This is a genomic window from Craterilacuibacter sinensis, assembly GCF_009831765.1.
Classification (GTDB): Bacteria; Pseudomonadota; Gammaproteobacteria; order Burkholderiales; family Chromobacteriaceae; genus Craterilacuibacter; species Craterilacuibacter sinensis.
On sequence record NZ_WSSB01000016.1, the window covers coordinates 3,151 to 60,821 of the forward strand.

A 57,671-nucleotide genomic window follows, 5' to 3' on the forward strand; every position below is an offset into this window, starting at 1 on the left:
ACAATTTGGCAGGCCCAGGTGGCGGAATTGGTAGACGCACTAGGTTCAGGTCCTAGCGCCCGCAAGGGTGTGGAAGTTCGAGTCTTCTCTTGGGCACCAACAGATATTTAAGTCATTGAGTTTTGCTCAATGGCTTTTTTATCGTCCATATTCTGCGCCCCCCTCTTCTATTTACTCTTCGCGCGAAACAAACCCGATAAAAAGCCCGACAAGCGCTAGCCTGCCGGGCAATCTTTACACCTTAATCAAGGCAGGCTTAAATTCAAACCCGCCCCGATCATTCCCATCAGAAGAATACCAGCGTCAGGATGCCGAATACCGGCAGCAGGAAGCAGATGGACCAGCCCATATAACCGAAGAAGCTAGGCATTTTCACGCCACGCTGTTCGGCAATGGCCTTGACCATAAAGTTGGGAGCATTACCGATATAGGTATTGGCACCCATAAAGACCGCACCCATGGAAATGGCCAGCAAGGTATCCGCCATCGGCCCCATCATGGTCTGTGCATCGCCATGTGCGAGGTTGAAGAACACCAGATAGGTCGGCGCATTATCCAGGAAGCTGGACAAGATACCCGTCATCCAGAAATACATGGTATCGATCGGCGCACCCGAACTGTCCGACACCATATGTACCAATGGTGCCAGATGGCCATCGGTACCGGCCTTGAGAATGGCAATCACCGGTGCGATGGTGACAAAGATACCGGCAAACAGCTTGCCGACTTCCAGAATCGGGTCCCAGTTGAAATCGTTTCCGGCACGCACCTGCTTGGGCGTCAGTTTCAGCGAGACCGCCGCAATCATCAGCAACAGCACATCGCGTACGATATTCTGCAGTTCCCAATGCGTACCCATCACGTCAAAACTGATACCCGGCTTCCAGAAACCGGACAGCAGCACACCACCGACAACCCCTGCCAGCAGGAAGAAGTTGAACTTGCCGTGGATCTTGATCGGGCTGTCCTTGGTCTTGTCGACCGGGTTCACACCATCCTTGGCAAAGAAATAGCTATCGACGGCAAAGAAAATAGCCAGCAGGGAGAGCGAAGTCAGCAGCACCGGCAAGGCCATATGCTGCAAGGTCCAGCCGAAGGTCACACCCTTGAGGAAGCCAAGGAAGAGCGGCGGATCACCCAGCGGGGTCAGACCGCCGCCGACGTTGGCAACCAGGAAGATGAAGAACACGACCACATGCACATTGTGCTTGCGGTTGTCGTTGGCCTTGAGCAAGGGGCGGATCAGCAGCATCGCCGCACCGGTGGTCCCCATAATGGAAGCCAGCACGGTACCGATAGCCAGAATCGTGGTATTGAGCTTGGGCGAGCCATGCAGATTGCCCCAGATCAGAATCCCGCCCGACACCGTATAAAGGGCAAACAGCAGGATAATAAACGGGATGTACTCGGCAATCATCGCATGCACGACAACAGACAACGCCATACCAAAGCCGAAGACGGCAATAAACGGCACCAGAAACAGCACGGTCCACATCGCGGTAATCTTGCCGAAGTGGTGATGCCAGAAACCCGGGGCAAAAATAGGGAACAGCGCAATCGACAGCAGGATGCCGGCAAACGGCAGACCCCAAATCAGACTCAGCGTCGAACCATCCAGATCCGCTGCCTGCGCCAATGCCGGCAACAGCGCAAGACTCGCTGCTGTAAGCAAGGTTTTAATCATTATGTCTCCTAAAGTGGCAAGCCCTTTAGCCGGGCTTGCCGATTAACCCGGCCAATAAGGCCGGACACCATTTACTGAGTACCCTTCTGGATAAACTCAATTTTATAACCATCCGGATCTTCGACAAAGGCAATGACGGTAGAGCCATGCTTCATCGGACCGGCTTCACGCACCACCTTGCCACCCTTGGCGCGTACCGCATCGCAGGCAACATAGGCGTCATCCACTTCTACCGCCAGATGGCCGAAGGCATCACCCAGCGCATAGGATGCCGTATCCCAGTTATGGGTCAGCTCCAGCACCGTGCCCGATGTCTCGTCACCATAGCCGACAAAGGCCAGGGTAAAACGGCCCTCCGGATAATCGCTACGACGCAGCAACTTCATCCCCAGCACGTCCTGATAAAACGCCAGCGAGTGCTCAAGATTGCCAACGCGCAGCATGGTATGCAGTAAACGCATGATGTCTCTCCTATACGAAAACCGTTCAGCCCAGACTAAACAGTTGATTACCATGCGCCTTGAGCCAGTCGCGCCCTGTCTGCCAAGCCGGCAGCAGGCGCGCAACCTCAGCCCAGAACGCAGGCGAATGATTCAAATGAGCCAGATGAGCCAGCTCGTGTGCCATCACATAATCCAGCACAAAGGCTGGCGCCTGAATCAGGCGCCAGTTAAGGCGCACCTTGCCAGCTGCAGTGCAGGAGCCCCAGCGGGTGCGCGCGCCAGACAACTGCCAGCCCTGCATCTGGCGGGCAAGCCTTGCTGCAAACACGGCCAGCCGGGCGGGATACTCCAGTGCCGCTTGCCGGCTTAAGGCCCGCGCCAGCGCGGCACGCAATAGTTCTGGCTCAGCTTCGCCGGACAAACCGTAAACCCGCGCTTCGGTTTCATCCAGCACCACCCGCTGCCGAGTCCCGCCGCAAAAAACAATGGGCAGCTGCCTGCCCATCAGAAGCACACTCTCCGGCAGCAAGGCCTTAGCCTGCGCCAAAGCGCGCTGTTGCTGCCAATGGTGACGTATCCAGTTCGTGCGCTGAATCAGCAGGTCGCGGATATAAGTCACCGGCACTTGCGGGTGGGCTACAACCTCCAGTGCATCATGGCGCATACGCAAGGCAATGCTTTTACGCGGGCGGCGCAAGATGACGACCGCCAGTTCGCCCTCAGGCAGAATGAGCGAGCGCAATGCGTGCCTGCTTTTCATCGGGGTGAGCACAAGGGCCGACGCCACCGATTTCGCGCTGACGCGCCTCAATCCACTCGCCCACCTGTGCCATCATGGCTTCCGGCCCCATCTCGTCACACGGATAAACAGGTTTGCCGATAACCAGCGTAATCTCGCCCGGATGCTTGATGAAGGCATTGCGCGGCCAGAATTCGCCGGCATTGTGCGCTACCGGCACCAAAGGCATATCCAGTTGCTTAGACATGCGCGCCGCACCGGGGCGATATTTACCCACCACCCCGGGACGAATGCGCGTCCCTTCGGGAAAGACGGTAATCCAGAAGCCGTGGCGCTTACGCTCCAGACCTTGCTGCTGCATGCGCCGGTTGGCATTGGAGCGATCGGAGCGATTGATCATGATGGCGTTCATCAGCCACAAGCCCCAGCCAAAAAACGGCACCCATAGCAGCTCGCGCTTGGCGACATAAATCTGATCCGGAAAAATCTTTTGCAGCGCCAGCGTCTCCCAGCCCGACTGGTGCTTGGAGCAGATAATCGATGGCACATCGGGAATGTTTTCTTGCCCGATCACCCGGTACTTGAGGCCGACTACATGCTCAAGTACCCATAACAACATCAGCGCCCACGACTTGCCGAAAATATGACGCCGCCGCCGGGGCAGCCAGGCACAGACAAACAGCGCAGTAAAGCACAGCGGTGTCAGCACGATCACCGCCAGCCAGTAAACCAGATTGCGAATTAACAGCCCCAGGGTCATGCGCCTACTCCGTCATGCATCAGCCAGCGATCAAATGGGTCGCCGCTTCAAATAGATTGTCAAATACCAGTGTACCGGCCGGCAAATTGCCGGCGGCCAGTGTTTTTTCACCCTTGCCGGTGCGTACCAGAATAGGCTGCCCCCCCACAGCGGCAATCGCCTCCAGGTCGCGCAGGCTGTCGCCTATCATCGGCAAGCCTTCCAGCCTGACATTGAAACGCTCGGCGATGTCCTGCACCATGCCCGGCATCGGCTTGCGGCAGCCGCATTTATCATTGGCGGTATGCGGGCAGATAAAGACGGCATCGATGCGCCCGCCAGCCTGATTGACCAGGCGGTGCATTTTTTCATGCATGGCATTCAGCGCATGCACATCGAACAGGCCGCGGCCTATGCCCGACTGGTTGGTTGCCACCACCACATGCCAGCCGGACTGGGTCAGGTTGGCGACCGCTTCCAGACTCTTGTCCAGCGGTATCCATTCCAGCGTGTTTTTGACGAAATCGTCGCGATCCTGATTGATCACGCCGTCGCGGTCGAGAATGACGAGTTTCATAGTTGGGGATCAGGGAACCGGGATCAGGGAATCGGAACACCGGTGGTCAACACCGGCATCCCAGCTCCCTCATCCCCTCCCTGACCCCTGCCTCCTTAGTCGGCCAACAAGGAAATGTCGGCTACACGGTTAAACAGCTCGGCCAGACGCGACAGCAAGGCAATGCGGTTGGCGCGCACGGCTGCGTCGTCTGCCATCACCATCACGCCGTCGAAGAAAGCATCGACCGGTGTTTTCAGGCTGGACAACTGTGCCAGGGCACCGGCAAAGTCATGCGCGGCAAACTTGGCATCCACCTCGGGCGCAATCGCCTCGATCGCGGCAAACAGCGCACGCTCGGCGTCCTCGGCAAACAAGGCCGGATTCACCGCACCGATGTCGCCCTCGGCTTTTTTCAGGATGTTTTTCACCCGTTTATTGGCCGCCGCCAGCGTGGCCGCTTCCGGCAATGCCTTAAACTCGGCCACCGCTGCCAGCACCGCACGCACTTCGTCCAGACGGCTAGGCGTCAGCGACAGCACGGCATCGATCTCGTCGCCCTTGTAATCGGCGGCGAGGAAATGCTTGAGGCGCTCCAGACTGAAGGCGAACACTTCGTCTGCTGTCGCGTCCGACAACAGACCCGCCGGGAATACGGCCGCCGTTTCGGCAATGATGTCCTTCAGATCCAGCGGCGACGCCAGCACCATGCGCAGCACGCCCAAGGCGGCGCGACGCAGTGCAAACGGGTCTTTATCGCCGGTCGGAATCAAGCCTATGCCCCAGATGCCGACAATAGACTCGAGCTTGTCAGCCAAAGCGACCGCCGTCGCCACATCACTTTGCGGCAAGGTATCACCGGCAAAACGCGGGTGGTAATGGCCTTCAATCGCCTGTGCCACGACAGCGCTTTCGCCATCATGCGAGGCGTAATACATGCCCATCACGCCTTGCAGCTCAGGGAACTCGCCCACCATATCGGTCACGAGGTCAGCCTTGGCCAGACGCGCGGCGCGGCGCGCAGCGTCGACATCGGCGCCCAGCTTGGCGGCAAATACGCCGGCCAGCGTTTCCAGGCGCGCGACGCGCTCCAGCTGCGAGCCGATCTTGTTGTGGTAGACCACGCCGGAGAGTTTCTCCAGACGCGAGGCCAGCGGCAGCTTCTGGTCCTGCTCGAAGAAGAACTTGGCATCCGACAGGCGCGCGCGCAATACGCGCTCGTTGCCCTGAATCACATGCGAAGGATCGGCCGCCTCGATATTCGACACCAGCAAGAAGCGGTTCATCAGCTTGCCGGCACGGTCCAACAGCGGGAAGTACTTCTGGTTCTGCTGCATGGTCAGAATCAGGCATTCCTGCGGCACCTTGAGGAACTCGGCTTCGAAGCCGGCTTCCAGCACCACCGGCCACTCCACCAGCGCACACACTTCATCGATCAGCGCATCATCGGCAGCAATCGTTGCGCCCAGTACGGCGGCAGCATCATGCAGGCGCTTGGCGATCAGCTCGCGCCGCGCCACAAAGCTGGCAACAACCTTGCCCGCATCAAACAGGGTACGCGCATAGCTGTCGGCCGACTCGACCAGCACTTCGCCTTCGCTCATAAAGCGGTGGCCACGGGTGGCGTTGCGGCTCTTCAGCCCCAGCACTTCGCCTTCGACCACGGTTTCGCCCCACAACATCATCAGGCCATGCACCGGACGCACGAACATATGGTCGCTATCGCCCCAGTGCATCAGCTTGGGGGCCGGCAGCTTTTTCATCGCCAGCTCAACGACGGCGGTCAGTACTGCCGACAGGCTCTCGCCCGGCTTGACGCTCTGGTAGGCGTACACATCCTGCTTGCCATCGTTCAGCGTGATCAGCTCGGACACGGCCACACCGCAGGAGCGGGCAAAACCTTCCAGCGCCTTGGACGGCTGGCCGTCCTTCATGCCGGCGGCGAGCGACGGGCCTTTCTTGACCAGCGTCTGCTCGGGCTGCAGATTGAGCACATCAGGCAGGCTCACCGCCAGGCGGCGCGGGCTGGCAAACACGGTAGCGACGGCATCGGCATCGACAAACGCCATGCGCTTGAGTTCGCTACTGATGGTGTCGGCAAAACTGGCCGCCAGTTTTTGCAACGCCTTGGGCGGCAACTCCTCGGTGAGGAGTTCGATAAGCAACGTGGCTTTCATAGTCATTGTATTTTCTTGCTCTGAGCGGTTCGTCCAAGCCGGCACACCTCGCGCATCATCGCGGCGGCGACCGACCCCTGATCTACGGGCTGCCAGGCCCAGTCGTATTCCGGCAAGGGGAACATCTGCGTATAGACATTCCGGCCGGAGGCGGTATAGAAATTGGCGCCGACAAAGACATACTGGTATTTGCTGCAATCAGCCCAGCCGCTCAAACGGCGGATGTGGTAACTGATGCCCAGCTTGGCATCCTTCTGGCGCAGGGTGAACCGCTCCTGGTTGACGAAGTGGATCCTGCCGTTTTCGCGCCAGATGGAAGCCGGGTCTATCGCCAGTTGCAAGGCAGCCCCGTCCTCGTACACCAGCCAGTTGTCAGCCAGCACGGGCGTGCTGGCCAGACACAAAGACAGGAGAATCCGGTTTTTCACTTCAATCGGCCTTGGGGCACATCGGGAAACCCAGTGCCTCGCGCGACGCGTAATAAGCCTGCGCCACACCGCGCGACAGGGTACGCACGCGGCCGATATAGGCGGCGCGTTCGGTCACCGAAATGGCACCGCGCGCATCCAGCAGGTTGAAGCTGTGACCGGCCTTGAGCACCATTTCGTAAGCCGGCAACGCCAGCGGAATCTCCAGCAGGCGTTTGGCTTCGGATTCGTAGTAGCTGAACAGCTCGAACAGCTTGTCGACGTTGGCGTATTCGAAGTTGTAGGTCGACTGCTCGACCTCGTTCTGGTGATAAACGTCGCCATACGTCACGCGCTGGCCGTTCGGATACACCGTCCACAGCAGGTCGTAAACGTTTTCCACGCCCTGCAGATACATGGCCAGACGTTCGATACCGTAGGTAATCTCACCCAGCACCGGCTTGCAATCGAGGCCGCCAACCTGCTGGAAGTAAGTGAACTGGGTCACTTCCATACCGTTCAGCCAGACTTCCCAACCCAGACCCCATGCGCCCAGAGTCGGATTTTCCCAGTCGTCTTCGACAAAACGGATGTCGTGGATGGTCGGATCGATGCCCAGTACCTTGAGCGAGCCCAGATACAGCTCCTGAATATTGTCAGGGCTAGGCTTCAACGCCACCTGGAACTGGTAGTAATGCTGCAGGCGGTTCGGGTTTTCACCATAGCGCCCATCCTTGGGACGGCGCGAAGGCTGGACATAGGCCGCGTTCCAAGGTTCGGGGCCGATTGCGCGCAGGCAGGTGGCCGGATGCGAAGTTCCGGCGCCCACCTCCATATCGAAGGGCTGCATAAGCACGCAGCCCTGCTGGCTCCAATAATTCTGCAGCGTAAGGATGATTTCCTGGAAGGTCAGCATGGCGTGTCAGTATGAAAGAATCAAACGTCGATTCTAACGGTTCAGGACGGCGGGGAAAAGCAAACGGCAGGGAAGAAGCCCCTGCCGTGGTAGGAAAACCGCTTATTTACCCAATCAGGGCAGAGAAGGCGAAGCGCCAGCCAGCTGCAAGGCAAGCTTCTTACCCTTGTCCATACAATCGGGCACCGATACGCCATCGAGAAAACTTGCACACACATGAATACCGCGCGCAGCCAGACGCTTGGCCGCGACGCGGGCGGCCAGCACTTCCACGCTGCCTTGGGCGATAGCCTCGGGCCAGCGCACAACCACCTGCCCGCAAGCTTCGCCCTCTACGCCAAACAAGTCCGCCAGCTCCCGATTCAGGCGCGCCAGCAACTCTTCATCGGCAAGGGCGGCATGCGCGGCATACTGCGCGCCGCCGACAAAGCTGGTAATCAGCATCTCGCCCTCGGCACAGCGCCCCGGATACAGCGCCCCGGTCATCAAATGACCGGCGGCAAAAGCGCCCTCCGCTGCCGGATTCAAGCCGCCAAAACCTTCTAGCGGGCGCATCACCTGTGTGCAACGCAAGCGCGTGACCACCACCGTCATCGGCGCATAGCGGATGGCCGCGAAAGCAGCCGCCGCCTCGGCATCGATCTCCTCCAACAGGCGCGCCGCCCCGAAAGCGGGCAAAGCCAGCACCACCTGCTCTGCCAGATGGCTCTGCCCCCCGGCCTCGACTTGCCAGTGCGCACCACTTGGGCGCAAGGCCGTCACCGGGCAGCTCAAGCGTACATCCAGCGTACGCGCCAGCGCGCGCGGCAGGCTTTCCAGACCGCCAGAGAGCGAATAGGTATTACGCCGCTGCATGCCGCCCTTCAGTGCTTTGCGCAACATGCCGCCGCTGATTGAACCGGCCGTACGCTCGACCTCGGCCAGTACGCCCAGGGTTTCATCGATCAGCAACTGTTCGGGGTCACCGGCAAACACGCCGCCGACAAAGGGATTCACCGCCTTGGCCAGCACCTCGTCCCCCAGCCGGCGGCGGAAAAAGCCGGCCACGGTTTCGGGGCGGGTGGCCGGACGGTTGCGCCGGAACGGCTCGCTCAGCATGCGCCACTTGGCACCCATACTGAAAAAGTCGCCAAACAGCAGCGCACCGGGCCCGCCAGGCAGACGGCGATAACGCCCCTGGCTTAGCACAAAGCGGTGGCGCGACTGTGCCGACGGATACTCGACCTGTAGCCCCAGTTCCGCCAGCCACGCCAGATGCGCGTCTCCAGCCATCAGGGTATTGGGGCCAGCTTCAAACAGCGCACCGTTCTGGCCAAGGGTACGGATCTTGCCGCCCACCCGTTCGCCAGACTCGAATACGCGCACCGTCATGCCCTGCCCGGCCATAAACCAGGCCACAGACAGCCCGGAGATACCGGCGCCGACGACCGCCACGTGCAATGGCGAAAGGGGGAAAGTCTGCAGTGTATTGTCGTTCATTGTGTCAGCATGCCAGAAGATGGCATTTTGCCCGTTGATAAGCATCAAGGCCGGCATCACGCGACACCGGCCTTGATGGGTAAAGCCAGAAAAACGCTTATTGCCAGTCGAGAATGACCTTGCCGCTCTGGCCCGACAGCATGGCCTCGAAGCCCTGCTCGAAATCATCCACCTTGTAGTGGTGAGTAATGATAGGGGTGATATCGAGGCCGGACTGGATCAGCGCCACCATCTTGTACCAGGTCTCGAACATCTCGCGCCCGTAGATGCCCTTGATCTCGAGGCCCTTGAAGATCACCTGATTCCAGTCAATGGCGGTATCCGCCGGCGGAATACCCAGCAGCGCGATCTTGCCGCCGTTATTCATCACCTCCAGCATCTGGCGGAAGGCATGTGGGTTGCCCGACATCTCGAGGCCGACATCGAAGCCCTCGCACATATGCAGCTCGCCCATCACCTGCTTCAGATCTTCCTTCGCCACATTGACCGCACGGCTGGCGCCCATCTTGCGGGCCAGATCCAGGCGGTACTCGTTGACATCGGTCACCACCACATGGCGCGCGCCGACATGGCGGGCGACGGCCACCGCCATAATGCCGATCGGGCCGGCACCGGTAATCAGCACGTCTTCACCGACCATATTGAAGCTCAAGGCGGTATGCACGGCATTGCCGAACGGATCGAAAACCGCCGCCAGATCATCCGAGATGCCTTCGGGAATCGGGAAGGCATTGAAAGCCGGAATCACCAGATACTCGGCAAAAGCACCGGCACGGTTGACGCCGACGCCGATGGTGTTGCGGCACAGGTGGCGACGCCCGGCGCGACAGTTGCGGCAGTGGCCGCAGGTAATATGGCCCTCACCGGACACGCGATCGCCGATATTGAAGCCCTTCACCTCCGAACCCATGCCAGCGACGACGCCGACGTATTCGTGACCGACATGCATCGGCACCGGGATGGTCTTTTGCGACCACTCGTCCCAGTTCCAGATATGGATGTCGGTGCCGCAGATCGCCGTCTTGGTAATCTTGATCAGCAAATCGTTGTGACCGACTTCGGGCATAGGCACATCGGTCATCACCAGACCGGGAGCGCGCTCAAGCTTGGCAAGTGCTTTCATTTTTACATCCTTCTTTATCGATGGCCGCAGCAAGGATCGCCCGCTGCGGCGCGGCAAGCTTAAATCACGCCCAGTTCGCGGCCGACCTTGGTAAAGGCGGCGACCACACGGTCGATCTGCTCGGGCGTATGTGCGGCGGACATCTGGGTACGGATGCGCGCCTTGCCCTTGGGCACGACAGGGAAGGAGAAGCCGACTACATAAATGCCTTCTTTCAGCAGTGCAGCCGACATTTCCCCGGCCAGACGCGCGTCGCCCAGCATCACCGGAATAATAGGATGCTCACCCGGCACCAGGGTAAAGCCGGCCGCGCTCATCGCCGTGCGGAAATGCTCGGCATTGCGCTTGAGCGCAGCGCGCAGTTGTGCGCCCTCTTCGCTGGCCAGTATTTCCAGCACGCGAATGCTGGCGGCGGTAATGGCCGGTGCCAGCGAGTTGGAAAAGAGATAGGGGCGCGAGCGCTGGCGCAACAGCTCGACAATCGCCTTGCGTCCCGATACATAACCGCCGGAAGCCCCGCCCAGCGCCTTGCCCAGCGTACCGGTGTAGATATCGATACGGTCGGAGACGCCGCAGCGCTCGGGCGTACCGGCACCGGTTTCACCGATAAAGCCCACCGCGTGCGAGTCATCCACCATCACCAGCGCACCGTAACGGTCGGCCAGATCACAGATGGACTTGAGGTCGGCGATAATGCCGTCCATCGAGAACACGCCATCGGTCACGATCAGCTTATAACGGGCACCGGCCGCTTCGGCTGCCTGCAGCTGCGCCTCAAGGTCGGCCATATCGTTATTGGCATAACGGAAACGCTTGGCCTTGCACAGGCGCACGCCATCGATAATCGAAGCATGATTCAGCGCATCCGAAATCACCGCATCGTGCTCATCCAGCAGTGTCTCGAACACACCGCCGTTGGCATCGAAGCAGCTGGAGTAAAGGATGGTGTCGTCGGTATCCAGAAAAGCCGAGATGGCGGACTCAAGCTTCTTGTGCACGCTTTGCGTACCGCAGATGAAGCGCACCGAGGCACAGCCATAACCATAATCATCCAGACCCTGCTTGGCAGCGGCGATCAGGCGGGCATCATCGGCCAGACCCAGATAATTGTTGGCACAGAAATTCAACACATGCTGGCCGCCGGCCAGCGTCACATCGGCGCTTTGCGGCGAATCGATCACGCGTTCGGGTTTTTCAAAACCGTCGGCGCGAATATGGGCCAGCGTCGCCTCAAGATGGGCAAGATAGGTTCTGTTCATGGCATCCTTGTCCGAATAAGCACTGTGTATTTAGGCACGGCCGGCATCGATACGCTGAGTCAAGCGTAGCCGCGCAGGAGCGTCAGAATACGCGCAGAACGGCATATTTGAAAGCAAGCATATGCTTCACAACAGAGATTGATGCCAGCGGACAGACTTGGAGGCGGGTTAGCCTGATAGGCCGTCACCCGCCACCGTCCAGAGATATGGCGACACCCGGTGGGTTGCTCCACCTTCGATGTCTAACCCACCCTATCGCGCGCTCCGGTGAGTATGAAAAAAGCGCAAATACCGCCACAGCAGTTTGACGTAAGCATATAAGGCAGGTGTAATACCGTAAACACAGCTATCGCTCTAGCAACTTAGCTGCAGTCCCGTCTGAATGTGTATATCCCGGCATGAATGCCTTCATGTGCTTAAGAAACCATTCTCAACAACGGCAATGTGCATGGTTATGCACATGAATCAATCTGATATGCACCGGATAGGGTGTGTACATTTAACGTAAGGCACCTAGCACCCCATGTCCGATACCGGCGAGAAGGCAACACCGTTCACATCCGGCAGCAAGCTCTACCACGAGCGGGCGCGTGCCGCACTGCCAATCCTGGTGCGCCAAGCCGAGGCGGGACAGTCCTTGTCCTACTCTGACCTCGCCACCGAGCTAGAGATGCCCAATGCGAGAAATCTAAACTTTGTCCTTGGCAGCGTCGGTGAAACGCTCGACGAACTATCCAAGTCCTGGCCGCAGCGCATCCCACCCATACAGTGTCTCGTCGTCAACAAGCAGACAGGACTTCCCGGCGACGGGGTCAGTTGGTTCCTTGTCGACAAGGCAGGCTACACGAAACTGCCTCTGTCTCAGAAACGGACGGTGCTCAAGGGCGAACTCAGCCATGTCTTTGCGTATCCCGGCTGGCGCCACGTTCTGGCAGCCTTGGAACTCCAGCCCGTCACTCAACAATACGATTCACTCCTGGCCGAAGCTGCGTCATTTCGCGGCGGTGGTGAAAGCGACGATCACCGTCGCCTGAAAGAGTATGTCGCACTGCATCCGGAGCTGGTTGGGCTTCCAGCCTCTTCACAACACGGTGAGACAGAGCACTCACTCCCGTCTGGTGACTCAATCGACGTCTCGTTCCGAAATGGAGACACGTGGGTTGCAGTCGAAGTAAAGTCGGCACTTTCGCCAGCTGCTGATCTTGTGCGAGGAATCTATCAATGCGTAAAGTACCGAGCTGTAATGGAAGCAGTGTTCGCTGCCAAGTCACTGACGGTAAATGTGAGAGCCGTCCTCGTGCTTCAGGCCACGCTTCCACCAGTGCTTGTACCGTTGCGCAACACGCTGGGAATCGAAGTCGTTGAAAACGTGTTGCCCACAGGAGTCTAACCCTTCCATCGATGGGACAGCTTCCGGCCTACGGCCTACAGCGGCCCCTCATGTCAAACGTTAGGCATCGCACACGTAGGGCGGGTTAGGCCAAAGGCCGTAACCCGCCATCGAGCAGAGACATGGCCACACCCGGTGGGTTACGCCACCTCCAGTGGCTAACCCACCCTACCGCTCCCCCAACAACGAACCGCCCCGCAAGCATTGCCTGCGGGGCGGTTTGGTCGTTTTACGCCTCCATATAAATCGAAGAGGCGCGAACGGCGGAGGTGCACTACGCCTTGAGCAGTCGGGCGGCGTCGAGCGCGAAGTAGGTGAGGATGCCGTCGGCGCCGGCGCGCTTGAACGCCAGCAGGCTTTCCAGCATGCACTTTTCTTCATTCAGCCAGCCGTTTTGTGCAGCCGCCTTGAGCATCGCGTATTCGCCCGATACCTGATAGGCGTAAGTCGGCACGCGGAAGGTGTCTTTCACGCGGCGGATCACGTCCAGGTAAGGCATGCCCGGCTTGACCATGATGATGTCGGCGCCCTCCTCCAGATCCATGGCTACTTCCTGGATCGCTTCGTCCAGATTGGCCGGGTCCATCTGGTAGCTGTATTTGTCGGCCTTGCCCAGATTGCCGGCGCTGCCTACCGCATCGCGGAACGGGCCATAAAAGCTGGAGGCGTACTTGGCCGAGTAGGCAAAGATCTTGGTATGGATAAAGCCTTCTTCTTCCAGCGCCTCGCGGATCGCTCCGATGCGCCCATCCATCATGTCGGACGGGCCGACCATATCGGCACCGGCCTCGGCATGACAGAGCGCCTGCTTGACCAGAATGGCGGTGGTCTCGTCATTAAGCACGTAGCCCGCGTCATCGATCAGCCCGTCCTGGCCATGGATGGTGTAAGGATCAAGCGCCACATCGGTCATCAGGCCCAGTTCGGGAAAGCGCGACTTCAGCTCGCGCACCACGGTCGGCACCAGCCCGTCCGGGTTGTAGGCTTCGGTGGCTTCGTTGTTTTTGCCGGTCTCGATCACAGGGAAGATGGACAGCATCGGGATGCCGAGCTTGAGCGCTTCTTCAGCGGTATACAGCAATTTATCCAGACTCTGGCGCGTCACGCCCGGCATTGACGACACCGCCTGTTCGCGATTCTCGCCTTCCAGCACAAACACCGGATAGATCAGATCATTGGTGGTGAGCACGTTTTCACGCATCAGACGGCGCGAAAACTCGTCCTTGCGCATGCGGCGCAAACGGGTAGCTGGAAAATAGCGGTTGGCAAAAATCATGAACTTACCTTTCTGTCTGGCCGGCCGGCGGCTGGGGCTCGGCATCGGTATGCGGGTCGTTATCCTGGTCTTCGGTGTCCAGTGCCTCATTGCGCCGGTAAGTGCCCGGGCTGACGCCGGGCGGCAACACCGGTGGCGGCTCTTGCCGCGCCAGCCGTGCCAGCGTACCGACCACCATGACAAAGGGGGCGGCGGCAACCACACACCAGAACCAGGTTGAATGCAGAAAATCCATGCGCGCTCCCGGACAATAGAAAAACCGGGGCAAGCCCCGGTCAGGACGCAGGAATTGTATTCCCATCAGCTAACAGCGGCCACCCTGCGTAAGCGGCCGCGGGGAAAACTTATTGCTGATGCAAAGGCTGCTTGCCTGCAGCCTGGCGCTGCTCGTCTTCCAGATTGTCCTCGGCGCGATGACCTGTCCAGTAGTCGGCGTTCTTGATGCCGAGCCTTTCCGGATGGAATACCGGGTCCAGACCCTGTGCACGCTGTGCCTCATAATCGCGCAACGCGATAAAGGCCGGCTTTTGCAGCATCAGGATGGCGGCAATATTCAGCCAGGCCATCAGGCCGACACCGATGTCACCCATACCCCAGGCCAGATCGGCGGTTTTTACCGTGCCATATACCGTGGCTGCCATCAGGGCGACCTTCAGCACAAAAGTCAGCCATGGGCGCTGAACCTTGCGGCTGAGATAGGCAATATTGGTCTCAGCAATGTAGTAGTAAGCAACAATCGTGGTAAAGGCGAAGAAGAACAAGGCCGTCGCGACAAAAATGGAACCGAAGCCCGGCATGATGTGTTCCATCGCGGTCTGCACATAGCCCGGGCCGGCAGCCACACCAGCAATACCGGTGTAAAGCGCCTGCCCATCCGGACCTTGCACATTGTACTGGCCGGTAATCAGCAGCATGAATGCGGTCGCCGAGCACACGAACAGGGTGTCGATATACACCGAGAAAGCCTGCACCAGACCCTGCTTGGCCGGGTGGGACACGGCAGCAGCACTGGACGCGTGCGGGCCGGTACCCTGACCGGCTTCATTGGAGTAGACGCCGCGCTTCACACCCCACTGGATAGCCATACCCAGGATCGCGCCAAAGCCTGCTTCCATGCCAAAAGCGCTCTTGAAGATCAGTGCGAGTACACCCGGCAACATATGGATGTTAAGCGCGATGATCACACAGGCCACGATGATGTAGCCCAGCGCCATAAACGGCACAACGATCTCGGCAAACGACGCGATACGCTTCACGCCACCAAAGATGATAAAGCCCAGAATAATGGCGAGGATGGCGGCGGTGACGGTGGCTTCCAGACCGAAAGCCGACTGCAGGCCGGCCGCAATGGAGTTGGCCTGCACGCCCGGCAGCAGCACACCGCAGGCAAAAATGGTCACCAGCGCAAACACGACGGCGTAGCGCTTCATGCCCAGACCCTTCTCGATATAGAAGGCCGGACCGCCGCGATACTGGCCGTCGATTTTTTCCTTGTAGATCTGGCCCAGGGTCGACTCGACAAAGGCCGAGCTCGCGCCCAGAAAGGCGACCATCCACATCCAGAACACGGCGCCCGGGCCACCAAAGGTGATCGCGGTTGCCACACCGGCGATATTGCCGGTACCGACCCGGCCGGCCAGCGTCATCGCCAGCGCCTGAAAAGACGACACGCCCGCATCCGAGCTCTTGCCGTCAAACATCAGCCGTATCATTTCCTTTAAGTGGCGCACCTGCAAGAATCGCCCGCGCAGGGAAAAATACAGGCCCACCCCCAGGCACAGATAAATCAGCGCCGGACTCCAGATAATGCCATTGGCGGCGTTCACGAATTCGTTCATATCAGTTTCTGCTCTCTTCTCGTCCTGTTGCCCCTGCCTGGGGTAGTGGCTCATGGCCACGCCTGCCGGCAAGACCGGTTGCCGGATGAATACCGTCGAATGGATAAAATAGACAGTACACACCCACAGCAAGACGGAAGATAGCGTCACTTGAGCTATTTATGCAAATAAAGTTTTACATACCCAGGTTTAAGCGCCATAAAAAGCCCGATAACGCTTCTCCCCAGCGCGATACCACAAAAATAAAAACGGCAGCCATCTGGCTGCCGTTGCTATATAAGGACACCTTCCAAGCAGGACTTAACCGAAGAAGTCCTTCAGTTTGTCCATAAAGGATTTGGTGCGCGGGCTATGCATCGCAACATCGCCCTGACTGATGGCATCGAATTCGCGCAGCAGTTCTTTCTGGCGCTCGGTCAGCTTGACCGGCGTTTCGATGACCACATGGCACATCAGGTCGCCGACATCACTGCCGCGCACGGCCTTGATGCCTTTACCGCGCAAGCGGTAAACACGACCGGACTGGGTTTCAGCCGCGATCTTGACCTTGGCCATGCCGTCCAGCGTCGGAATCTCGATTTCACCACCCAAGGCGGCCTTGGCAAACGAAATCGGCATCTCGCAGTGCAAGTCGGAACCGTCACGCTGGAATACCGCATGCGGCTTGATATGCGTCACCACATACAAGTCGCCCGACGGGCCACCATTCTGGCCGGGTTCGCCCTCGCCAGACAGGCGGATACGGTCGCCCTCGTCCACACCAGCCGGAATCTTGACGTTCAGTGTCTTGTGCGTCTTGATCTGGCCTGCGCCATGACACTTCGGACACTTGTCGGTGATTTCCTTGCCGCTGCCGTGGCAGGTCGGGCAGGTCTGCTGGATGGAGAAGAAGCCCTGGCTCATGCGTACCTGACCGTGGCCACCACAGGTGGAACAGGTCTTGGGCTGGGTACCCGGCTTGGCGCCGCTGCCATGGCAGGTATCACAGTCTTCATGGCTAGGAATGCGGATTTTTTTCTCGCAACCGCGCGCCGCTTCTTCCAGCGTGATATCCATGTTGTAACGCAAGTCGGCGCCGCGATAGACATTGGAACGCCCGCCGCCATTGCCGCCACGCCCGCCGCCAAAGATATCGCTGAAAATATCGCCAAAGTCACCAAAGCCGCCAAAGCCGCCGGCGCCGCCGCCACCGCCCATGCCGGACTGCGGATCAACCCCGGCATGGCCGAACTGGTCATAGGCGCTGCGCTTTTGCGCATCAGAGAGGATTTCGTAAGCCTCTTTACCCTCTTTGAACTTGTCTTCGGCTTCCTTGCTGTCCGGATTACGGTCCGGGTGATATTTCATCGCCAGCTTGCGGTAAGCCTTTTTGATTTCGTCTTCGGACGCGTCACGGTTAATGCCGAGCACATCGTACAAATCACGTTTTGACATTCTTGTTCACACCATCTGGCTGCATACAACAGCCGAATTCATCAGCAGTTACAACGAAGGCACAACTACCGGCATCGTTAAATACCGGTGGCTGTGCCTTCGCACTCAAGGACTAAGACTTACTGCTTCTTGTCCTTTACTTCCTCGAACTCGGCATCCACCACATCGCCGTCTTCCTTATCAGCAGGCTGTGCCGCGCCTGCGCCCTGGGCATCGCCCTGGGTTTGCGCGTACATCATTTCAGCCAGCTTGTGCGAAGCGGTCATCAGTGCTTCGACTTTGGCATCGATCGCTGCCTTGTCTTCGCCCTTCAGTGCTTCTTCGGCTTCTTTCAGTGCAGCTTCAATCGTGGCCTTCTCTTCGGCAGACACCTTGTCACCGTAGTCAACCAGCGATTTCTTCACGCTGTGTACCAGCGTTTCGCCGTGGTTGCGCGACTGAACCAGCTCGTGCAGCTTCTGGTCTTCTTCGGCATTCGCTTCGGCATCCTGCACCATGCGCTGGATTTCGTCTTCGGACAGACCGCTGGATGCCTGGATGGTGATGGTGGCTTCCTTGCCGGTGCCCTTGTCTTTGGCCGATACGTGCAAGATACCGTTGGCGTCGATATTGAAGGCAACTTCAATCTGCGGCAGACCGCGTGGCGCTGGCGGAATATCGGACAGGTTGAACTGGCCCAGCGACTTGTTGGCCGCTGCTTTTTCACGCTCGCCCTGCAGCACGTGAATGGTCACGGCCGTCTGGTTGTCGTCAGCGGTGGAGAACACCTGCTGTGCCTTGGTCGGGATGGTGGTGTTCTTCTGGATCAGCTTGGTCATCACGCCGCCCATGGTCTCGATACCCAGCGACAGCGGGGTTACGTCCAGCAGCAGCACGTCCTTGCGGTCACCGGACAGAACCGAGCCTTGCAGCGCGGCACCAACGGCTACGGCTTCGTCCGGGTTCACGTCCTTGCGTGCTTCCTTGCCGAAGAACTCTTTAACCTTGTCCTGCACCTTAGGCATACGGGTCTGGCCGCCGACCAGAATCACGTCGTCGATATCGGAGATCGACAGGCCGGCATCTTTCAGTGCGATACGGCATGGCTCAATGGTACGGTCAACCAGGTCTTCCACCAGGGACTCGAACTTGGCGCGGGTAATCTTCATCGCCAGGTGCTTAGGGCCGGTCGCATCCATGGTGATGTAAGGCAGATTCACTTCGGTCTGCTGGGTCGACGACAGTTCGATCTTGGCTTTTTCTGCCGCTTCTTTCAGGCGCTGCAGAGCCATTACGTCCTGCTTCAGGTCTACACCCTGCTCCTTCTTGAACTCGGTCACGATGTAATCGATCACGCGCTGGTCAAAGTCTTCACCACCGAGGAAGGTGTCGCCGTTGGTCGACAACACTTCGAACTGGTGTTCGCCGTCTACATCGGCAATTTCAATAATGGACACGTCAAACGTACCACCACCCAGGTCATAGACGGCAATCTTGCGGTCGCCTTCCAGCTTGGCCAGACCGAAAGCCAGTGCAGCTGCGGTAGGTTCGTTGATGATGCGCTTCACGTCCAGACCGGCAATACGGCCTGCATCCTTGGTAGCCTGACGCTGGCTGTCGTTGAAGTAAGCCGGAACGGTAATCACCGCTTCGGTCACTTCTTCGCCCAGATAGTCTTCGGCGGCCTTTTTCATCTTGCGCAGCACTTCGGCCGAGATCTGTGGCGGTGCCAGTTCCTGGTCACGTACCTTGACCCATGCATCGCCGTTCTTGGCTTTCATGATTTCGAAAGGCATCAGTTCGATGTCTTTCTGTACTTCTTTGTCTTCAAAGCGATGGCCGATCAGGCGCTTGATCGCGTACAGCGTGTTCTTAGGGTTGGTGACTGCCTGACGCTTGGCCGGCGCACCAACCAGAATTTCACCATCTTCGACATAAGCAATGATGGAAGGGGTGGTACGGGTGCCTTCCGCATTTTCAATTACCTTGGGTGCACCACCTTCAATCACTGCGACGCAGGAGTTGGTTGTACCCAGGTCAATACCGATAATTTTTCCCATGATTCTTTGTCCTTTTATGTGTTCTGTAGCACGACTTCAGGATTGCTCTTAGCATCCAGCCATGCGTTTCAAGATATTGGCTATCCCATGTTTTTCAAGAGGCGAAAACGCAGGATTATGCTTTTTCCTTGGCGACCACCACCATGGCGGGGCGCAATACGCGCTCGGCAACGAGGTAGCCCTTTTGTAGCACACGGATTACGGTGCCAGCTTCTGCATCCGACTCTTCCATGCTCATTGCCGCATGCTGATGCGGGTCCAGCTTCTGCCCCAGCGGATTGATCTCGCTGATCTGGGACTTTTCAAAAGCAGCAACCAGTTGCTTAAGCGTCAGATCGACACCGAACTTGATATTGTCAAACTGGCCGCTCTGATCCTGTACCGCCATTTCAAGACTGTCCTTGACCGGCAGCATTTCCAGCAAAAATTTGTTGATCGCGTATTTATGCGCGGCAGCCACGTCTTCTTGCGAGCGGCGACGCAGGTTTTCCAGGTCAGCCAATGAACGCAGATACTGGTCTTTCAGCGTTGCGATTTCGGCTTCCAGATCATTGATACGTGCGACGGCTTCATCGGACAGATCCGGCAAGGACAACTCCTCGACCGGCTCCAGCACAGCTTCGTCATGAGGTTCTACATTCTGAGTATTGAGATTTTCCTGCATTTTTAAACGGCTCCTCGAGCTGGATATGCTTATCAAACACCTTACTGGCTTGTCCCGTTCCAAGTTAAGGGCTACTGCCGATAATTCAAGCCCGCAAGCTAAACGCTCATCCAGCCATGCCCATTGTTCGGAAACGCACAATTCAAACATCAGTTCTATCGTGTTTGCGCATGGCTTTGTTAGCATTTGAAAACAAAGCAATTTTATTTGCTGCGTCGCACACAGACATTTTTTTTTATGTTTTAATCATGCCACAGAGGCAAGCAACAAGCAGACGATTCCCCCACCCAGGAATCCGTCTGTTCAGCAAAAAAGCTACGGATATAAAGCGCAGCCCGCCCGCCGGCAACAAGTCCGGTATACGCAAAAACAAAGGATGGCCGGTTGCAACCGGCTGGATAGAACTGCATCGAAACTTAAGGACCTACACATGACTACTCGCGAACAACGCATCGCCGCCATTCAGCACGACTGGGATACCAATCCACGTTGGAAAGGCATCAAGCGCGGTTACACCGCCGCCGATGTTGAGCGCCTGCGCGGCTCCGTACAGAATGAATACAGCCTGGCCCGCCGCGGTGCAGAAAAGCTGTGGGGTCTGGTCAACAACGAGCCTTACATCAACTGTCTGGGCGCCCTGACCGGCGGCCAAGCCATGCAGCAAGTTAAGGCTGGCATCAAAGCCATCTACCTGTCGGGCTGGCAGGTTGCTGCCGACAACAACGAATACTCGGCCATGTACCCAGACCAGTCGCTGTATCCAGTTGACTCGGTGCCTAAGGTGGTTGAGCGCATCAACAACGCCTTTACCCGCGCTGACGAAATCCAGCACTCCAAAGGTGTTGAGCAGGGCGATGCCGGCTTTGTCGACTACTACGCTCCTATCGTGGCCGATGCTGAAGCCGGTTTCGGCGGCGTACTGAACGCTTACGAACTGATGAAGGCCATGATCCGCGCCGGCGCAGGTGGTGTTCACTTTGAAGACCAGCTCGCTTCCGTCAAGAAGTGCGGCCACATGGGCGGCAAGGTACTGGTTCCAACCCAGGAAGCGGTACAGAAGCTGATCGCAGCCCGTATGGCTGCCGACGTCTACGGCGTGCCAACACTGGTGATCGCCCGTACCGATGCCGAAGCCGCTGACCTGTTGACCAGCGACTACGACGAAAACGACAAGCCATTCCTGACTGGCGAACGTACCGCAGAAGGCTTCTACAAGACCAAAAAAGGTCTGGAACAAGCCATCAGCCGCGCCGTGGCCTACGCCGAATACGCTGACCTGGTATGGTGTGAAACCGGCACCCCGGATCTGGAATTTGCCCGCAAGTTTGCCGAAGCCGTACACGCCAAACACCCAGGCAAACTCTTGGCCTACAACTGCTCGCCTTCTTTCAACTGGAAGAAAAACCTGGACGACGCGACCATCGCCAAGTTCCAGCGCGAACTGGGTGCCATGGGTTACAAGTACCAGTTCATCACCCTGGCTGGCATTCACAGCATGTGGTACAACATGTTCGATCTGGCACAGGACTACGTGGCACGCGGCATGTCGGCCTACGTCGAGAAGGTACAAGAGCCAGAGTTCGCAGCACGCGACCGCGGCTACACCTTCGTGTCGCACCAGCAGGAAGTCGGCACCGGCTACTTCGATGATGTCACCACCGTGATCCAGGGCGGCAAGTCCTCGGTGACCGCGCTGACCGGCTCGACCGAAGAAGAGCAGTTCCACTGAGAATAGCGCTTATCAAGCACGCGCTTCTCTTGACCCCCGCCCGGCTTCGGGCGGGGGTTTTTGCTGCGCACGAAACGCGCTGAACAACAAAAAGCCCGCGAAATTCGCGGGCTTTTCTCTGGCAAAGCGTGCTTTATGCCGGCTCTGCGTGCAGGGCATCCTCGGCAAACTGCAGCACGACTTTATCCCCGGCATCCACATCCACCGTGACTTCGCCGCCACTGGCCAGACGACCGAACAAGAGTTCGTCAGCCAAGGCCTTGCGGATGCAATCCTGAATCAGGCGCGCCATCGGCCGGGCACCCATCTGCGGATCGAAACCATGCTTGGCAAGATACAGGCGCAGTGCATCGGTAAAGTGGATATCGACTTTTTTCTCGTGCAATTGCTGCTCCAACTGCAACAGGAATTTGTCGACCACCTGCAGGATGATTTTTTCATCCAGCCGCGCAAACGGCACAATGGCATCCAGCCGGTTGCGGAACTCGGGGCTGAACAAACGCTTGATATCCGCCATTTCGTCCCCTGCCACCTTGCTATCGGTAAAGCCCAGACTCGGCTTGGACAGCGACTCGGCACCGGCATTGGTAGTTAGGATAATCACCACATTGCGAAAATCCGCCTTGCGCCCGTTGTTATCGGTCAAAGTGCCGTGATCCATCACCTGCAGCAGCACATTAAAGATATCAGGATGCGCTTTCTCGATCTCATCCAGCAACAGCACTGCATACGGATGCTTATTGACCGCCTCGGTCAATTGCCCACCCTGCTCGTAACCGACATAGCCCGGTGGCGCGCCAATCAGGCGTGACACCGCATGACGCTCCATATACTCGGACATATCGAAGCGGATCAGCTCGACCCCCAGCACAAATGCCAGCTGGCGTGCGACCTCGGTTTTCCCCACCCCGGTCGGTCCGGAGAACAGGAAAGAACCGATAGGCTTTTGCGGATTGCCCAGGCCTGAGCGGCTCATCTTGATCGCGGTCGCCAGATTGTCGATGGCCTTATCCTGCCCATACACGACGTTCTTCAGGTCACGCTCGATATTGCGCAACACATTGCGGTCATCCGTCGAAACCGTCTTGGGCGGGATGCGGGCAATTTTGGCCACCACCTCTTCGATCTCGCCCTTATTGATGACTTTCTTCTGCCGCGACTTGGGCAGGATTTTCTGTGCGGCCCCCGCCTCGTCGATGACGTCTATCGCCTTGTCCGGCAAGTGACGATCGTTGATATAGCGTGCCGACAGTTCGGCAGCGGTCACCAAGGCCGCCAGCGTATAACGCACGCCATGATGCGCCTCGAAGCGACTCTTCAGCCCCTTCAGGATATCGATAGTCTGTGCCACGGTAGGCTCGCTGACATCGATCTTCTGGAAGCGGCGCGACAACGCATTATCTTTTTCAAAGATGCCGCGGTACTCGTTGTACGTCGTGGCGCCGATACAGCGCAAACGGCCATTGGACAAAACCGGCTTGAGCAGGTTGGATGCGTCCAGCGTCCCGCCGGAAGCAGCGCCTGCACCGATCAGGGTATGGATCTCGTCGATAAACAGAATGGCCTGCGGGTCTTCGGTCAGCTGCTTGATCACGGCCTTCAGACGCTGCTCGAAGTCGCCACGGTATTTGGTACCAGCCAGCAATGCCCCCATATCCAGCGAATAAACGGTGGCCTGGGCCAATACATCCGGAATCTCTTCATTCACGATACGGCGTGCCAAGCCTTCGGCAATCGCGGTTTTACCAACCCCGGCTTCACCCACCAGCAGCGGATTATTCTTGCGCCGACGGCACAGAATCTGGATGGTGCGCTCAAGCTCGGCTTCGCGTCCGATCAAAGGATCGATCTTGCCTTCGCGCGCAAGCTGATTCAGGTTCTGGGTATAGCTTTCCAGCGCGCCTCCCGGCCCGCTCGCCACCTCCTCCCCCTCAGCCTCGGGATTATTCTCCCGCGCTTGGGCATCGGGCTGCGAACGCTGCTTGGTGATGCCGTGAGAGATATAGTTGACGACATCCAACCGAGAAATGCCTTGCTGGTGCAGGTAGTACACCGCGTGCGAATCTTTCTCGCCAAAAATGGCCACCAGAATATTGGCCCCGGTTACTTCTTTCTTTCCGGAGGACTGTACATGCAAAATGGCACGCTGGATCACGCGCTGGAAGCCCAGGGTAGGCTGGGTTTCCACTTCCTTGTCTCCGGGTACGGCCGGCGTATGCTCGTCGACGAAATCGCCAAGCTGCTTTTTCAGCTGCTCCAGATTCGCTCCGCAAGCACGCAGAACCTCGGCCGCAGAGGGGTTGTCTATCATCGCAAGCAGCAGATGCTCGACACTAATGAATTCGTGCCGCTTTTGCCTTGCGTCCATGAATGCCATATGCAGGCTGACTTCAAGTTCCTGGGCGATCATCAGTTTTCCTCCATCACACACTGCAGCGGATGCTGGTGCGTTCGTGCAAATTGCAACACCTGTTCAACCTTGGTCGCCGCAATATCCTTGGTATAAATACCACAGACACCACGCCCTAACTGGTGCACCTGTAACATGACCCGTGTGGCCTGCTCCCGGTCCATGCTGAAAAGTTGCTCCAACACTTCGATAACAAAATCCATCGGAGTGAAATCATCGTTCAACAATAGAACTTTAAACAAAGGTGGAGGAACGGCGCGAACCCGAGACGCCTCGAGAAGAACGTCATCCTTATACTGCGTAGACATGTTGGCTTTCCGCAAATTTTGCGTCTTTCAATTAATAGTGGCTGCATACCACGTTTTTTCAAGCCCAAATGGCATGCATACAAATATTCTTGACGCCATAGGCATTATTGGGTAGAAATAGTGGCTGGTGCTTGGCTTATGCTTTGCCATCGGAATGAAGCCGATGCGGCATTTGCTTTTGTTGTCTGGCCTCACCAGCCTGTTACCGTATGTTAAGGAAGTATAATGGCACTTGGCACCGTTAAATGGTTCAATGATTCGAAGGGCTTCGGCTTCATTACTCCAGACGAAGGCGGCGAAGATCTGTTCGCACACTTCTCTGCGATCAATATGCAAGGCTTCAAGACCCTCAAAGAAGGTCAACGCGTGAGCTTTGACATCGTTCAGGGCCCTAAGGGCAAGCAAGCTTCGAACATCCAAGCCGCTTAATCCGGTTTGCAGGCAGTCTGGCTTCACGCCGGGCTGCCGGATGAAAAAACCCGTCTTCCAAGTGAAGGCGGGTTTTTTGTTGTACCTACCCTACTTATCGTAGACGAAAAAATGGCCCGCAAAGGCGAGCCACTTTTCTGCAAGAGCCCAGACTTACATGCGGGCGATCATCGCGTCACCAAAGGCGGAGCAGCTCACCTCGGTCGCACCATCCATCAGACGGGCAAAGTCATAGGTGACCTGCTTGTCGGCAATCGCCGCTTCCATGGACTTGATCACCAGATCGGCAGCCTCAACCCAGCCCAGATGACGCAGCATCATTTCGGCGGACAGAATCAGCGAACCCGGGTTGACCTTGTCCAGGCCAGCATATTTAGGCGCGGTGCCATGGGTTGCTTCAAACACGGCATACTGGTCGGAAATATTGGCACCTGGCGCGATACCAATCCCGCCCACCTGAGCTGCCAGCGCATCGGAGATATAGTCGCCGTTCAGGTTGGTGGTCACGATGGTGTCGTACTCGGCCGGACGCAACAGAATCTGCTGCAAGAAGGCGTCGGCGATGGCATCCTTAACGATCACGTCACGGCCGGTCTTCGGGTTCACAAACTTGCACCATGGGCCGCCATCAATCAGCTCTGCACCGAACTCTTCCTGCGCCACTTTATAAGCGGTGTCTCGGAACAGGCCTTCGGTGAACTTCATGATATTGCCCTTGTGCACGATAGTCAGCGACTTGCGGTCGTTGTCGATCACGTACTTGAGCGCAGCGCGCACCAGACGGGTCGTACCCTCGATCGAGATCGGCTTGATGCCGATGCCGGAGGTTTCCGGGAAGCGGATCTTCTTCACGCCCATCTCTTCTTGCAAGAAGGCGATGACTTTCTTGGCGGCATCGGACTCGGCCGACCACTCGATACCGGCGTAAATATCTTCGGTGTTTTCACGGAAGATGACCATATTGGTCAGCTCCGGATTTTTAAGCGGCGAAGGAACACCCTTGAAGTACTGTACCGGACGCACGCACTGGTACAGATCCAGCTCCTGACGCAGAGCCACGTTCAAGGAACGGATGCCGCCGCCGACTGGCGTCGTCATCGGGCCCTTGATCGAAACGGCAAATTCTTTCAACGCAGCAAAAGTCTCGGCAGGCAGCCACTCATCCGGGCCATACAGACGCGTTGATTTCTCACCGGCATAAACTTCCATCCAGTGGATTTTTTTCTCGCCACGATAGGCTTTTTCTACAGCAGCATCGATGACCTTGATCATCACCGGGGTAATGTCTACACCGATGCCATCGCCTTCAATAAACGGAATAATCGGATGATTGGGGACAGCTTGCCCCGGGATGATTTTCTGACCTGCTGCAGGAACCTTGATCAGGGATTGATCGCTCATGCCTACTCCATCATGGGTTGATTGCAATTTTAGAGATACGGGTGCGGACAGGCTTGACGCCAAGGTGGGTGCAGAGGCTACACCCATCTATGCCGACTGCAAGGGCAGTAAGCCATGCAGACTGCGTGCACAACGCATTCAGAGGGGCGGTCTTGCCTTCGTCGGGGCTTTCTTATCACGGGTGCCACCTCATCCTTGTTATTATCCTGAAATTCACCGCTTACAGCTAGACCAAATGACTGAACTTGTCCTGTTAAATAAACCCTATGGCGTTATTTGCCAATTTTCCGAGCACGAAAAGCATCCGACGCTGAAAAGCTGCATGCCATTGCCCGGTGTTTATCCTGCCGGACGTCTGGACACAGACAGCGAGGGCCTGCTGCTATTGACCGGTGATGGCAAATTGCAACAGCGCATTGCCGACCCGCGCTTCAAGCTGCCCAAGACTTACTGGGTGCAGGTCGAAGGACAAATCCGCGAAGAACAACTGGAAGCCCTGCGTCAAGGCGTCGATCTGGGTGACTTCACCACCCGCCCTGCCCAAGCGCGCCGCATAGAGACACCCGAGCTATGGCCGCGCACACCACCGGTGCGCTTTCGCAAGACCGTACCCGACGCCTGGCTGGAAATCATTATCAGCGAAGGAAAAAACCGTCAGGTCAGGCGCATGACCGCCAAGGTCGGCCTGCCGACCTTACGTCTGGTACGGGTCGCCATCGGGCCATGGCATATTGAAGACCTGAAACCGGGCGAATGGCGCAAGCTTGCTGTCGCGCTTGAAGATTTGCCGCAAGTGCAGCATGCTAAAGGCATTTCAACGACAGGCAAATCAGGCCAGGCCAGACATAGCACGCCACGCAAGCCCTTCTTGCTGCGCAAAAAAAGCTGACCGCCTGCTTTGCCCGCCTCTTACCCAGATAAGGCGCGGTCATGCAGATACCTGAATACTACAACCCGGTTGCGCGCGAAATTGCCGAAGCGCTGATTCAAGGCTTTGATAAACACTACCGGCTGTTTCGCGCCAGCAGCCATGAAGCCAAGGCACTGTTTGAAGCGGCTAACTGGCAAGGCATACAGAAGGCCATCCGCGACCGCATCCAGTTTTACGATGAACGTGTCGAAGAGACCGTTGCCCGCTTGCAGCACGAACTGCATGCCGAGTTGCTGGATGATGAAATCTGGCAGCAGGCCAAGCTGTACTATATCGGCCTGCTGACCAACCACAAGCAGCCGGAGCTGGCCGAAACCTTCTTCAATTCGGTCTTCTGCCGTATTTTGCACCGCGACTATTTCAATAACGATTTCATCTTCGTCCGTCCGGCGGTATCGACCGAATATATCGAGTCCGATCCGCCAACCTGGCGCAGCTACTACCCCAAGACCGGCGGGCTGCGCCATACCATGCGCCAGATTGTGCGCGACTATGGCTGGCAACGCCCTTTCGCCAATCTGGCCCGGGATCTCGGCCATGTCATCCGCCAGGCACACGAACACTTAGGCGGACAATGGCCTGCAGCGGAAACCAGCCTGCAAATCCAGGTCTTGCACTCGGCCTTCTACCGCAACAAGACCGCCTATATCTTCGGCAAGGTCATTAATGGCGGCAAGACCTACCCCTTTGCCATCCCCATCCTGCATGACGGCAATGGCAAGCTCTATCTGGACACCATCCTGTTCGAGCCATGGCGCATCAGCATTCTGTTCTCCTTCAGCCGCGCCCACTTTCTGGTCGATATGGAAGTTCCGTCCGGCTATATCCAGTTTCTGCGTTCCATGCTGCCGTCCAAGACCAAGGCCGAGCTGTACACCATGCTGGGCCTGCAAAAGCAGGGGAAGAACATCTTCTACCGCGACTTTATGCAGCATCTGTCGCACTCGAACGACCAGTTCGATATCGCGCCGGGGATACGGGGACTGGTGATGCTGGTTTTCAGCCTGCCCTCCTTCCCCTATGTCTTCAAACTGATCAAGGATGTATTTGGCAGCTCCAAAGAGGTCGACCATGCCACGGTCAAGCGCAAATACCTGCTGGTCAAACACCATGACCGCGTCGGACGCATGGCCGATACGCTGGAGTTCTCCAATGTGGCCTTTCCCAAGGCGCGCTTCAGCACCGAACTATTAAACGAGCTGCGCCAACTGGCACCCTCCCTGATCGAAGAGGACGACAACCGTCTCGTGATCAAGCATCTGTATATCGAACGGCGCATGAAACCGCTTAATCTGTATCTGATGAGCTGCCCGCCAGACGAGAAAGAGCGCGCCATTCGCGAATACGGCACCGCCATCAAGGAGCTGGCGATGGCCAATATCTTCCCCGGCGACATGCTGTTCAAGAACTTCGGCGTCACCCGCGACGGCCGGGTGATCTTCTACGATTACGATGAAATCGAATACATGACCGATTGCAACTTCCGCCGCATTCCGCCTGCGCCCAATCCGGAAATGGAGATGTCGGGAGAGGTATGGTATCCGGTCAAACGCAACGATGTGTTCCCCGAAGAGTTCGGTACCTTTTTGCTGGGCGACCCGGATGTACGCCGTGTCTTTCTCAAGCATCACCGCGACCTGCTGGACATCGATTTCTGGCAGCAGCGCCAGGAACGGATACGCGCCGGCTTTATCGAAGACTTCTACCCCTACCCGAGCGAGTTGCGCTTTATCAACCGCTACCCGCTACGCAGCTAAACACAAAAAAAGCCGCCCGAAACCCGGGCGGCTTTTTTGCGTGGGTGCCATCAGACTCAGGCAGACAGCTCCAGCATCAGACGGTTGATGCGCTTAACGAAGCTGGCCGGATCTTCCAGCTTGCCGCCTTCGGCCAGCAGTGCCTGGTCAAACAACACATGCGCCAGATCCGCTGCGCGCGCGTCATCGCTTTCGCTCGCCAGACGCTTGACCAGCATATGCTCGGGGTTCACTTCCAGCACCGGACGCGAGACCGGCACATCCTGCCCTGCCTGCTTAAGCAGGCGCTCGAGATGGCTGCTCATCTCGTTTTCCCCCACTACCAGACACGCCGGGCTGTCGGTCAGACGCAAGGTCGCGCGCACATCCTGTACCTGTTCGCCCAGCAAGGTCTTGACCCGCTCAACCAGCGGACGGGCACTTTCCTCGGCTTCTTTCTGTGCAGCCTTGTCAGCTTCGTCTTCCAGCGCGCCCAGATCCAGCTCGCCCTTGGCGACAGACACCAGCGCCTTGCCTTCAAACTCGGTCAGGCTGGCCGTCACCCACTCATCGACGCGGTCGATCAGCAGCAGTACTTCCACCCCCTTCTTGCGGAACACCTCAAGGTGCGGGCTACCCACGGCTGCGGCATAACTGTCGGCGGTGATGTAATAGATCTTGTCCTGGCCTTCTTTCATCCGGCCGATATAGTCGGCCAGCGATACCACAGGTTCGGCGCTGTCTTCATGGGTCGAAACAAAGCGCAGCAGCTTGGCGATACGCGCCTTGTTGGCAAAGTCTTCGCCCACACCCTCTTTCAGTACCTGACCAAACTCGCTCCAGAAGGTCTTGTACTTGTCGGCATCATTGGCGGCCAGATCATCCAGCAGACCCAGGACCTTCTTGACGCAACCGGCACGGATCGCATCGATATCCTTGCTTTCCTGCAAAATCTCGCGCGACACGTTCAATGGCAGGTCGGCCGAATCGATCACACCGCGCACGAAACGCAGGTAATGCGGCATCAGCTTTTGCGCATCTTCCATGATGAACACGCGACGCACATACAGCTTGATACCCTGCTTGCGTTCACGCTCGTACAGATCGAACGGTGCGCGTGCCGGAATGTACAAGAGTTCGGTGTATTCCTGGCGACCTTCAACCCGGGCATGGCTCCACGCCAGCGGATCGGTAAAGTCGTGCGCCACATGCTTGTAGAATTCGCGGTACTGCTCGTCGCTGATCTCGCTCTTGCTGCGGCTCCACAGGGCGGAAGCCTGATTCACCGCCTCGAATTCTTCGCTGACGATTTCCTTGCCATCCTCATCGAAGCTGGCAGATTTCTGCATCTCGATCGGCAGCGAGATATGGTCGGAATAGGTCCGCACGATCTGGCGCAAACGCCAGTCGTTCAGAAACTCGTCCATGCCGTCTTTGAGGTGCAGCACGATATCGGTGCCACGCGTGGCCTTGTCCACGTTTTCCAATGTGTACTCGCCATGACCCTCCGACTCCCAGCGCACGCCCTCGCTCTCGGGACATCCCGCGCGGCGGGTGGTCAGCGTCACGCGGTCGGCAACGATAAAGGCCGAATAAAAGCCCACGCCGAACTGGCCGATCAGGCTGGCGTCTTTTTTCTCATCGCCGGTCAACTGCTCGAAGAAAGCCTTGGTGCCCGACTTGGCAATGGTGCCGATATGCTCGATCACCTCGGCACGCGTCATACCGATACCGTTGTCGCTGATAGTCAGCGTACGCGCATCCTTGTCAAAGGCGATGCGGATCTTGAGCTCGGGGTCGGACTCCAACAGTGCCGGCTGGGCGATGGCCTCGAAACGCAACTTGTCGGATGCGTCGGATGCATTGGACACCAGCTCGCGCAGGAATATTTCCTTATTGGAATACAGGGAGTGAATCATCAGCTGCAACAGCTGTTTGACTTCGGTCTGAAAACCCAGGGTTTCTTTCTGTGCGCTCATGCTTGTCTCGGACAGGTGGTCAACAATAGCCTAGAAGTAGGGACAAGGCGTCAGCATTTCAATCCCCCCAGACGCGACAAAGCCGCCATCACGGCGGCTCTACCCGAATAGCAATACCCGGTCTCAGACGCGCAAGGCCGCCGGCAGCGGAAAACTGATTTTCTCCTCGACCCCGGGCAACTCCTCGACTACATCCAGCCCCAGTGCGCGGATCGCTTCGATGACTGCTGCCACCAGCACTTCGGGCGCCGAGGCACCTGCTGTGACACCAACCCGCTCTTTGCCGGCAAACCAGGCCTGCTTGAGCTCGGTCGCGTTGTCCACCATATAGGCTTCGACACCGCGCAAGGCAGCCACTTCACGCAGGCGGTTGGAGTTGGAGCTGGCAGGCGAGCCGACCACGATAATCAGGTCGCACTGCTCGGTCATGGCCTTGACCGCATCCTGCCGGTTTTGCGTGGCATAGCAGATATCGTCTTTTTTCGGACTGACAATCGCCGGAAAGCGCGCCTTGAGTGCCGCGATAATGTCGCGCGTCTCGTCCACCGACAAGGTGGTCTGGCTGACATAGGACAAGGCCTCGGGGCGGCTAAGCTGCAGGCGCGCCACATCGTCGACGCTTTCGACCAGATACATGCCGCCGTCGGCCTGCCCCATGGTGCCCTCAACCTCGGGGTGGCCCTTGTGCCCGATCATCACGATATCCATGCCGGCTTCACGCATGCGCTTGACCTCGACATGCACCTTGGTCACCAAGGGACACGTGGCATCAAACACATTCAGGCCCTTGGCCTCGGCCTCGGCGCGTACCGACAGCGGAACACCGTGCGCCGAGTAGATCAGCGTGGCACCGGTCGGCACATCGGCCAGGTCCTCGATAAATACCGCGCCCTTGTCGCGCAAGCCGTCCACCACAAAGCGATTATGCACCACCTCGTGGCGCACATAAATCGGTGCACCGTAGATTTCCAGCGCCCGTTCGACAATGGCGATAGCCCGGTCGACCCCGGCACAAAAGCCGCGCGGATTGGCCAGCATGATGGTCTTCGTCATTCTTTTCACTTTCCATGCAAGAAGGGCCGGCAAGCCGGCCCTCGGTCATCACTGTCCGGCGGGGTGCCGGAAACTGTCTATCACCATCAGCACCGCCCCGACGCAGATAAAGGAGTCCGCCAGGTTGAATGCAGGGTAATACCAGCTCTGGTAATAATGCAGCTGGATGAAATCGATCACATGACCATGGATCATGCGGTCTATCACATTACCGATGGCGCCCCCCATGATAAAGGCGGCGGCCAGATTCATCAGCGCGCTAAAGCGCTTCTTGATGATATTCCAGCCCAGCCAGCCCGATACCCCGAACGCCAGCGCCGTGAAAAAGTACTTCTGCCAGCCACCGGCATCCGCCAGAAAGCTGAATGCTGCCCCCGGGTTGTACAGCAAGGTAAAGTTGAAGAAGCCGGGAATGACCTCCCTCACCTCGCCAAAGCGGAACTCGGTGTTGAACCAGGTCTTGGTGAGCTGGTCCAGCACCACAATGGCGACAGCTAAAGCAAACCAGACCAGACTGCCTTGCCCTGTGCCGCGTTCAGTCACCGCAGAGTTGCCGGCAACATCAGGCATAGCTGCGCACCTCGCCCTTGCCATCGATGTTTTCCACGCAACGCCCGCATACATGACCGTGGCCGGCATACGTGCCTACATCGCTGCGGTAGTGCCAGCAACGGTCGCACTTGGCGTGATCCGCAGCCGACACCTTGACCGTGGTCACATCGCCGGCACTCAAACGCACGCGCGACACGATAAACACGAACTTGAGATCCTCACCCAGGCTGGACAGCAGCGGGAACAGTGCCTCATCTGCCACGATATCCAGCTCGGCCTGCAGGGACGAACCCAGCTTGTCCTCGCCGCGCAAGGTTTCGACATCCTTGTTCACCTGGGCGCGCAACTCACGGATGCGGCTCCACTTGGCCAGCAAGGCCTGGGCTGCGCCATCGTCCAGCTGCGGGAACTCGTGCCAGGTATGGAACAGCGCCGACTCTTCCTCGCTACCGGTCAGAACCTGCCATGCCTCATCCGAGGTAAAGCACAGCACCGGTTGCAGCAGGAGCAGCAAGCTGCGCGTGATATGGTAAAGCGCGGTCTGTGCACTGCGACGGCCGGCACTATCGGCCTGCATGGTGTACAGGCGGTCCTTGATCACGTCCAGATAGAAGGCACCCATATCCTCGGAGCAATAGCCGACGATTTCCTGCATGGCCTGATGGAAGGCATAACGGCTGTACTGATCACCGGCCACCTTGTCCTGCACATTCTTGGCCAGCAAAATGGCGTACTGATCCAGCTCGAGCAGACGGCCAAACGGTACGGCGTCCTGCAGCGGATCGAAATCCGACAGGTTGGCCAACAGGAAGCGCAAAGTATTGCGCAGGCGGCGATAGCTCTCGGTCACGCGCTTGAGGATCTCGTCCGAAATGGCCAGCTCGCCCGAGTAATCGGTCGATGCCACCCACAGGCGCAGAATATCGGCGCCCAGACTGTCGTTGACCTTTTGCGGAGCGACTACATTGCCCTTGGACTTGGACATCTTCAGGCCCTTGCCATCCACCACGAAGCCGTGGGTCAGCAACTGCTTGTAAGGCGCGCGGCCTATGGTGCCGCAACCGGTCAGCAAGGAGCTCTGGAACCAGCCGCGGTGCTGGTCGGACCCCTCCAGATACAGGTCGGCAGGCCACGCGAGCTCAGGGCGCTGCTTGAGCACGGCAAAGTGGGTAGAACCCGAGTCAAACCAGACATCCAGCGTATCGGACAGCTTCTTGTACTGCTCGGCCTCATCACCCAACAGTTCCTTGGCATCAAGGCTAAACCAGGCTTCGATACCCTGCTGTTCGATACGCAGCGCGACTTCTTCCAGCAAGGCGCCGGAGCGTGGATGCAGCTCGCCGCTTTCCTTGTGCACGAAGAAGGTCATCGGCACGCCCCAGCTGCGCTGGCGCGACACACACCAGTCAGGACGGTTGGAAATCATGGACTCCAGACGCGCACGCCCCCAAGCCGGGAAGAACTCGGTGCTCTCCACCGCGCGGCGGGCGCGATAGCGCAGCGTCTCGCCCTCTTTGCCCGGTTTTTCCATGCCGATAAACCACTGCGCAGTCGCGCGGAAGATAATCGGGGTCTTGTGGCGCCAGCAATGCGGATAGCTGTGTACCAGCTTGATATTGGCCAGCAGCACGCCCTTCTCTTGCAGCAGCGCGATAACGGCAGGATTGGCTTCCCATACGCTCATGCCGGCAAAGAATTCGGTTGCCGAGGTATAGCGGCCATTGTCCATCACCGGGTTTTCCACCGGCAGGCCATAGGCACGGCCGACCTGGAAGTCTTCCAGACCGTGAGCCGGCGCGGTGTGCACCAGGCCGGTACCGGCATCGGTGGTCACGTGATCGCCCAGAATAACCGGCACCTGACGTGCGTAGAACGGGTGGTTCAGCATCAGCATGTCCAGCTTTTCACCGGCCACTTCGGCCAGCAGCGTAGCATCGGCGCAGCCGTAACGCGCCAGCGCGGACTCCGCCAGATCCTTGGCCAGAATCAGCTTGCCCTTGACCGTGTCGAACAACTGGTAAGTCAGGGTCGGGCTGACCGATACTGCCTGGTTGGCCGGCAAAGTCCACGGCGTTGTGGTCCAGATCACGGCAAAGGCATTGGCGGCATCCGCCACACCGAATGCTTCGGCCAGACGGGCGCTGTCGGCAACCGGGAAAGCGACATCAATCGCCGGCGATGCCTTGTCTTCATACTCGACTTCCGCCTCGGCCAGCGCCGAGCCGCACTCGATACACCAGTGCACCGGCTTCTCGCCCTTGAACAGGAAGCCGTTGTCGTTGATCTTGCCCAGAGTGCGCACGATGTCGGCTTCGGTCTTGAAGTCCATCGTCAGATAAGGATTATCCCAGTCACCCAGTACGCCCAGACGGATGAAGTCCTTCTTCTGGCGTGCAATCTGCTCCTTGGCATACTCGCGGCACAGCTCGCGGAACTTGGCGGCAGGGATTTCCTTGCCGTGCAGTTTTTCCACCATCAGTTCGATAGGCAGGCCATGGCAGTCCCAGCCCGGGACATAGGGCGCATCGAAGCCGGACAGCGTGCGCGAGCGCACGATAATGTCCTTGAGTACCTTGTTGACGGCGTGACCAATATGGATATCGCCGTTCGCATAGGGCGGGCCGTCATGCAGGACAAACTTAGGACGCCCGGCGCAGAGCTTGCGCAATTTTTCGTAGCGTTTTTCTTCCTGCCAGCGCTTGACCCAGGCGGGTTCGCGCTTGGCCAAATCACCCCGCATCGGGAATGGTGTATCCAGCAGGTTGACGGTCTTGCGGTAATCGATGCTCATGCCTGTTCTCGCTGCAAATTGTTCAAATAGCTTCGTGCGCTGCTAGCATCATGTTCTATCTGTGCTACCAACGAATCCAAATCATCATAGCGCGCTTCATCGCGCAGTTTTTTCAGGAAGCGTACGGTCATGCGCTGGCCATACAAATCGCCAGCAAAATCAAACAGGTGCACTTCCAGCTTATAGTCCTGGCTCTGGCTGACCGTCGGATTCTTTCCTAGGCTGGCCACGCCGCCAAAGGTACCGCCAGCAGTATCCGCCTCGACCACGAACACACCCTCCAGCGCCGGCTTGCGGTGCGGCAAATGAATATTGGCGGTGGGGAAACCCAGCGTACGTCCAAGTTTGCGGCCATGCATGACCCGGCCAGACAATTGGTAAGGATGACCCAGAAAGTGCTCGGCAGCATCCAGATTCCCTGCCGCCAGACACTCGCGCACCCGCGTACTGGATGCGCGCTCGCCCTTGACCAGCACCGAAGGCATGGCCTCGGTCACAATGCGCGGACAAGCACACAACAAGGAAAAATCGCCGCTACGCTTGGCGCCGAACTGGAAATCATCCCCTATCAGCAAATAGCGGGTATTCAACGCCCCGACCAGCACCTCATCGATAAATGCCTGTGCCTCCATGCGGGCGAACGCATGGTTGAAGCGGTAGACAAACACCCTGTCCACCAAGCCTGAGGCTTCCAGCTCGGCCAGCTTGTCGCGCAAGGTAGAAAGGCGTGCCGGTGGTTCGGTGCGGCTAAAAAATTCTCGGGGGTGCGGCTCGAATGTCAGCACGGCACTAGGCAGACCACGCAAATCGGCCTCGGCACGCAGGCGCTTCAGCATATTCTGGTGTCCCTGATGGACACCATCGAAGTTGCCTATGGTCAGCGCACACCCGGGCAAACCAAAGCGACGGGGATCTCCGAAATATACCTGCATTGCCGCCCTTTGCCCTGAAAGCCTTCGATTGTAGCGGTCGACGCTTGCCAGCGTCCAGCCTTGCACCACAAGCAATGGCGGCTTTACACAAGATAGTGCGCCATCTTGCCGGCAAAACAAAAAAGCCCTGCATCAGCAGGGCTTTTTATCAGATAAAAACAGAATTACTTCTGTTCAACCATGGATTCCTTCATGGCATTGATGGTCACGTCAACGCGACGATCGCCAGCAACGCAAGCCTTCATTTCAGCCTGAGTCTTCAGCTTCTTGGCCTTGCACTCTTGGGTCAGGCCATCAGCAGCTTTGCCCTTGCCCACTGCCGTTACTTTTTCTGCAGCTACGCCGTTTTCAACCAGGAAGGTGCGCACGGTGTCAGCACGCTCTTGCGACAGCTTCTGGTTGTACTTGTCGGAACCGTAGAAGTCGGTGTAACCAGCCAGCTCAACCGATTGCAGCTTGTCGCCATTGGCCTTCAGCTTTTCAACCAGCGGGCCCAGTTCTTCTTTAGCTTCTGGACGCAGGGTGGCCTTGGCAAAGTTGAAGAACACGTCAGCCGACAGGGAAATCTTTTCCTGTACCAGAACCATTACTGGCGCAACGACAACCTTGACGGCTTCGCGATCACCGCACTCAACCAGGCCGTCTTTGGCCTTGTCGAAAGATGCAGTTCTCCAGCACTCGCCGTAGTTGTTACGTACGACTTTGTCAGTTGCCTGGTCATCCAGATAGCCTGGGTGAGCGGCAAATGCACTGGTGGAAACCAGCAGGGCGCCAAGCAAGGCACTTACTTTGAGCTGTTTGATCATCTTAAACTTCCCTTTTCTTTAAAAGCCAGTATCAAAAGTGCCTCGCTTGCCTTTAATGGATGGTGAGACACCTTCATCACTCTAGCGTGCAAAATTCAATATGCAAGGCTTTAGCACTATATAAACACATTTACATAGTGTCAACTCGCTAGGCCATCAAACCCTGCCATCTATGGCATAAAAACAACAAAATTAGTAAATACCGATTTGCTTAATGCCCTTAGCTTTGACATATATGTTTAAAAAACACGCTTAAATAATGGTTCGGCGCGGCGCCAGGTAACCTGATAACCATCGGAGAAGTCTTGCAGTGCAGCCAGCGCCTGAGTGGCATCCCTGTCTTCCCGTACTGCAAAGCTGTCAAAACCGGTTTGATGCAGATAATACAACTGGTCTTGCAGCACATCACCAATCGCGCGCAACTCTCCGGCATAGCCATAACGCTCGCGCAGCAAACGCGCCAGGCTATAGCCGCGGCCATCGGTAAACGCGGGAAAATCAATGGCGATTAACGGTAGGTCGGCCAAATGGGGCAGCAGCGTAGCAATATCCGCATCCGGCGCAAGCCAAGGTGCAGAGCGATGACTATGCGCCAAACGTGCCGACAGCCAGACTTCCAGCGGAACGATCACATCTTGTGCCGGCCATAAATGACTTTCTTCACGCAGCAGCAGCCATTCGTCCGCAGTGACTTGCCCGTTTTTAATGATGTTGCGCATAGACCGACTCCTTAAAGGGTACGAGGCCAATACGCCGTACCGTTTCGATAAAGCGCTCTCCAGCCTGACGCCTGGCGATGTAAACCCCCAGAATCTTCTCGAAGACCTCCGGAATATCCGCCTGGGCAAACGAAGGGCCGATGACCTTACCTAGCGAGGCCAGATTTCCCTGACTTCCACCCAGCGTAATCTGGTACCACTCCTCACCATTTTTATCGACACCCAGAATACCGATATGACCGATATGGTGGTGACCGCAGGCATTGATGCAACCGGACAAATTGCAATCGATCTCGCCCAAGTCATGCAGATAATCCAGATCATCGAAGCGGCGCTGTATCGCCTCGGCAACCGGGATCGACTTGGCATTGGCCAGACCGCAGAAGTCGCCGCCCGGGCAGCAAATCATATCGGTCAGCAAACCGATATTCGGCGTAGCAAAACCCCACTCACGCGCCAGGGTCCACAAGGCGAACAAATCCTGTTCACGCACATCCGGCAGAATCAGGTTCTGCTCGTGGGCGGCACGAATCTCGCCAAAGCCGAAGCGCTCGGCCATCCCGGCTACGGCATCCATCTGCTCGGCCGTAATATCACCAGGCGGCACGCCGGTTTTTTTCAATGACAACACCACGGCACGATAACCCGGCTGCCGGTGGGCACGGGTATTGCGTTCAAGCCAGCGCACGAAAGCCGGCTGCGCATCCATGGCGGCTGTCAGTTCGACCGGATGAGGCGGCAGCACCTCATAAGCCGGCGCCGTAAAGAAGCTGGCAAAGTGCGCGATATCCTGCGCGCGCAAGGTCGCCGCACCATCTTTCAGATGCTGCCACTCATCCTCGACCTTGGCAGCAAAACCCTCTACCGTCATCGCCTTGACCAGAATCTTGATGCGCGCCTTGTATTTGTTGTCGCGCCGGCCGAAGCGGTTGTATACGCGCAGCACGGCATCCAGATAGGTCAGCAGATGCTCGCCCGGCAAAAATTCCCGTACCTGCTCGCCTATCACCGGCGTGCGCCCCAGTCCTCCGCCCACCAGTACGCGGAAGCCTACCTCGCCGTCGGCATTTCTGACCACCTGCAACCCGATATCATGCACCCAGGTTGCGGCCCTATCCTCCAGGCTGCCGGAGACCGCAATCTTGAATTTGCGCGGCAGATAGGCAAACTCGGGATGCAAGGTGCTCCACTGGCGGATAATTTCGCACCAGGGGCGCGGATCCAGCAGTTCATCAGCCGCCACGCCGGCAAAGGCATCGGTGGTGGTATTGCGCACGCAGTTACCAGACGTCTGGATTGCATGCATTTCAACATCCGCCAGCTCGGCCAGAATATCCGGCACATTCTCCAGCGCCGGCCAATTGAACTGGACGTTTTGCCGGGTGGTAAAGTGGGCATAGCCTTTGTCGTAAGTGCGGGCGATATGCGCCAGCTTGCGCATCTGATGGCTGCTGAAATGCCCGTAAGGAATAGCCACCCGCAACATCGGTGCGTGGCGCTGTATATACAGGCCATTCATCAGGCGCAGGGGACGAAACTCTTCTTCGGACAATTCACCAGCCAGAAAGCGCCGGGTCTGGTCGCGAAACTGCGCCACCCGCTCACCCACAATGCGGGCGTCGACTTCATTATATCGGTACATATGTGTCTCCAAGTGCGACTCAGGCCGAGGCCGGTTTCAGCGGGCTCACCTTGCCATGCAAGCCGCACTCTTTAGATTCTGGGTTTTCCCACCACCAGCGTCCGGCACGCACATCTTCGCCTACGGAGATGGCGCGGGTACAGGGCGCACAGCCTATCGACGGGTAGTGCCGGTCATGCAGCGCGTTATAAGGCACGCCGTGCTGGCGGATATAGGCCCACACATCGGCCTCGCTCCAGTCAAGCAAAGGACTGTATTTCATCAAGCCATGCACCGTATCCGGCTCGCGTTCGGACATATCCAGCCGGGTGACCGATTGCTCGCGGCGCAAGCCGGTTACCCATGCCGAATGCCCGGCGAGCGCCCGGCGCAAAGGCTGCAGTTTGCGTACCTCACAACAGGCTTTACGTAACTCGACACTCTGGTAAAAAGCGTTGATGCCATGCTGCGCCACCCACATCTCGGTCGCCTGGGTATCAGGGAAGAAAACCCGCAAGGGATAAGCCGGATAGCGTTCCGCCATCGCCTGCATCAAGTTATACGTTTGGGCAGGCAGGCGGCCGGTATCCAGACTGAAAATACCGATAGGCAAGCGCATGTCAGCAATCAAGTCGGTCAGCACCATATCTTCGGCGCCCAGACTATTGGCCAGCACCACCGAGGCCTCGTTTGCGGCAATGTCCTGCAATAAGGCGCGGGTATGGGACAGTTTATTTTCCAGATTCATCAGGCTTTTCCTCAGCGGCTTCTGACGGCATGCTACCCAATTGACTTATAAACCTTAAAGAATATCGTGCTAATATCTAATTCCATCTGGTTTTATAAAAAGGAAGCGGGGCATGAAGCTGCAACAACTGCGTTATCTGGTTGAAGTCGCCAAACAAGGATTGAATGTATCCGAAGCGGCGGAAAAGCTGCATACCTCGCAACCGGGGATCTCCAAGCAGATACGCCTGCTGGAAGACGAACTGGGCATTCAGGTGTTTATCCGCAATGGAAAACGAGTGGTGGCGGTATCGGAGCCAGGCAAGGAAATCCTGCGCATCGCCGAGCGCATCCTGCATGAAGCCAAGAATCTCAAGCGCGTAGGCGAAGAATTCTCGCGCGAGTCCGAAGGTTCGCTGACCATCGCGACCACCCATACCCAGGCCCGTTATGCATTGCCGTCGGTGATTTCCGAGTTTGTACAGCGTCACCCCAAGGTCAGGCTCTCCATCAAGCAAGGCAGCCCGACCCAGATCTGTGAAATGGTTGTCGCCGGCGAGGCCGACTTCGCCATTGCCACCGAAGGCATCGAGCTCTACAAGGAACTGGCCATGCTGCCTTGCTGCCAGTGGAACCGCAGCATTGTCGTGCCACAAGGGCATGAGCTCACCCGTTTGACACAGCCATTGACACTGCAAGACATCGCCGCCTACCCCATCATTACCTATGATTTTGCCTTTGCCGGCCGCTCCAAAATCAACAAAGCTTTTGCCAATGCCGAGCTCACCCCTAACGTCGTACTGACCGCCATCGACACCGATGTCATCAAGACTTATGTCGGTCTGGGCTTGGGCATCGGTATTATTGCCAGCATGGCCTTCGAGCCCGAACGCGACAGCAAACTGGTTGCCATCGATGCCGCCCATTTATTCGCACCCTCGACCACCAAGATAGGCATACGCAAGGATGCCTATCTGCGCGGTTTTGCCTATACGCTGATCGAACTGTTCGCACCCCATCTGCAACGCAAGCAGGTAGAGGCCGCACTATTGGCGCATGACCCGCGCTTTCCGGCAGACGACTGAAGCCTGTTAGGATGCAAAAATGCCCCGCCGTAAACGGCGGGGCATTCATTTGTACACGCGGGCGAAATTAAAGTGTCAGACCACCGGTCACCTCAATCGCGGCACCATTGATATAGCTGGCCTCATCGGATGCGAGGAAAGCATAGACATTGGCAATTTCTTCCGGAGCGGCCATACGCTTCATAGGCACTTTGTCTTCCATCGCCTGGATGACCTTTTCCGGCATCGCCTGCAGAATCGGGGTCGCTACAAAACCCGGACATACCGCATTGGCGCGAATACCCTTTTTGCCCAGCTCCTTGGCCCAGGTTTTAACAAAACCGATCACGCCAAACTTGGTCGCCGCATAGTTGGTCTGGCCGAAGTTGCCATAGACGCCAACAACGGACGAAGCATTCAGGATCACACCACTGCCCTGCTCGATCATGGTATCAACCACGGCCTTGGCGCAGTTGTAAACGCCCTTCAGGTTGACATCGATCACCTTGTCGAACTGGTCATCACTCATTTTGGCCAGCTGGGCATCCATCACGATACCGGCGTTATTAACCAGAATATCGATACGGCCATAACGCGCCTTGAGGTCTGTCACCATGGCAGCAATTTCAGCCTTGTCGGTGACATTGACCCGATAGCCTACTGCCTGTCCACCCGCGAGCTTGAGCTCTTCAACGACCGTGCTGACCGCCTCAATGCTCAAGTCACAAACTGCCACAATCGCACCTTCACGCACAAATTTCTCGGCCGTTGCCTTGCCGATACCGCTGGCAGCACCGGTGATGATGGCAACTTTATCTTTCAAACGCATGGTTTTTCCTTTGTACACGCATACAGGATGGCCAGACTATCTGGCACGCCCTCCATCGACCTTTGCATGACTGCACTGTGGTCATATTTTTTTGGTTTTGTACTCGCTTGCAGTACACGACATAAGAGACGCAACTTGTGCACCGCAATATATCCCATAGCATAAAAACGGTAAAGCAAACGCTCGAAATGGCAGACCAAACACCACAACGCACATAAAAAATGGCGTCATCTCGTGCGAAAACACGGAGTGACGCCATCAGACAGCCGAAGCGGCTACTGAACACAAAGCCAGCGAATACGCTTACTCGATGCCCTTGCTTTCCAGGTAAGCCTCGTAGTCGCCCATATAGTAGTCGTAACCACCATTGCCATCGAGTTCCAGAATCTGGGTTGCCAGCGAGCTGACAAACTGACGGTCGTGCGATACGAAAATCAGCGTGCCTTTATACTTGTCCAGCGCCATGTTCAAGGCTTCGATCGACTCCATATCCATATGGTTGGTCGGCTCGTCCATGATCATTACATTCGGCTTTTGCAGGATCAGCTTGCCATACAGCATGCGTCCCTTCTCGCCACCGGACAGCACCCGTACTGCCTTGGTCACATCATCGCTACCAAACAGCAGACGCCCCAAAGTGCCACGAATCACTTGTTCGTCGTCACCTTCCTGCCCCCATTCGCGCATCCACTCGGACAGGGTCGCATCGGAATCGAACTCGGCCTCGTGATCCTGGGCGAAATAACCCAGTTGTGCCTTCTCGGCCCACTTCACCGTACCGTAATCGGCCGTAGCACCCTCGGCCAGCTCAGGCGAAAAAGCACCTGCCAGCAATTTGATCAGCGTGGTTTTACCGGCACCGTTAGGACCGATAATCGCCAGACGCTGGCCGGCCTCAAGAATCAGGTCGAGATTTTTGAACAACACCTTGTCATCGTAAGCCTTGGACAACTGATGCGCCTCAACGGCCTGACGGTGCAGCTTGAACTTGTCATCCATCTCGAAGCGGATAAACGGACTCTGGCGACTGGAGGGCTTGACCTCAACCATCTCGGACTTGAGCTTGTCTACCTGCTTCAAACGGCTGGTTGCCTGGCGTGCCTTGGACTTGTTGGCCGAGAAGCGCGCAGCAAACTCCTGCAACTCCTGAATCCGGTCCTTGGCCTTGGCATTGGAAGACAACTGCCGCTCGCGTGCCTGGGTCGACGCGATCATATAGTCGTCGTAGTTACCCGGATAGATACGGATGGTGTTGTAATCCAGATCCGCCATATGCGTACACACCTGATTCAGGAAGTGACGGTCATGCGAAATGATGATCATGGTGGCATTGCGCTCGTTGAGCACGTTTTCCAGCCAACGAATGGTATTGATATCCAGGTTGTTGGTTGGTTCGTCCAGCAGCAGGATGTCCGGATTAGAGAACAAAGCCTGCGCCAGCAGCACGCGCAACTTCCAGCCCGGCGCAACCGCACTCATCGGGCCAAAGTGCTGGTCCTGTGGAATGCCCACACCGGACAGCAAGACACCTGCACGCGCCTCTGCGGTATAACCATCGTATTCGGCGAACTTGGCTTCAAGCTCTGCCGCATGCATATAATCTTCTTCGGTGGCCTCGAGATTGGCATAGATCGCATCGCGCTCGCTCATCGCGGCCCACATCTCGGTGTGGCCCATCAACACGACATCGATGACGCGCTGGTCTTCATAGGCAAATTGATCCTGACGCAATTTACCCAGACGCAAGCCGGACTCAATAGAGACTTCACCCGAAGTCTGCTCCAGATCGCCGCCCAGAATTTTCATGAACGTCGACTTGCCCGAGCCATTGGCACCGATCAAACCATAACGGTTGCCTTCGCCAAAACGGACCGAAACTTTTTCGAACAGCGGCTTCACGCCGAACTGCATGGTAATGCTACTAGTGGTAATCACGCTTGCATCCTTGAGCCGATTGGCCGTAAGTACCGGAAAAACGGAGGATTCTAGCACAAATCCCCGCCACCAAACCATCCGCAACAGCTATGCATATGCCCTTTTGCCCGCGTAGCGAATTCCGCTACAATCTGAAGCCTTTGCCATCAAAAAATATAGGCCTCACTATGCTAACAGGCAGCCTGGTAGCCCTGGTCACTCCGATGTTCGAGGATGGCCAGGTTGATTTCGAATCTCTGTCCAATCTGGTTGACTTCCATATCGACAACGGTAGTGCCGGCATTGTCGCGGTGGGCACCACCGGCGAATCTGCCACCCTGACAGTAGACGAACACCTTGCCGTGGTACAAGCAGTCATCCGTCACGCAGCAGGACGCATTCCTGTCGTAGCCGGCACCGGCGCCAATAGCACGGCAGAAGCGGTTGAATTGTCACGCCACGCCAAGGAACTGGGCGCAGACATGACCCTTTCGGTCGTGCCCTACTACAACAAACCAACCCAAAGCGGCATCTACCAGCATTACCGCACGATCGCCGAAGCCGTTGATATCCCGTTAATCATGTACAACGTGCCTGGACGCACGATTGCAGACATGAGCAATGACACGGCACTCAAACTGGCCGAGATTCCCAATATTGTTGGACTGAAAGATGCAACCGGTGACATCGGCCGCGCCTGCGATCTGATTCGCCGTGCACCTGCCGATTTTGCCCTGTACTCCGGTGACGATCCGACCGGTATGGCCTTTATGCTGTGCGGAGGCCACGGCGTAATTTCCGTCACCGCTAATATTGCGCCACATGCTATGAGTGCGTTGTGCGTCGCCGCCCGCGCCGGCAACTGCCACGCTGCGCGTGAAATCAATGATCGCCTGCAAGGCCTGCATAAACATCTGTTTATCGAACCCAACCCGATTCCATCCAAGTGGGCACTAGAGCGCATGGGGCTGATCGCATCCGGTATCCGCCTGCCGCTGGAACCCATGAGCAGCGAGGCCATCCCCACAGTCGAAGCGGCCATGCGCCAAGCCTGCGTACTGTAAAACGGAAAACCCAATGAAAAAAAATCTCTGTCTGCCCTTACTGCTTACCGGCCTGATCAGTGCCTGCTCAAGCAATGCCGTACTGGAGAAACCGCTGGACTACCAGTCCGACGCACCGGTACAGCAAGGCAAGCTGGAACTGCCGCCCGATTTGACTGCCCCCCAGATTCAGAACCGCTACCAATTGCCTGGCAACGGTAGCGCTTCGCTGATCGATTACAGCAAGACTGGCAACAGCCCAGCACAGATCCAGCAAGACAGCAATTTGCTGGTCAAGCCAGCCAATGCCCATATCGAGCGTGGCGGCACCCAGCGCTGGCTGGTAGTCGACAACAAAGCACCCGAGCAAGTCTGGCCGCTACTTAAAGCCTTCTGGCAAGACAACGGTTTTGTCATCAAGAGCGAGGAACCGGATATCGGCCTGATGGAAACCGACTGGGCTGAAAACCGTGCCAAATTGGGTATGGACCCGGTACGCCGCATGCTGGATACCGTTGGTCTGGGTGGCATCATGTCGACCCCTGAGCGCGATAAGTTCCGCATTCGCCTGGAGCGCACCAGCAACGGCACCGAGGTGTACTTCACCCACCGCGGCATGTACGAAACCTATATTAACGAAGGCAAGAGCGAAACCAAGTGGCAGCCTCGCCCGGCAGATCCTGAACTTGAAACCGAGTTTCTTGCCCGCTTTATGGTCAGACTGGGCCACACCGAAGACCAAGCCAAAACCTCGGCCAAAGCGGTAGAAAACCAGCCATCTACGGTAGAAAAAACACAGATCCAGGCAGGTACCCTGCTGGTAAATGACGGTTTTGATCGTGCATGGCGTCGTGTCGGTCTGGCTCTGGATCGCATTGGCCTGCAAATTGTCGATCGCGACCGCTCGCAAGGCATCTACTACGTCCGCCCAGCCAAAGGGGATGTCGATGCACAAACAGGAAAAACCGAGGGCGGGTTCTGGTCCGGTCTCGCTTTCTGGCGCGACAAGAATGAAGCCATCCAGCAAGAAGAGCAGTATCGCGTTACCGTTCAGGCGGATGGAACCCAGACGAAAATCCAGCTGCAAAGCAAGGATGGCAAGCCACTGGCAGAAACACTTGCCACCCAGATTGCACGCAAACTAGCCGAGCAATTGAAGTAGTCGCCCAATACGCCGACCTGAGAACTCAAGTCGGCGTATTGTTTTCTGACTGCGTAGACGCAAAAAAACCCGCCGACGGCGGGTTTTTTAGTATCGCAAAAGCGATTACTTAGCAGCGGAAGCGTCAGCAGCAGGAGCGGAAGCGTCAACTGGAGCGGAAGCATCAACCGGAGCCGAAGCTTCAACGGCTGGAGCCGAAGCCTCTACAGCCGGGGCGGAAGCTTCAGCCGGAGCGGCTTCTTCTTTTTTGCCACAAGCGGACAGAGCTACAGCCAGCAGGGCAGCAACGAGGATCGACTGTTTCATTTTTGTATACCTTTACTATGAGTGTAAGAACAAGACATTTAGTTCAGCCAAATCCCAAAGCGGGATTCAATCAGAATTCTTGTGAAGCGATTCTAGCACGAAAAAAATTTCTGGGAAGGGGAACTCAAACGAAATTTGACATTCTTAGCCACCCAATTTGTTGCCAAGCAACAAACCCCCAAACAAACCCTTTCCGGTAGGTGCAAAATCATATCGGTTGTTACCCGCGACCACAAGCACCCAATTGGGTTATTTTTCAATCTCGATGGATTCAGGCAGCCAGTAGCCGTCCAGATAACCCTGATAGAGCGCCATCAGCATGGAATCCAGCACATCCTCTCCGGCCAAAAAACGCTGATTAGCAAAACGTTGCCAACAGGCAACACTATCTGCGTCCACTTCCAGTATTTCTCCGTTGCAATACAGCAACGACTCGGTATACAGAATCTGACTCTTGCGACTCAAGCGCACGCCGTCACGCTGTATACATGCAGCAAAATCCTCTTCATCCAGCTCGTCTTCCGGCGAGTCGTAGAAAACGCTAGCCTTAGGTTCGGACAGATAATGTCCGAGAAAATCTGCAACCAAAGCCTTATCCCAGCTAATCTGTGCCAGCGTCTGCGTGATGTCGTCCACCATCGCCTGCGGAATACGCGCCGGATCAGACTGCCACTGCAAACCAGGGTCGGCATAACGACCCTCGACACATATTCTGTCCTGCATATACACCAGAAACTCGGTGGCCAACTCTTGCGCGCTCGGCGCACGGAAACCGATCGAATAAGTCATGCCTGGCTCCATGGCCACACCATAATGTGCATAACGCGGCGGAAGATAGAGCATATCGCCATGCTCCAGGATGTACTCCTCTTCAACCCGAAAGTCTTTAAGCACACGTATCGGCGCATCTTCGATAAAAGCATCATCGGTTTGCGCCGAAATCTGCCAGCGCTTGCGCCCTCCGACCTGCAGCAGAAAGACGTCGTAGGAGTCGAAATGCGGACCAACCGTCCCGCCGGGCGGTGCATAGCTGATCATCAGATCATCCAGCCGGGCATAAGGGATAAAGTTGAAGCGCCACAGAATTTCATCAATATGCGGCAAGTGGTGATTGACACTTTGCACCAGCAAAGTCCAGTCACTCTCCGGTAAACGCTTGAAGCGCGAGGCGCGGAACGGCCCATTTTCCACATGCCAGCCACCTTTCCTGCTCTCGATCAGGCGCGACTCGACCTCTTCTTGCTGCGCCAGCTGACTCAACCAGTCAAAATCGACAGGCGCCCCCACATCACGCAGCGCACCACGAATCAGCAATGGCTTTTTGTGCCAGTATTCGCGCAAAAAAACGTCTGCGGACATCCCGCCCAACAACTCATTCGTGCTCATGGCAGTTTCCCGTTTAATGTGTGACCCAATGGTTTACAATATGCACAAGTGCAAGCCTGTCCACGCCTAAAACCTATGCAGCCCGTGGCAGTCACTCGCTATTTACTCATAACCAACTGCACGGATTACATGCATGCAAATCGCTAAAAATTCTGTCGTAACACTTGATTACGAAATGTTCGACGCCGACAACAAAATGATCGACAAGTCCGAAGAGCCGATTTCCTACCTGCACGGCGGCTACGACGGCATCTTCCCGCTGGTTGAAGAGGCTCTGCACGGCAAGGCAGTAGGCGACACCGTAGACGTAATGATGACGTCCGATGATGCTTTTGGCGATCCTGAAGAAGAACTGGTACGCGTTGAGCCGCTGGATGTATTCCCGGCCGACATCGAAATCGGCATGGTATTTGAAGCCGATGATCCGGAAACCGGCGATGTTCTGCTGTTCCGCGTCACCGACATTGCAGACGGCAACGCCATCGTAGATGCCAACCACCCACTGGCCGGCATGGCTATCCGCTTCAAGGGCAAGATCACCGACGTGCGCGAAGCCAGTGCCGACGAAATCACCCACGGGCATGCCCACGGCGAACACGGCCACCACCACTAAGCCGTGATCCAGTCCTGAACAAAAGGCAGCTCAGGCTGCCTTTTGTTATTGTGGTGCGCACCCTAGAGTGACCCGATCCAGCCCAGCCAGATCCGGCAAGGTCTCGACCGCCAACAAACCCGCCTCGGAAAACAGCTTGCGGCACGCCTCACCCTGATCATAACCATGCTCGACCATCAGATAGCCGCCAGGCAACAAGCGGGCAAGCGCCCCTGCCGCAATGGCACGCAGACAGGACAAGCCATCGGCACCATCGGTCAAGGCCATCCTAGGCTCAAAGCGAACATCACCTTCTTGCAAATGATGGTCATCCTGATGGATATAAGGCGGATTTGATACGATTAAGTCGAAGCGCGAAGTCTCTGGCAAGGGCACATACCAGCTCCCCTCTCTGAACGCCACTTTCGCCCCCAGTTGCGCCGCATTATGCACGGAGACCTGCAGAGCAGCCGCCGACAAGTCGACCGCCGCCACCTGCCATTGCGGCGCCTCCAGCGCCAGCGTCACAGCAATGGCTCCACTACCACATCCCAGATCCAACACATATGCAGCACGCTCGCGCCCGATTTTGAGCAATGCGGCATCAACCAGATGTTCCGTCTCGGGCCGCGGAATCAGTACGTCGAGGGTCACGGCAAACATCCGGCCGTAAAACTCCCTCTGGCCCAGCAGATAGGCAATCGGCTCACCGGCCATACGGCGCGCAACCAGCGCATCGAACGCGGACTGCTGGGCTACAGTCAACGACTCATCATCATGCGCCAGCAGATACATACGATCAAAACCAGTTGCAGCCATAAGCAGCAAGCGCGCATCCAGGCGGACAAGGGGACAGGCTCGTAGCGTTTCTTGTATCGTCATCATGATCACATCAGGAACACAGAAGCCAGCCCCAGGAAAATAAAGAAACCTCCCGAGTCGGTAAATGCCGTAATCAGCACGCTGGACCCCAAAGCCGGATCCCGCCCCATTTTCTGCATCAGGGTAGGCACCAGTACCCCCATGGTGGCCGCCAGAATCAGATTAAGCGTCATCGCAGCCGTCATGACCAGCCCCAGCGAGAAGCTGTCATACAGCCACCACGCCACAATCCCGATTACCCCACCCCAGACCACGCCATTGATGACACTCACGCCCAGTTCCTTGCGCCACAGCATCCACGCCTGATTTGGCTGCATCTGCCCCATGGCAAGGGCACGAACGATCATAGTGATGGTCTGGTTACCCGAGTTGCCACCAATACCGGCGACGATAGGCATCAAGGCGGCCAGCGCGACCAGATGCTGGATAGCCCCCTCGAATACGCCGATTACCCGGCTTGCGACAAAAGCCGTACACAAATTAACCGCCAGCCAAGCCCAACGGTTCTTGACCGAGTCGATCACCGGAGCAAACAAGTCTTCCTCTTCGCGCAAACCGGCAAGGCTCAGCACTTCGCTCTCCGACTCCTCGCGAATCACGTCCACCATCTCGTCTACCGTCAGACGGCCAATCAAGACCCCTTTTTCATCCACCACCGGCGCGGTAATCAGGTCATAGCGCTCGAACGCCAATGCGGCATCCTCGGCATCATCTGCCGGATGAAAAGTCACCACATCGGTGGCCATCACTTCGGATACATCGGCATCCGGGTCGGAAACAAGCAATTTCCTGATCGACAACACGCCTTTGAGAATGTCGTCGTCGTCGATCACGAAAATCTTGTCAGTGTGATCCGGCAGTTCGTCAAAGCGGCGCAAATAGCGCAATACCACTTCGCACGAGACATCGGCCCGGATCTTGACCAGCTCGAAGTCCATTAGTGCGCCAACCTGCCCCTCCTCGAACGAAAGCGCGGATTGCAGCTGCTCGCGCTCTTCGTCATCCAGCCCCCCCATCACCTCATACACCACCTGACGTGGCAAATCGGGCGCCAGATCGGCCAGTTCGTCCGCATCAAGCTGTTCGGCGGCCGCGACCAGCTCGTGCGCATCCATGGACTCAATCAGCGTCTCGCGTACGGCATCGGAGACTTCCAGCAGGATCTCGCCATCGCGCTCGCTCTTGACCATGTCCCAGACCAGCAGACGGTCATCCAGCGGCAAGGATTCGAGGATGTAGGCGATATCGGCCGGGTGCAGCTGATCCAGCTTGTGGTGCAGCTCATTGACGTTCTGCTTGTGAACCAGCTCTTCGACCAAGCCATGCTTGGGCATGTCCTGACGATGAACGAGTTCCTCGACCAGATGGTGACGCTCGATAAGGCGCTGAACCTGGGCAAGACTATCTTGCAGACGATCGGTGGGTTTCTTTTCGAGAACCGTCATGCGCGCCTCCTTCCGCCGTAACAGGCGGCGGCAAACGCGCGCGGTTTTTAACGGCGGGGTATTAGTGCTTCAGTCGAAAACTGAATGTTCGTTAAAATTTGACTGGGTAAGTCCATACGAATACCGCACCCGTTTGTGCGGCAGGAACGAAGGAAAGGCAGGATTCTAGCATGGAAGCACGGACAGCTTCCAGCGCCAAAAAGCAGAACATCATGGCACATCGGCGTAACGCATGCGACGCTGGATAATATTGCTTTTACGCGCCAAGCCGCGTGCATTGCGATGGGCATCATAGTAGCGGGGATTGGGCACCATAGCCGCCAGGCGCGCGCCCTGAGCCGCAGACAAGCGGCTGGCACTGGTATTGAAATAATGGCGACTGGCAGCCTCGGCACCAAAGACACCATCGCCCCACTCGATCACATTCAAATAGATTTCAAAGATGCGGCGCTTGTCCATGACGGCCTCAAGCATGACGGTGATCATGCCCTCTTCCAGCTTGCGCCACGGCGTGCGCTTGCCGGACAGAAAAAGATTTTTGGCCAACTGCTGGCTAATCGTCGAGCCACCGGCCACGATGCGCCCTTGCTTCAGATTTTTTTCAAATGCGGCTTCGATACCATCCCAATCAAAACCCTCATGGTCGACAAACTTGGCATCTTCCGACGCAACGATTGCCCGCTTCAGATTGGGCGAGATGCGCTCGTAAGACACCCAGCGGTGATGCAGTTCGGCATCGGGATTTTCCGCCTGCAAACGGGTAAGTTGCGCGCTCATAAAAGCACTGACCGAAGGGTTATGACTGCGCCAATACACGATATGCCCGAAAATCCATACGTTGTACAACACCAATAGCGTCAATAAGACGGCAAAGATTTTAAGCGCAAGACGCATGAGGCAGAAAAACCGGAGGCTAGGAAAAGCAGGAACAAGTGCCATCATCATGATGGCACTCTGAAAGGAGTCGAATCAGGCCAGTACTTCGCGCAACATATTGGTCACACGGCGAGTTTCCGGGCGAATACCATGCCAGATATCAAATGATTCAGCGGCTTGCTCAACCAGCATTCCCAGACCATCTGCCAGCATTCCGGCATATTCACCTTGTGCGCGCTGCAAGAAAGGCGTCAAGCCTTTGCTGTACACCATGTCGTATGCCAAGGCACGCGGTGAAAACAGGCCATGCGGTATCGGTGGCAACTCGCCGGACAAACTGCTTGACGTGCCATTAATCACAATATCGAAATGCTGCCCTTCCAGTTCGGCATAGCCCGTTGCCACAACGCGCCCCCAAGGGGAAAAATGGTGAGCAATGGCCTCGGCCTTGATCAAGGTACGATTGGCAAGCATTAAGCTAGCTGGCTGCTCCGCCAACAAGGGGGCCAATACGCCACGCACGGCACCGCCCGCTCCCAGCACCAGTACCCGTTTCCCCTTGATGGAAAAATCCAGGTTCTGGACGATGTCGCGCACCAAGCCCACACCATCGGTATTGTCGCCATAGAGCCTGCCATCACGCAGGCTTAGAGTATTCACCGCCTCGGCCGCACGCGCCCGATCGGAAACCTCATCCGCCAAACGGAAGGCATCGCCCTTGAAAGGCAAAGTGACATTGAGCCCCCGACCTCCAGCCGAAAAAAAATCGCCTGCCACCACAGAAAACTGCCCCAACTCGGCATAAAGCTTTTCGTAGCGTATGGTGCAAGCGCTGGCGCTGGCAAATTCGGTATGAATAAATGGAGACTGGCTGTGGGACACTGGGTTGCCGATTACGGCATAGCGTTCGGTCATATAGGGGCAACTCGCGAAATTGACAGGCCGGATAATGGCAATAGCCAACACTTTGCCTTGCTGCACGCAAAACATCAACCATAAAGCATAACAATCAGCCTTGCTGCCAAGGCAATCCGCGAGCTTTCCAGCCATTTAGTTGCCCACGGTGCCCAGCCTCATCCTTGTCACCCTCGAAGCCCTCGAGGATGTTATACACGCTGGAAAACCCGTGGCTAGCCAACTGTCGTGCCGCCTCATCCGAGCGGGCACCGGTACGGCATAGCAGCATCAGCACGGCTTCCTTATCCAGTTGGTGCTCGGCCTGCGCCAAAAAATGCGGGTTAGGCTGCATGCCTGGCCAGGTTTTCCATTCAATAGATACCGCATTGGGAATGACACCAACAAACTGTAATTCGGCATGACTACGCACATCTACCAAATGAGCGCCCGGTAGGTTCTGCAAAAGTTCCCATGCCTCCTCCGGCGTGACAGCACCAGAATAAGGCAAATCGGATTGGGTAGCCCGATCATGGGCACGTTGCAAAATTTCGGATCGGTGGCTCATGGCATTCCCCTAAATTAGCTTTACTAAATTGTTTCTAGCATAGCGCTCATTATCCTGACTGACCAGTCACGAAGCGCGCACCAATAAGGTGCACAGCCTCACGTAACCGCACCAAAATGAGTCGCTCAATATGCATCAACAATCCCATCTGCTTATGGCACAATGATCAAAGTACCTGAAGATAGCTGGCATGCTTAATGCTTTAGATTTCACGCCAATTTTGTAGCATCCCACCCGATGCGCGTTGCCTTAAGGAGATCACCATGGCGGTAGCCGACGTTTTGAAACTGATCGAAGAGAACGACGTAAAATTCGTTGACCTTCGTTTTACCGATACCCGCGGCAAGGAACAGCACGTGACCATTCCGGCACACGTACTGACCGAAGATGCAGAGTCCTGGTTTGAAAGCGGCCATGCCTTTGATGGCTCGTCCATCGCCGGTTGGAAAGGCATCCAAGCATCCGACATGCTGCTGATGGCAGACCCGTCCACAGCAAAAATCGACCCGTTTTTCGACGAGCCTACCGTATTCATGAGCTGCGACGTTGTCGATCCTGCCGACGGCAAGGGCTATGACCGCTGCCCGCGCTCGATTGCCAAACGCGCAGAAGCCTACCTTAAGGCCTCCGGTATCGGTGACACCGCCTACTTCGGCCCGGAACCTGAATTCTTTATTTTCGACAGCATCACCTGGGGCACCGATATGTCCGGTTGCTTCGTGAAAATCAAGGCAGAAGAAGCGGCTTGGGCTTCGGCCGAAGAGTTTGAGGGTGGCAATACTGGCCACCGTCCAGGCGTCAAAGGCGGTTACTTCCCAGTTCCTCCGGTTGACTCTTCACAAGACCTGCGTTCTGCCATGGTTCTGCTACTGGAAGAGTTGGGCGTGCCCGTTGAAGTTCACCACCACGAAGTCGCCACCGCTGGCCAGAACGAAATCGGCACCAAATTCAGCACGCTGACCCAGCGCGCCGACTGGACTCAGATCATGAAGTATGTGATCCAGAACGTCGCCCACAGCTATGGCAAGACTGCGACCTTCATGCCTAAACCTATCGTTGGTGACAACGGCTCCGGCATGCACGTTCACCAATCCATCTGGAAAGACGGCAAGAACCTGTTTGCAGGCGATGGCTATGCCGGCCTGTCCGATATGGCTCTTTACTATATCGGCGGCATCATCAAGCACGCCAAGGCGCTGAATGCAATCACCAACCCGGGCACCAACTCGTACAAGCGCCTGGTTCCGCATTATGAAGCGCCGGTTAAACTGGCCTACTCGGCCAAGAACCGTTCCGCCTCGATCCGCATTCCGCATGTGGCCAACCCTAAAGGCCGCCGCATTGAGGCACGCTTCCCGGATCCGCTGTCCAACCCTTACCTGTGCTTCTCGGCTCTGATGATGGCAGGTCTTGACGGTATCCAGAACAAGATCCACCCTGGTGATGCAGCCGACAAAAATCTGTACGACCTGCCTCCAGAAGAAGACAAGCTGATCCCGACAGTGTGCGCCTCGCTGGATGAAGCCTTGGCAGCACTCGATGCTGACCGCGAGTTCCTGACTCGTGGCGGCGTGTTCTCCAATGAGTGGATTGATGCATTCATCGAACTGAAGATGCAGGAAGTCAACCTGACCCGTATGACGACTCACCCAGTTGAGTTCGCCATGTACTACAGCCTGTAACCGGCTATGTAAATCACAAAAACGGCAGCTCAGGCTGCCGTTTTTTATTTATGCATGACGTGGCATACACTTTTCCTTATCATCCATTTATTCTATTTTGTATTGTAAGGCCATGAAATCAGCTACCGCTCTCTTGCTGGCCAGTCTCGCCAGCCTGCCCTGCAGCGCGGCAACCATTTACAAATATGTCGATCAGGACGGGCACGTCACCTACAGCAATATCCCTGCACGCGGCGCCAAGGCGCTCACGATCAACGTTCCCTCTGCTCCGGCCAGCCAGGCTGCTATGCGCATACCACAGCGCAGCGACTCATCCGGCTTTCCTACTGTCGCACCCGAAACCCAGCGCCAACGCGATGGCGGCCGCCGCCAGATATTACAAAGCGAACTATCAAACGAGCAAAAAGCCCTGGATGATGCCCGACGCACACTATCGGACTCGGAAGCGGGCTTGCGCACCAACTCACGCACCAATCCGGAGCTCAGCAAACGCATTGCCGTGCTGCGCGAGTCGGTGAAAGACAGGGAACGCAATGTACAAGCCCTGCAACGCGAGCTTGGCCTGAGCCAATAAGCGCATCACTTGGGCATAGCTGGACAGCTTCTTGCTTAACTAAAAGGCTTACCTCTACTTTGGCCCATGCCATGCCGGACTCAAACTTCAGTGGACTTGATCTGCTCGAAACACCCGTGCTTATCATCGAGCACGACAGTGATATCGTGTATGCCAACCAAGCTTGTGAAAGCTTGTTTGCCGTCGGGAAACGCGAGCTGACCCGTCACAGCTTGTTTGACCTGATTCAGGATTCCCGCGCTTTGCGCCATGCCGTACAAAGTGCGCTTCAGTGTCAGGCCAGCTTTATCGAGCATGACCTGCCACTGCTGCTTCGCAATGAGCAATCCTTGCATGTCGGCCTCACCGTCACACCAATAGATAATGAAGGCCGGCGTGCACTGGTTGAACTACGCCCAATTGACCAGCAAAGAAAAATTGCTAACGAAGAACGCTTACTCCTGCAGCAGCGCGCCAATCGTGAACTGATCCGTAACCTGGCCCATGAGATCAAAAACCCGCTAGGGGGCATCCGTGGCGCAGCGCAGTTACTTGAGCATGAAATTGCCGACCGGCCCGAACTGCTGGAATACACCGGCGTCATCCGCGAGGAAGCGCTCCGGCTACAATCCCTGGTCGATCGCATGCTGGCTCCACACAAACGCCAGCTGGCCAGCGAGGTCAATATTCACGAGGTTCTGGAACGAGTACGCAGTATCGTTCTCGCCGAATTCGGCACCGGACTTAGCATCCGGCGCGATTATGACGTCAGTCTCCCCTTTCTGATCGCAGATAAAGCGCAACTCATTCAGGTGGTGCTGAATATTACGCGCAATGCAGCGCAAGCACTAAAAGGAACAGGAGAGATCATTCTCAAAACGCGCATCAGTCGCCAAGTGACTTTAGCGCGTAAACGTCATAACTTGGCATTAAAATTGCAAATCATCGATAACGGACCGGGTATTCCAGATGAAATACAGGATCATGTGTTTTACCCGCTAGTCACTGGCCGGGCAGAAGGTACGGGGCTTGGGCTAACCTTGGCACAAACCTTTATCCAGCAACATGGGGGCACCATAGAGTTTGACTCCTATCCCGGATATACCTGCTTCAGCATCGCCCTGCCTTTTGGCAACGAATGCGCCATCACCGAAAAACAATGAAAAATAGAGGGGTAGCATAATGGACAAGCCGGTATGGATTATCGATGATGATAAAGCTATTCGCTGGGTACTGGAAAAAGCACTCGGCCGCGTTGGCATCGGCTTCGACAGCTTTACCAATGCCGATGACGCCCTGAACGCGTTGTATGACAAAGTACCGCAGGCCATCATCAGCGATGTACGCATGCCCGGCACAGATGGCCTCAAATTTTTGAGCAAGCTCAAAGCCGAACATCCGCAACTGCCCGTTATTATCATGACGGCGCACTCTGACTTGGATTCAGCCGTAGCCGCGTTTCAAGGCGGTGCATTCGAGTACCTGCCCAAGCCTTTCGATGTCGACCAAGCCGTTCAGCTCATAGAGCGTGCACTGGCAGAAAACCATGCGCCTGATGCGCTTATTCCAGCCCAACAGGAATTACCCGCCCTGCTGGGACAAGCGCCTGCGATGCAGGATGTATTCCGGGCCATAGGCCGCTTGTCGCAATCCAATGTAACCGTACTGATTACAGGGGAGTCAGGTACCGGCAAAGAGCGCGTAGCCGAAGCCCTGCATCGCCACTCGATACGCAGTGGCAAGCCATTCATTGCCATCAATACCGCAGCCATTCCGCGCGACCTGCTGGAGTCCGAACTATTCGGCCATGAAAAGGGGGCATTTACCGGTGCATTAGCCACCCGCCGTGGCAGATTTGAAGAAGCGGAAGGCGGTACCCTATTCCTGGATGAAATAGGCGATATGCCCACCGAACTGCAGACCCGCTTATTGCGGGTACTCTCGGATGGCCATTTCTATCGCGTTGGCGGACACACCCCGATCAAAGCGAATGTGCGGGTCGTTGCCGCCACCCATCAGAACCTGGAAGAGCGCGTACGCCTAGGACAATTTCGCGAAGACTTGTATCACCGCCTTAATGTCATCCGGCTGCGCCTGCCACCATTACGAGAACGACACGAAGATATCCCTTTACTGGTGCAACACTTCCTCGCCAAAAGCGCCACTAGCCTCGGCGTCGAAAGTAAGCG

The 57,671-nt window shown here is 56.8% G+C and carries 50 protein-coding genes and 1 tRNA gene (1 of these 51 running past the window's edge); 14 read left to right on the plus strand and 37 right to left on the minus strand.

The features are described from left to right. Positions 1-12 precede the first annotated feature (12 nt). Positions 13-99: transfer RNA gene (locus GQF02_RS14255), tRNA-Leu, on the plus strand. A 187-nt stretch (positions 100-286) separates the two neighbouring features. Here GQF02_RS14255 and GQF02_RS14260 read toward each other — a convergent pair. The 11 genes from GQF02_RS14260 to GQF02_RS14310 all read right to left on the minus strand — a co-directional run bounded on the left by GQF02_RS14260 (position 287) and on the right by GQF02_RS14310 (position 11,522). Beyond that, positions 287-1,684, minus strand: coding sequence for a sodium:proton antiporter (locus tag GQF02_RS14260; RefSeq protein ID WP_124736712.1), 1,398 nt, complete (start codon positions 1,682-1,684; stop codon positions 287-289). A gap of 71 nt (positions 1,685-1,755) precedes the next feature. After that, the gene (gloA, locus tag GQF02_RS14265; protein ID WP_160798021.1) at positions 1,756-2,145 is read right to left on the minus strand and encodes a lactoylglutathione lyase; all 390 of its coding nucleotides are present in this window, start codon (positions 2,143-2,145) and stop codon (positions 1,756-1,758) included. A 25-nt stretch (positions 2,146-2,170) separates the two neighbouring features. Further along, on the minus strand, positions 2,171-2,869 hold the full coding sequence (locus GQF02_RS14270; protein WP_160798023.1) for a M48 family metallopeptidase: 699 nt from the start codon (positions 2,867-2,869) through the stop codon (positions 2,171-2,173). Next, entirely contained in the window at positions 2,847-3,626 is a 780-nt protein-coding gene (locus tag GQF02_RS14275) for a lysophospholipid acyltransferase family protein (protein WP_160798025.1), read from the minus strand. Before GQF02_RS14275 ends, GQF02_RS14270 begins: the two co-directional genes overlap by 23 nt. A 19-nt stretch (positions 3,627-3,645) precedes the next feature. Continuing rightward, positions 3,646-4,182 (minus strand): D-glycero-beta-D-manno-heptose 1,7-bisphosphate 7-phosphatase, encoded by a 537-nt coding sequence (gmhB, locus tag GQF02_RS14280; RefSeq protein WP_124736708.1) that lies wholly within the window; start codon positions 4,180-4,182, stop codon positions 3,646-3,648. Between the two features lie 95 nt (positions 4,183-4,277). Next, positions 4,278-6,338 carry a glycine--tRNA ligase subunit beta gene (glyS, locus tag GQF02_RS14285; RefSeq protein ID WP_124736714.1) on the minus strand — a complete coding sequence of 687 codons (2,061 nt, stop codon included), beginning with the start codon at positions 6,336-6,338 and terminating at the stop codon, positions 4,278-4,280. Positions 6,339-6,340: 2 nt separating this feature from the next. Further along, entirely contained in the window at positions 6,341-6,766 is a 426-nt protein-coding gene (locus GQF02_RS14290; RefSeq protein ID WP_124736707.1) for a surface-adhesin E family protein, read from the minus strand. A 1-nt stretch (position 6,767) separates the two neighbouring features. Beyond that, the gene (glyQ, locus tag GQF02_RS14295; RefSeq protein ID WP_124736706.1) at positions 6,768-7,661 is read right to left on the minus strand and encodes a glycine--tRNA ligase subunit alpha; all 894 of its coding nucleotides are present in this window, start codon (positions 7,659-7,661) and stop codon (positions 6,768-6,770) included. A gap of 114 nt (positions 7,662-7,775) precedes the next feature. Then, complete coding sequence (gene hemG, locus GQF02_RS14300) at positions 7,776-9,140, minus strand: protoporphyrinogen oxidase (RefSeq protein ID WP_160798027.1); 1,365 nt, start codon at positions 9,138-9,140, stop codon at positions 7,776-7,778. 97 nt (positions 9,141-9,237) lie between these two features. Beyond that, positions 9,238-10,263, minus strand: coding sequence for an L-threonine 3-dehydrogenase (gene tdh, locus GQF02_RS14305; protein WP_160798029.1), 1,026 nt, complete (start codon positions 10,261-10,263; stop codon positions 9,238-9,240). A 59-nt stretch (positions 10,264-10,322) separates the two neighbouring features. Beyond that, entirely contained in the window at positions 10,323-11,522 is a 1,200-nt protein-coding gene (locus GQF02_RS14310; RefSeq protein WP_124736703.1) for a glycine C-acetyltransferase, read from the minus strand. 523 nt (positions 11,523-12,045) lie between these two features. Between GQF02_RS14310 and GQF02_RS14315 the strand changes: the two genes are divergently transcribed. After that, the gene (locus GQF02_RS14315) at positions 12,046-12,912 is read left to right on the plus strand and encodes a hypothetical protein (RefSeq protein WP_160798031.1); all 867 of its coding nucleotides are present in this window, start codon (positions 12,046-12,048) and stop codon (positions 12,910-12,912) included. A 274-nt stretch (positions 12,913-13,186) separates the two neighbouring features. Here GQF02_RS14315 and hemB read toward each other — a convergent pair whose 3' ends face one another. The 6 genes from hemB to grpE all read right to left on the minus strand — a co-directional run bounded on the left by hemB (position 13,187) and on the right by grpE (position 20,163). After that, complete coding sequence (hemB, locus tag GQF02_RS14320) at positions 13,187-14,188, minus strand: porphobilinogen synthase (RefSeq protein ID WP_124736356.1); 1,002 nt, start codon at positions 14,186-14,188, stop codon at positions 13,187-13,189. A 4-nt stretch (positions 14,189-14,192) separates the two neighbouring features. Then, complete coding sequence (locus GQF02_RS14325; RefSeq protein WP_124736357.1) at positions 14,193-14,423, minus strand: hypothetical protein; 231 nt, start codon at positions 14,421-14,423, stop codon at positions 14,193-14,195. A 109-nt stretch (positions 14,424-14,532) separates the two neighbouring features. Next, complete coding sequence (locus GQF02_RS14330) at positions 14,533-16,176, minus strand: alanine/glycine:cation symporter family protein (RefSeq protein WP_328698632.1); 1,644 nt, start codon at positions 16,174-16,176, stop codon at positions 14,533-14,535. Between the two features lie 150 nt (positions 16,177-16,326). Then, entirely contained in the window at positions 16,327-17,460 is a 1,134-nt protein-coding gene (dnaJ, locus tag GQF02_RS14335; RefSeq protein WP_124736358.1) for a molecular chaperone DnaJ, read from the minus strand. Positions 17,461-17,579: 119 nt separating this feature from the next. After that, positions 17,580-19,499, minus strand: coding sequence for a molecular chaperone DnaK (gene dnaK, locus GQF02_RS14340; RefSeq protein ID WP_160798033.1), 1,920 nt, complete (start codon positions 19,497-19,499; stop codon positions 17,580-17,582). Positions 19,500-19,614: 115 nt separating this feature from the next. Further along, the gene (gene grpE / locus GQF02_RS14345; RefSeq protein WP_124736360.1) at positions 19,615-20,163 is read right to left on the minus strand and encodes a nucleotide exchange factor GrpE; all 549 of its coding nucleotides are present in this window, start codon (positions 20,161-20,163) and stop codon (positions 19,615-19,617) included. Positions 20,164-20,593: 430 nt separating this feature from the next. Between grpE and aceA the strand changes: the two genes are divergently transcribed. Continuing rightward, positions 20,594-21,892, plus strand: a complete 1,299-nt coding sequence (aceA, locus tag GQF02_RS14350) for an isocitrate lyase (protein ID WP_124736361.1) — start codon at positions 20,594-20,596, stop codon at positions 21,890-21,892. Between the two features lie 133 nt (positions 21,893-22,025). Here the strand turns inward: aceA and clpA are convergent, their stop codons facing one another. Together clpA and clpS are read right to left on the minus strand one after the other, a co-directional pair. Next, on the minus strand, positions 22,026-24,302 hold the full coding sequence (gene clpA / locus GQF02_RS14355) for an ATP-dependent Clp protease ATP-binding subunit ClpA (RefSeq protein WP_160798035.1): 2,277 nt from the start codon (positions 24,300-24,302) through the stop codon (positions 22,026-22,028). Then, positions 24,302-24,610: an ATP-dependent Clp protease adapter ClpS gene (gene clpS, locus GQF02_RS14360; protein ID WP_124736363.1), complete on the minus strand. Its 309-nt coding sequence runs from the start codon at positions 24,608-24,610 to the stop codon at positions 24,302-24,304. Before clpS ends, clpA begins: the two co-directional genes overlap by 1 nt. 225 nt (positions 24,611-24,835) lie before the next feature. Here clpS and GQF02_RS14365 point away from each other — a divergent pair, with 225 nt between their 5' ends. After that, positions 24,836-25,039 (plus strand): cold-shock protein, encoded by a 204-nt coding sequence (locus GQF02_RS14365; RefSeq protein ID WP_124736364.1) that lies wholly within the window; start codon positions 24,836-24,838, stop codon positions 25,037-25,039. A 153-nt stretch (positions 25,040-25,192) separates the two neighbouring features. Here the strand turns inward: GQF02_RS14365 and icd are convergent, their stop codons facing one another. Next, positions 25,193-26,440, minus strand: a complete 1,248-nt coding sequence (gene icd, locus GQF02_RS14370; protein ID WP_124736365.1) for an NADP-dependent isocitrate dehydrogenase — start codon at positions 26,438-26,440, stop codon at positions 25,193-25,195. Positions 26,441-26,675: 235 nt separating this feature from the next. On the opposite strand from icd, the gene GQF02_RS14375 reads away from it, so the two are divergent. Both GQF02_RS14375 and aceK read left to right on the plus strand, forming a co-directional pair. Beyond that, entirely contained in the window at positions 26,676-27,329 is a 654-nt protein-coding gene (locus GQF02_RS14375; protein ID WP_124736366.1) for a pseudouridine synthase, read from the plus strand. 41 nt (positions 27,330-27,370) lie between these two features. Continuing rightward, positions 27,371-29,128, plus strand: coding sequence for a bifunctional isocitrate dehydrogenase kinase/phosphatase (gene aceK, locus GQF02_RS14380; protein ID WP_160798037.1), 1,758 nt, complete (start codon positions 27,371-27,373; stop codon positions 29,126-29,128). Positions 29,129-29,184: 56 nt separating this feature from the next. Here aceK and htpG read toward each other — a convergent pair whose 3' ends face one another. The 9 genes from htpG to GQF02_RS14425 form a co-directional block, all read right to left on the minus strand. Continuing rightward, complete coding sequence (htpG, locus tag GQF02_RS14385) at positions 29,185-31,086, minus strand: molecular chaperone HtpG (RefSeq protein ID WP_160798039.1); 1,902 nt, start codon at positions 31,084-31,086, stop codon at positions 29,185-29,187. Positions 31,087-31,209: 123 nt separating this feature from the next. Next, a complete protein-coding gene (gene ispH / locus GQF02_RS14390; RefSeq protein WP_160798041.1) occupies positions 31,210-32,139 on the minus strand; it encodes a 4-hydroxy-3-methylbut-2-enyl diphosphate reductase in 930 nt (309 codons plus the stop codon). Between the two features lie 48 nt (positions 32,140-32,187). After that, complete coding sequence (gene lspA / locus GQF02_RS14395; RefSeq protein ID WP_160798043.1) at positions 32,188-32,709, minus strand: signal peptidase II; 522 nt, start codon at positions 32,707-32,709, stop codon at positions 32,188-32,190. Beyond that, positions 32,702-35,482 (minus strand): isoleucine--tRNA ligase, encoded by a 2,781-nt coding sequence (gene ileS / locus GQF02_RS14400; protein WP_160798045.1) that lies wholly within the window; start codon positions 35,480-35,482, stop codon positions 32,702-32,704. Before ileS ends, lspA begins: the two co-directional genes overlap by 8 nt. After that, on the minus strand, positions 35,479-36,414 hold the full coding sequence (locus GQF02_RS14405; protein WP_160798047.1) for a bifunctional riboflavin kinase/FAD synthetase: 936 nt from the start codon (positions 36,412-36,414) through the stop codon (positions 35,479-35,481). Before GQF02_RS14405 ends, ileS begins: the two co-directional genes overlap by 4 nt. Before the next feature lie 164 nt (positions 36,415-36,578). Continuing rightward, a complete protein-coding gene (locus GQF02_RS14410; RefSeq protein ID WP_124736373.1) occupies positions 36,579-37,220 on the minus strand; it encodes an OmpA family protein in 642 nt (213 codons plus the stop codon). A gap of 239 nt (positions 37,221-37,459) precedes the next feature. After that, positions 37,460-37,939, minus strand: coding sequence for a DUF934 domain-containing protein (locus GQF02_RS14415; protein WP_160798049.1), 480 nt, complete (start codon positions 37,937-37,939; stop codon positions 37,460-37,462). Continuing rightward, entirely contained in the window at positions 37,923-39,581 is a 1,659-nt protein-coding gene (locus tag GQF02_RS14420) for a nitrite/sulfite reductase (protein ID WP_160798051.1), read from the minus strand. The genes GQF02_RS14415 and GQF02_RS14420 overlap by 17 nt, the downstream gene beginning before the upstream one ends. 19 nt (positions 39,582-39,600) lie before the next feature. Then, positions 39,601-40,308 (minus strand): phosphoadenylyl-sulfate reductase, encoded by a 708-nt coding sequence (locus GQF02_RS14425; protein ID WP_160798053.1) that lies wholly within the window; start codon positions 40,306-40,308, stop codon positions 39,601-39,603. Positions 40,309-40,420: 112 nt separating this feature from the next. Between GQF02_RS14425 and cysB the strand changes: the two genes are divergently transcribed. After that, a complete protein-coding gene (gene cysB, locus GQF02_RS14430) occupies positions 40,421-41,371 on the plus strand; it encodes an HTH-type transcriptional regulator CysB (RefSeq protein WP_160798055.1) in 951 nt (316 codons plus the stop codon). Positions 41,372-41,438: 67 nt separating this feature from the next. Here the strand turns inward: cysB and fabG are convergent, their stop codons facing one another. Together fabG and GQF02_RS14440 are read right to left on the minus strand one after the other, a co-directional pair. Then, positions 41,439-42,179, minus strand: a complete 741-nt coding sequence (gene fabG / locus GQF02_RS14435; RefSeq protein WP_124736378.1) for a 3-oxoacyl-ACP reductase FabG — start codon at positions 42,177-42,179, stop codon at positions 41,439-41,441. Between the two features lie 303 nt (positions 42,180-42,482). Continuing rightward, complete coding sequence (locus GQF02_RS14440; protein WP_160798057.1) at positions 42,483-44,114, minus strand: ABC-F family ATPase; 1,632 nt, start codon at positions 44,112-44,114, stop codon at positions 42,483-42,485. A 167-nt stretch (positions 44,115-44,281) separates the two neighbouring features. On the opposite strand from GQF02_RS14440, the gene dapA reads away from it, so the two are divergent. Both dapA and bamC read left to right on the plus strand, forming a co-directional pair. Beyond that, positions 44,282-45,157, plus strand: coding sequence for a 4-hydroxy-tetrahydrodipicolinate synthase (gene dapA / locus GQF02_RS14445; protein ID WP_160798059.1), 876 nt, complete (start codon positions 44,282-44,284; stop codon positions 45,155-45,157). Between the two features lie 13 nt (positions 45,158-45,170). Then, on the plus strand, positions 45,171-46,298 hold the full coding sequence (gene bamC / locus GQF02_RS14450) for an outer membrane protein assembly factor BamC (protein WP_124736381.1): 1,128 nt from the start codon (positions 45,171-45,173) through the stop codon (positions 46,296-46,298). Between the two features lie 555 nt (positions 46,299-46,853). Here the strand turns inward: bamC and GQF02_RS14460 are convergent. Beyond that, positions 46,854-47,990, minus strand: a complete 1,137-nt coding sequence (locus GQF02_RS14460; RefSeq protein WP_160798063.1) for a ribosomal protein uL16 3-hydroxylase — start codon at positions 47,988-47,990, stop codon at positions 46,854-46,856. A 133-nt stretch (positions 47,991-48,123) separates the two neighbouring features. Here GQF02_RS14460 and GQF02_RS14465 point away from each other — a divergent pair, with 133 nt between their 5' ends. Beyond that, entirely contained in the window at positions 48,124-48,603 is a 480-nt protein-coding gene (locus tag GQF02_RS14465; RefSeq protein WP_124736384.1) for an FKBP-type peptidyl-prolyl cis-trans isomerase, read from the plus strand. A gap of 45 nt (positions 48,604-48,648) precedes the next feature. On the opposite strand, the gene prmC is transcribed toward GQF02_RS14465, so the two are convergent. The 5 genes from prmC to GQF02_RS14490 all read right to left on the minus strand — a co-directional run bounded on the left by prmC (position 48,649) and on the right by GQF02_RS14490 (position 53,247). After that, the gene (gene prmC / locus GQF02_RS14470) at positions 48,649-49,464 is read right to left on the minus strand and encodes a peptide chain release factor N(5)-glutamine methyltransferase (RefSeq protein ID WP_160798080.1); all 816 of its coding nucleotides are present in this window, start codon (positions 49,462-49,464) and stop codon (positions 48,649-48,651) included. Between the two features lie 5 nt (positions 49,465-49,469). Further along, entirely contained in the window at positions 49,470-50,909 is a 1,440-nt protein-coding gene (gene mgtE / locus GQF02_RS14475) for a magnesium transporter (protein WP_124736385.1), read from the minus strand. Between the two features lie 210 nt (positions 50,910-51,119). Further along, positions 51,120-51,803: a monofunctional biosynthetic peptidoglycan transglycosylase gene (gene mtgA / locus GQF02_RS14480; RefSeq protein WP_160798066.1), complete on the minus strand. Its 684-nt coding sequence runs from the start codon at positions 51,801-51,803 to the stop codon at positions 51,120-51,122. A gap of 75 nt (positions 51,804-51,878) precedes the next feature. After that, positions 51,879-52,700: a shikimate dehydrogenase gene (gene aroE, locus GQF02_RS14485; RefSeq protein WP_160798068.1), complete on the minus strand. Its 822-nt coding sequence runs from the start codon at positions 52,698-52,700 to the stop codon at positions 51,879-51,881. Positions 52,701-52,794: 94 nt separating this feature from the next. Beyond that, positions 52,795-53,247, minus strand: coding sequence for a rhodanese-like domain-containing protein (locus GQF02_RS14490; RefSeq protein WP_160798070.1), 453 nt, complete (start codon positions 53,245-53,247; stop codon positions 52,795-52,797). A gap of 263 nt (positions 53,248-53,510) precedes the next feature. Here GQF02_RS14490 and glnA point away from each other — a divergent pair, with 263 nt between their 5' ends. The 4 genes from glnA to ntrC all read left to right on the plus strand — a co-directional run. Continuing rightward, positions 53,511-54,929 (plus strand): type I glutamate--ammonia ligase, encoded by a 1,419-nt coding sequence (gene glnA / locus GQF02_RS14495; protein ID WP_160798072.1) that lies wholly within the window; start codon positions 53,511-53,513, stop codon positions 54,927-54,929. 112 nt (positions 54,930-55,041) lie between these two features. Further along, positions 55,042-55,503, plus strand: coding sequence for a DUF4124 domain-containing protein (locus tag GQF02_RS14500; protein ID WP_160798074.1), 462 nt, complete (start codon positions 55,042-55,044; stop codon positions 55,501-55,503). Between the two features lie 71 nt (positions 55,504-55,574). Next, positions 55,575-56,645, plus strand: a complete 1,071-nt coding sequence (gene glnL, locus GQF02_RS14505; RefSeq protein ID WP_160798076.1) for a nitrogen regulation protein NR(II) — start codon at positions 55,575-55,577, stop codon at positions 56,643-56,645. 16 nt (positions 56,646-56,661) lie between these two features. Beyond that, on the plus strand, positions 56,662-57,671 hold the 5' portion of the coding sequence (gene ntrC, locus GQF02_RS14510) for a nitrogen regulation protein NR(I) (RefSeq protein WP_160798082.1). Its footprint extends 418 nt past the window's final position; only the first 1,010 of its 1,428 coding nucleotides appear in the window; the start codon lies at positions 56,662-56,664; its stop codon lies off the right edge, out of view.

Excerpts from the sequence above, each read along its gene's own strand:
- GQF02_RS14375 (WP_124736366.1), top strand. The coding sequence starts at position 26,676 with ATGACTGAACTTGTCCTGTTAAATAAACCCTATGGCGTTATTTGCCAA.
- fabG (WP_124736378.1), bottom strand. The coding sequence starts at position 42,179 with ATGCGTTTGAAAGATAAAGTTGCCATCATCACCGGTGCTGCCAGCGGT.
- aceA (WP_124736361.1), top strand. The coding sequence starts at position 20,594 with ATGACTACTCGCGAACAACGCATCGCCGCCATTCAGCACGACTGGGAT.
- ispH (WP_160798041.1), bottom strand. The coding sequence starts at position 32,139 with ATGACGAAGACCATCATGCTGGCCAATCCGCGCGGCTTTTGTGCCGGG.
- prmC (WP_160798080.1), bottom strand. The coding sequence starts at position 49,464 with ATGACGATACAAGAAACGCTACGAGCCTGTCCCCTTGTCCGCCTGGAT.
- htpG (WP_160798039.1), bottom strand. The coding sequence starts at position 31,086 with ATGAGCGCACAGAAAGAAACCCTGGGTTTTCAGACCGAAGTCAAACAG.
- GQF02_RS14405 (WP_160798047.1), bottom strand. The coding sequence starts at position 36,414 with ATGCAGGTATATTTCGGAGATCCCCGTCGCTTTGGTTTGCCCGGGTGT.
- glyS (WP_124736714.1), bottom strand. The coding sequence starts at position 6,338 with ATGAAAGCCACGTTGCTTATCGAACTCCTCACCGAGGAGTTGCCGCCC.
- tdh (WP_160798029.1), bottom strand. The coding sequence starts at position 10,263 with ATGAAAGCACTTGCCAAGCTTGAGCGCGCTCCCGGTCTGGTGATGACC.
- GQF02_RS14420 (WP_160798051.1), bottom strand. The coding sequence starts at position 39,581 with ATGTACCGATATAATGAAGTCGACGCCCGCATTGTGGGTGAGCGGGTG.
- dapA (WP_160798059.1), top strand. The coding sequence starts at position 44,282 with ATGCTAACAGGCAGCCTGGTAGCCCTGGTCACTCCGATGTTCGAGGAT.
- hemB (WP_124736356.1), bottom strand. The coding sequence starts at position 14,188 with ATGATTTTTGCCAACCGCTATTTTCCAGCTACCCGTTTGCGCCGCATG.
- GQF02_RS14310 (WP_124736703.1), bottom strand. The coding sequence starts at position 11,522 with ATGAACAGAACCTATCTTGCCCATCTTGAGGCGACGCTGGCCCATATT.
- lspA (WP_160798043.1), bottom strand. The coding sequence starts at position 32,709 with ATGCCTGATGTTGCCGGCAACTCTGCGGTGACTGAACGCGGCACAGGG.
- GQF02_RS14260 (WP_124736712.1), bottom strand. The coding sequence starts at position 1,684 with ATGATTAAAACCTTGCTTACAGCAGCGAGTCTTGCGCTGTTGCCGGCA.
- glyQ (WP_124736706.1), bottom strand. The coding sequence starts at position 7,661 with ATGCTGACCTTCCAGGAAATCATCCTTACGCTGCAGAATTATTGGAGC.
- GQF02_RS14415 (WP_160798049.1), bottom strand. The coding sequence starts at position 37,939 with ATGCGCAACATCATTAAAAACGGGCAAGTCACTGCGGACGAATGGCTG.
- glnA (WP_160798072.1), top strand. The coding sequence starts at position 53,511 with ATGGCGGTAGCCGACGTTTTGAAACTGATCGAAGAGAACGACGTAAAA.
- mgtE (WP_124736385.1), bottom strand. The coding sequence starts at position 50,909 with ATGACGGTTCTCGAAAAGAAACCCACCGATCGTCTGCAAGATAGTCTT.
- mtgA (WP_160798066.1), bottom strand. The coding sequence starts at position 51,803 with ATGCGTCTTGCGCTTAAAATCTTTGCCGTCTTATTGACGCTATTGGTG.
- GQF02_RS14325 (WP_124736357.1), bottom strand. The coding sequence starts at position 14,423 with ATGGATTTTCTGCATTCAACCTGGTTCTGGTGTGTGGTTGCCGCCGCC.
- GQF02_RS14410 (WP_124736373.1), bottom strand. The coding sequence starts at position 37,220 with ATGATCAAACAGCTCAAAGTAAGTGCCTTGCTTGGCGCCCTGCTGGTT.
- clpA (WP_160798035.1), bottom strand. The coding sequence starts at position 24,302 with ATGATCGCCCAGGAACTTGAAGTCAGCCTGCATATGGCATTCATGGAC.
- gloA (WP_160798021.1), bottom strand. The coding sequence starts at position 2,145 with ATGCGTTTACTGCATACCATGCTGCGCGTTGGCAATCTTGAGCACTCG.
- hemG (WP_160798027.1), bottom strand. The coding sequence starts at position 9,140 with ATGAACGACAATACACTGCAGACTTTCCCCCTTTCGCCATTGCACGTG.
- gmhB (WP_124736708.1), bottom strand. The coding sequence starts at position 4,182 with ATGAAACTCGTCATTCTCGACCGCGACGGCGTGATCAATCAGGATCGC.
- bamC (WP_124736381.1), top strand. The coding sequence starts at position 45,171 with ATGAAAAAAAATCTCTGTCTGCCCTTACTGCTTACCGGCCTGATCAGT.
- icd (WP_124736365.1), bottom strand. The coding sequence starts at position 26,440 with ATGAGCGATCAATCCCTGATCAAGGTTCCTGCAGCAGGTCAGAAAATC.
- dnaK (WP_160798033.1), bottom strand. The coding sequence starts at position 19,499 with ATGGGAAAAATTATCGGTATTGACCTGGGTACAACCAACTCCTGCGTC.
- aroE (WP_160798068.1), bottom strand. The coding sequence starts at position 52,700 with ATGACCGAACGCTATGCCGTAATCGGCAACCCAGTGTCCCACAGCCAG.
- clpS (WP_124736363.1), bottom strand. The coding sequence starts at position 24,610 with ATGTCTACGCAGTATAAGGATGACGTTCTTCTCGAGGCGTCTCGGGTT.
- dnaJ (WP_124736358.1), bottom strand. The coding sequence starts at position 17,460 with ATGTCAAAACGTGATTTGTACGATGTGCTCGGCATTAACCGTGACGCG.
- GQF02_RS14275 (WP_160798025.1), bottom strand. The coding sequence starts at position 3,626 with ATGACCCTGGGGCTGTTAATTCGCAATCTGGTTTACTGGCTGGCGGTG.
- GQF02_RS14490 (WP_160798070.1), bottom strand. The coding sequence starts at position 53,247 with ATGAGCCACCGATCCGAAATTTTGCAACGTGCCCATGATCGGGCTACC.
- GQF02_RS14500 (WP_160798074.1), top strand. The coding sequence starts at position 55,042 with ATGAAATCAGCTACCGCTCTCTTGCTGGCCAGTCTCGCCAGCCTGCCC.
- glnL (WP_160798076.1), top strand. The coding sequence starts at position 55,575 with ATGCCGGACTCAAACTTCAGTGGACTTGATCTGCTCGAAACACCCGTG.
- GQF02_RS14315 (WP_160798031.1), top strand. The coding sequence starts at position 12,046 with ATGTCCGATACCGGCGAGAAGGCAACACCGTTCACATCCGGCAGCAAG.
- ileS (WP_160798045.1), bottom strand. The coding sequence starts at position 35,482 with ATGAGCATCGATTACCGCAAGACCGTCAACCTGCTGGATACACCATTC.
- aceK (WP_160798037.1), top strand. The coding sequence starts at position 27,371 with ATGCAGATACCTGAATACTACAACCCGGTTGCGCGCGAAATTGCCGAA.
- cysB (WP_160798055.1), top strand. The coding sequence starts at position 40,421 with ATGAAGCTGCAACAACTGCGTTATCTGGTTGAAGTCGCCAAACAAGGA.
- GQF02_RS14425 (WP_160798053.1), bottom strand. The coding sequence starts at position 40,308 with ATGAATCTGGAAAATAAACTGTCCCATACCCGCGCCTTATTGCAGGAC.
- grpE (WP_124736360.1), bottom strand. The coding sequence starts at position 20,163 with ATGCAGGAAAATCTCAATACTCAGAATGTAGAACCTCATGACGAAGCT.
- GQF02_RS14465 (WP_124736384.1), top strand. The coding sequence starts at position 48,124 with ATGCAAATCGCTAAAAATTCTGTCGTAACACTTGATTACGAAATGTTC.
- GQF02_RS14460 (WP_160798063.1), bottom strand. The coding sequence starts at position 47,990 with ATGAGCACGAATGAGTTGTTGGGCGGGATGTCCGCAGACGTTTTTTTG.
- GQF02_RS14365 (WP_124736364.1), top strand. The coding sequence starts at position 24,836 with ATGGCACTTGGCACCGTTAAATGGTTCAATGATTCGAAGGGCTTCGGC.